This is a genomic window from Streptomyces sp. NPDC031132 (assembly GCF_055570595.1).
Genome location: NZ_JBVIGX010000008.1, coordinates 74,962 through 117,060 on the forward strand (window position 1 = coordinate 74,962; position 42,099 = coordinate 117,060).

Annotated in this window: 45 protein-coding genes (1 of these 45 only partly in view); 20 read left to right on the forward strand and 25 right to left on the reverse strand. The window is 72.8% G+C overall.

Features of this window, described 5'->3' with window-relative positions:
- The 4 genes from purB to ACZ49B_RS14420 form a co-directional block, all read right to left on the reverse strand.
- Positions 1-989: the 5' portion of an adenylosuccinate lyase gene (gene purB / locus ACZ49B_RS14405; protein ID WP_468305062.1), read on the reverse strand. It extends 445 nt beyond the left edge of the window; 989 of the gene's 1,434 nt are visible here — the first part of the coding sequence; its start codon is at positions 987-989; its stop codon lies beyond the left edge, outside the window.
- A 71-nt stretch (positions 990-1,060) separates the two neighbouring features.
- Positions 1,061-1,852: an SGNH/GDSL hydrolase family protein gene (locus ACZ49B_RS14410; protein ID WP_468305065.1), complete on the reverse strand. Its 792-nt coding sequence runs from the start codon at positions 1,850-1,852 to the stop codon at positions 1,061-1,063.
- 69 nt (positions 1,853-1,921) lie between these two features.
- Positions 1,922-2,947, reverse strand: coding sequence for a hemolysin family protein (locus ACZ49B_RS14415; protein WP_468305067.1), 1,026 nt, complete (start codon positions 2,945-2,947; stop codon positions 1,922-1,924).
- Positions 2,944-4,284, reverse strand: coding sequence for a hemolysin family protein (locus ACZ49B_RS14420; protein WP_468305070.1), 1,341 nt, complete (start codon positions 4,282-4,284; stop codon positions 2,944-2,946). Before ACZ49B_RS14420 ends, ACZ49B_RS14415 begins: the two co-directional genes overlap by 4 nt.
- A 196-nt stretch (positions 4,285-4,480) precedes the next feature.
- On the opposite strand from ACZ49B_RS14420, the gene ACZ49B_RS14425 reads away from it, so the two are divergent.
- A complete protein-coding gene (locus ACZ49B_RS14425) occupies positions 4,481-4,906 on the forward strand; it encodes a GNAT family N-acetyltransferase (protein WP_468305073.1) in 426 nt (141 codons plus the stop codon).
- A gap of 42 nt (positions 4,907-4,948) precedes the next feature.
- On the opposite strand, the gene ACZ49B_RS14430 is transcribed toward ACZ49B_RS14425, so the two are convergent.
- The gene (locus ACZ49B_RS14430; protein ID WP_468305076.1) at positions 4,949-5,614 is read right to left on the reverse strand and encodes a class I SAM-dependent methyltransferase; all 666 of its coding nucleotides are present in this window, start codon (positions 5,612-5,614) and stop codon (positions 4,949-4,951) included.
- 240 nt (positions 5,615-5,854) lie between these two features.
- Between ACZ49B_RS14430 and ACZ49B_RS14435 the strand changes: the two genes are divergently transcribed.
- Complete coding sequence (locus ACZ49B_RS14435) at positions 5,855-6,481, forward strand: hypothetical protein (protein ID WP_468305079.1); 627 nt, start codon at positions 5,855-5,857, stop codon at positions 6,479-6,481.
- Between the two features lie 103 nt (positions 6,482-6,584).
- Here ACZ49B_RS14435 and bioD read toward each other — a convergent pair whose 3' ends face one another.
- From bioD to bioB, 3 genes are read right to left on the reverse strand one after another with little or no spacing between them, the layout of a single operon-like run.
- Positions 6,585-7,304, reverse strand: coding sequence for a dethiobiotin synthase (gene bioD, locus ACZ49B_RS14440; protein ID WP_468305082.1), 720 nt, complete (start codon positions 7,302-7,304; stop codon positions 6,585-6,587).
- Between the two features lies 1 nt (position 7,305).
- Positions 7,306-8,619 (reverse strand): adenosylmethionine--8-amino-7-oxononanoate transaminase, encoded by a 1,314-nt coding sequence (locus ACZ49B_RS14445; RefSeq protein ID WP_468305084.1) that lies wholly within the window; start codon positions 8,617-8,619, stop codon positions 7,306-7,308.
- A complete protein-coding gene (gene bioB, locus ACZ49B_RS14450; protein WP_468305087.1) occupies positions 8,612-9,832 on the reverse strand; it encodes a biotin synthase BioB in 1,221 nt (406 codons plus the stop codon). The genes ACZ49B_RS14445 and bioB overlap by 8 nt, the downstream gene beginning before the upstream one ends.
- A gap of 156 nt (positions 9,833-9,988) precedes the next feature.
- On the opposite strand from bioB, the gene ACZ49B_RS14455 reads away from it, so the two are divergent.
- A complete protein-coding gene (locus ACZ49B_RS14455; RefSeq protein ID WP_468305090.1) occupies positions 9,989-11,161 on the forward strand; it encodes an 8-amino-7-oxononanoate synthase in 1,173 nt (390 codons plus the stop codon).
- 4 nt (positions 11,162-11,165) lie between these two features.
- Here ACZ49B_RS14455 and ACZ49B_RS14460 read toward each other — a convergent pair whose 3' ends face one another.
- Positions 11,166-11,396 carry a DUF397 domain-containing protein gene (locus ACZ49B_RS14460; protein ID WP_468305093.1) on the reverse strand — a complete coding sequence of 77 codons (231 nt, stop codon included), beginning with the start codon at positions 11,394-11,396 and terminating at the stop codon, positions 11,166-11,168.
- Between the two features lie 12 nt (positions 11,397-11,408).
- On the reverse strand, positions 11,409-12,293 hold the full coding sequence (locus ACZ49B_RS14465; RefSeq protein WP_468305096.1) for a helix-turn-helix domain-containing protein: 885 nt from the start codon (positions 12,291-12,293) through the stop codon (positions 11,409-11,411).
- Positions 12,294-12,487: 194 nt separating this feature from the next.
- Between ACZ49B_RS14465 and ACZ49B_RS14470 the strand changes: the two genes are divergently transcribed.
- Positions 12,488-12,937, forward strand: a complete 450-nt coding sequence (locus tag ACZ49B_RS14470; protein WP_468305098.1) for an ATP-binding protein — start codon at positions 12,488-12,490, stop codon at positions 12,935-12,937.
- A gap of 17 nt (positions 12,938-12,954) precedes the next feature.
- On the opposite strand, the gene ACZ49B_RS14475 is transcribed toward ACZ49B_RS14470, so the two are convergent.
- Positions 12,955-13,344 (reverse strand): VOC family protein, encoded by a 390-nt coding sequence (locus ACZ49B_RS14475; protein WP_468305100.1) that lies wholly within the window; start codon positions 13,342-13,344, stop codon positions 12,955-12,957.
- Between the two features lie 339 nt (positions 13,345-13,683).
- Between ACZ49B_RS14475 and ACZ49B_RS14480 the strand changes: the two genes are divergently transcribed.
- The 7 genes from ACZ49B_RS14480 (at position 13,684) to ACZ49B_RS14510 (ending at position 20,204) form a co-directional block, all read left to right on the forward strand.
- A complete protein-coding gene (locus ACZ49B_RS14480) occupies positions 13,684-13,986 on the forward strand; it encodes an urease subunit gamma (RefSeq protein WP_030300160.1) in 303 nt (100 codons plus the stop codon).
- A 14-nt stretch (positions 13,987-14,000) separates the two neighbouring features.
- A complete protein-coding gene (locus ACZ49B_RS14485) occupies positions 14,001-14,312 on the forward strand; it encodes an urease subunit beta (RefSeq protein ID WP_468305104.1) in 312 nt (103 codons plus the stop codon).
- Entirely contained in the window at positions 14,305-16,026 is a 1,722-nt protein-coding gene (locus ACZ49B_RS14490; protein WP_468305105.1) for an urease subunit alpha, read from the forward strand. Before ACZ49B_RS14485 ends, ACZ49B_RS14490 begins: the two co-directional genes overlap by 8 nt.
- Positions 16,027-16,056: 30 nt before the next feature.
- On the forward strand, positions 16,057-16,731 hold the full coding sequence (locus tag ACZ49B_RS14495; protein WP_468305108.1) for an urease accessory protein UreF: 675 nt from the start codon (positions 16,057-16,059) through the stop codon (positions 16,729-16,731).
- A 52-nt stretch (positions 16,732-16,783) separates the two neighbouring features.
- Positions 16,784-17,470 (forward strand): urease accessory protein UreG, encoded by a 687-nt coding sequence (gene ureG / locus ACZ49B_RS14500; RefSeq protein ID WP_468305111.1) that lies wholly within the window; start codon positions 16,784-16,786, stop codon positions 17,468-17,470.
- 116 nt (positions 17,471-17,586) lie between these two features.
- Entirely contained in the window at positions 17,587-18,348 is a 762-nt protein-coding gene (locus tag ACZ49B_RS14505) for an urease accessory protein UreD (protein WP_468305564.1), read from the forward strand.
- A gap of 260 nt (positions 18,349-18,608) precedes the next feature.
- Positions 18,609-20,204, forward strand: a complete 1,596-nt coding sequence (locus ACZ49B_RS14510; RefSeq protein ID WP_468305567.1) for an alpha/beta hydrolase — start codon at positions 18,609-18,611, stop codon at positions 20,202-20,204.
- A gap of 42 nt (positions 20,205-20,246) precedes the next feature.
- Here the strand turns inward: ACZ49B_RS14510 and ACZ49B_RS14515 are convergent, their stop codons facing one another.
- From ACZ49B_RS14515 to ACZ49B_RS14540, 6 genes are all read right to left on the reverse strand, one after another.
- The gene (locus ACZ49B_RS14515; RefSeq protein ID WP_468305114.1) at positions 20,247-20,957 is read right to left on the reverse strand and encodes a lysophospholipid acyltransferase family protein; all 711 of its coding nucleotides are present in this window, start codon (positions 20,955-20,957) and stop codon (positions 20,247-20,249) included.
- A 236-nt stretch (positions 20,958-21,193) separates the two neighbouring features.
- Complete coding sequence (locus tag ACZ49B_RS14520) at positions 21,194-21,352, reverse strand: hypothetical protein (RefSeq protein WP_030300142.1); 159 nt, start codon at positions 21,350-21,352, stop codon at positions 21,194-21,196.
- Between the two features lie 32 nt (positions 21,353-21,384).
- Complete coding sequence (locus tag ACZ49B_RS14525; RefSeq protein WP_468305117.1) at positions 21,385-22,347, reverse strand: cytochrome c oxidase assembly protein; 963 nt, start codon at positions 22,345-22,347, stop codon at positions 21,385-21,387.
- A 92-nt stretch (positions 22,348-22,439) separates the two neighbouring features.
- Positions 22,440-23,465, reverse strand: coding sequence for a 6-phosphofructokinase (locus tag ACZ49B_RS14530; RefSeq protein ID WP_030300138.1), 1,026 nt, complete (start codon positions 23,463-23,465; stop codon positions 22,440-22,442).
- A gap of 214 nt (positions 23,466-23,679) precedes the next feature.
- Positions 23,680-24,408, reverse strand: a complete 729-nt coding sequence (locus ACZ49B_RS14535) for a type 1 glutamine amidotransferase (protein WP_468305120.1) — start codon at positions 24,406-24,408, stop codon at positions 23,680-23,682.
- A gap of 28 nt (positions 24,409-24,436) precedes the next feature.
- On the reverse strand, positions 24,437-25,675 hold the full coding sequence (locus tag ACZ49B_RS14540; RefSeq protein WP_383348350.1) for a MurT ligase domain-containing protein: 1,239 nt from the start codon (positions 25,673-25,675) through the stop codon (positions 24,437-24,439).
- A 123-nt stretch (positions 25,676-25,798) separates the two neighbouring features.
- Between ACZ49B_RS14540 and def the strand changes: the two genes are divergently transcribed.
- Positions 25,799-26,362, forward strand: a complete 564-nt coding sequence (gene def / locus ACZ49B_RS14545; RefSeq protein ID WP_468305123.1) for a peptide deformylase — start codon at positions 25,799-25,801, stop codon at positions 26,360-26,362.
- 33 nt (positions 26,363-26,395) lie between these two features.
- Here the strand turns inward: def and ACZ49B_RS14550 are convergent, their stop codons facing one another.
- Positions 26,396-27,040 carry a TetR/AcrR family transcriptional regulator gene (locus ACZ49B_RS14550; protein WP_468305126.1) on the reverse strand — a complete coding sequence of 215 codons (645 nt, stop codon included), beginning with the start codon at positions 27,038-27,040 and terminating at the stop codon, positions 26,396-26,398.
- Between the two features lie 192 nt (positions 27,041-27,232).
- Here ACZ49B_RS14550 and ACZ49B_RS14555 point away from each other — a divergent pair, with 192 nt between their 5' ends.
- The gene (locus ACZ49B_RS14555) at positions 27,233-28,462 is read left to right on the forward strand and encodes an acyl-CoA dehydrogenase family protein (RefSeq protein WP_468305129.1); all 1,230 of its coding nucleotides are present in this window, start codon (positions 27,233-27,235) and stop codon (positions 28,460-28,462) included.
- A 175-nt stretch (positions 28,463-28,637) separates the two neighbouring features.
- On the opposite strand, the gene ACZ49B_RS14560 is transcribed toward ACZ49B_RS14555, so the two are convergent.
- Positions 28,638-29,390 carry an LppU/SCO3897 family protein gene (locus tag ACZ49B_RS14560; protein WP_468305132.1) on the reverse strand — a complete coding sequence of 251 codons (753 nt, stop codon included), beginning with the start codon at positions 29,388-29,390 and terminating at the stop codon, positions 28,638-28,640.
- Positions 29,391-29,727: 337 nt separating this feature from the next.
- Here ACZ49B_RS14560 and ACZ49B_RS14565 point away from each other — a divergent pair, with 337 nt between their 5' ends.
- The gene (locus tag ACZ49B_RS14565) at positions 29,728-29,913 is read left to right on the forward strand and encodes a DUF5999 family protein (RefSeq protein WP_030300124.1); all 186 of its coding nucleotides are present in this window, start codon (positions 29,728-29,730) and stop codon (positions 29,911-29,913) included.
- A gap of 144 nt (positions 29,914-30,057) precedes the next feature.
- Here the strand turns inward: ACZ49B_RS14565 and ACZ49B_RS14570 are convergent, their stop codons facing one another.
- Both ACZ49B_RS14570 and ACZ49B_RS14575 read right to left on the reverse strand, forming a co-directional pair.
- On the reverse strand, positions 30,058-32,160 hold the full coding sequence (locus tag ACZ49B_RS14570) for an ATP-binding protein (protein WP_468305135.1): 2,103 nt from the start codon (positions 32,158-32,160) through the stop codon (positions 30,058-30,060).
- Between the two features lie 84 nt (positions 32,161-32,244).
- Entirely contained in the window at positions 32,245-33,201 is a 957-nt protein-coding gene (locus ACZ49B_RS14575; protein ID WP_468305137.1) for a fibronectin type III domain-containing protein, read from the reverse strand.
- Between the two features lie 502 nt (positions 33,202-33,703).
- On the opposite strand from ACZ49B_RS14575, the gene ACZ49B_RS14580 reads away from it, so the two are divergent.
- Positions 33,704-33,898, forward strand: coding sequence for a hypothetical protein (locus ACZ49B_RS14580; protein WP_053790200.1), 195 nt, complete (start codon positions 33,704-33,706; stop codon positions 33,896-33,898).
- Between the two features lie 151 nt (positions 33,899-34,049).
- Positions 34,050-35,618: a hypothetical protein gene (locus ACZ49B_RS14585; protein WP_468305139.1), complete on the forward strand. Its 1,569-nt coding sequence runs from the start codon at positions 34,050-34,052 to the stop codon at positions 35,616-35,618.
- Positions 35,619-35,673: 55 nt separating this feature from the next.
- Here ACZ49B_RS14585 and ACZ49B_RS14590 read toward each other — a convergent pair whose 3' ends face one another.
- From ACZ49B_RS14590 to ACZ49B_RS14600, 3 genes are all read right to left on the reverse strand, one after another.
- Positions 35,674-36,312, reverse strand: a complete 639-nt coding sequence (locus ACZ49B_RS14590; RefSeq protein ID WP_468305142.1) for a cytochrome b/b6 domain-containing protein — start codon at positions 36,310-36,312, stop codon at positions 35,674-35,676.
- Positions 36,296-36,961 carry a molybdopterin-dependent oxidoreductase gene (locus ACZ49B_RS14595; RefSeq protein WP_468305569.1) on the reverse strand — a complete coding sequence of 222 codons (666 nt, stop codon included), beginning with the start codon at positions 36,959-36,961 and terminating at the stop codon, positions 36,296-36,298. Before ACZ49B_RS14595 ends, ACZ49B_RS14590 begins: the two co-directional genes overlap by 17 nt.
- 176 nt (positions 36,962-37,137) lie before the next feature.
- Complete coding sequence (locus tag ACZ49B_RS14600; protein WP_468305144.1) at positions 37,138-37,806, reverse strand: DUF6445 family protein; 669 nt, start codon at positions 37,804-37,806, stop codon at positions 37,138-37,140.
- A 145-nt stretch (positions 37,807-37,951) separates the two neighbouring features.
- Here ACZ49B_RS14600 and ACZ49B_RS14605 point away from each other — a divergent pair, with 145 nt between their 5' ends.
- Positions 37,952-38,623, forward strand: a complete 672-nt coding sequence (locus tag ACZ49B_RS14605; protein ID WP_468305147.1) for a DUF2278 family protein — start codon at positions 37,952-37,954, stop codon at positions 38,621-38,623.
- Positions 38,624-38,630: 7 nt separating this feature from the next.
- Here the strand turns inward: ACZ49B_RS14605 and ACZ49B_RS14610 are convergent, their stop codons facing one another.
- A complete protein-coding gene (locus tag ACZ49B_RS14610) occupies positions 38,631-39,032 on the reverse strand; it encodes an LPXTG cell wall anchor domain-containing protein (protein WP_468305150.1) in 402 nt (133 codons plus the stop codon).
- A 178-nt stretch (positions 39,033-39,210) separates the two neighbouring features.
- Between ACZ49B_RS14610 and ACZ49B_RS14615 the strand changes: the two genes are divergently transcribed.
- Genes ACZ49B_RS14615 through ACZ49B_RS14625 form a run of 3 tightly spaced genes read left to right on the forward strand, consistent with a single transcriptional unit; the run spans position 39,211 to position 41,911 of the window.
- Positions 39,211-40,458 (forward strand): sensor histidine kinase, encoded by a 1,248-nt coding sequence (locus tag ACZ49B_RS14615; RefSeq protein WP_468305153.1) that lies wholly within the window; start codon positions 39,211-39,213, stop codon positions 40,456-40,458.
- Positions 40,446-41,096 carry a LuxR C-terminal-related transcriptional regulator gene (locus ACZ49B_RS14620; protein WP_468305155.1) on the forward strand — a complete coding sequence of 217 codons (651 nt, stop codon included), beginning with the start codon at positions 40,446-40,448 and terminating at the stop codon, positions 41,094-41,096. Before ACZ49B_RS14615 ends, ACZ49B_RS14620 begins: the two co-directional genes overlap by 13 nt.
- A gap of 50 nt (positions 41,097-41,146) precedes the next feature.
- Positions 41,147-41,911 carry a DUF4097 family beta strand repeat-containing protein gene (locus ACZ49B_RS14625; protein WP_468305158.1) on the forward strand — a complete coding sequence of 255 codons (765 nt, stop codon included), beginning with the start codon at positions 41,147-41,149 and terminating at the stop codon, positions 41,909-41,911.
- Positions 41,912-42,099: the final 188 nt, after the last annotated feature.

The window sequence follows — 42,099 nt, forward strand, 5'->3', positions numbered from 1 at the left end:
CGGCGGACCACGGAGCAGGAGACGTCGCCCTCGTTCCACTGGTCGCCGGCCAGCTCGCCGGTCATCGAGGCGTAGCCGCGCAGGATGACCATCAGGCCGTTGACGCGCTCGCAGGAGCGGGTGTTCATCTTGTGCGGCATCGCGGAGGAGCCGACCTGGCCGGGCTTGAAGCCCTCGGTGACCAGCTCGTGGCCGGCCATCAGGCGGATCGTCTTCGCGATCGACGAGGGGGCGGCGGCCAGCTGCACCAGGGCGGTGACCACGTCGTAGTCGAGCGAGCGGGGGTAGACCTGGCCGACCGAGGTGAAGGCCTGGCCGAAGCCGAGGTGGGCGGCGATCCGCTGCTCCAGGTCGGCGAGCTTGGCGGCGTCGCCGCCGAGCAGGTCGAGCATGTCCTGAGCGGTGCCGACGGGGCCCTTGATCCCGCGCAGCGGGTAGCGGCCGAGCAGGTCCTCCAGGCGGTCGTAGGCGACCAGCAGCTCGTCGGCCGCGGTGGCGAAGCGCTTGCCCAGGGTCGTCGCCTGCGCGGCGACGTTGTGGGAGCGGCCGGCCATGACCAGCTCGGCGTGCTCGCCGGCCAGCTTGCCGAGACGGGCGAGGACGGCGACCGTGCGGTCGCGGGCCAGCTCCAGCGAGAGCCGGATCTGCAGCTGCTCGACGTTCTCGGTGAGGTCGCGGGACGTCATGCCCTTGTGGACGTGCTCGTGGCCGGCGAGGGCGTTGAACTCCTCGATGCGGGCCTTCACGTCGTGCCGGGTGACCTTCTCGCGCTCGGCGATGGACGCGAGGTCGACCGTCTCCAGGACGCGCTCGTAGTCGGCGAGGGCGGCGTCCGGGACGTCGATGCCGAGGTCCTTCTGGGCACGGAGCACGGCGAGCCACAGCCGCCGCTCCAGCGTCACCTTGTACTCGGGGGACCACAGGACGGCGAGCTCCGCGGAGGCGTAGCGGCCGGCCAGGACATTGGGGATGCGGGGCTTGGCAGTCACGTGTAGGGATTCTACTTGGGCCGCAGCTGTGCGTTTACGCAGGTAGGGACCCCACCCCGGATTGTGCCTTGCTACGAGAGCCGCTCGCCCGCGACGGCCTCGTACGGCAGCAGCTCCGGGCGCTTGGCCGGGCGGCCGTCCCCCGAGGAGCGACCCGTCAGCCGGCGGCCGACCCAGGGCAGCAGGTGCTGCCGCGCGAAGCTCAGGTCCTGGGAGCGGCGCACGGCCCAGCCCGGGGGTACCGCGGGTGGGAGCTCGGCGCTCCAGTCCTGCTCGGGCGGCAGGCCCAGCGTCTGCCAGACCGCCTCGGCCACCCTGCGGTGGCCCTCGGCCGTCAGGTGCAGCCGGTCCACGTCCCACATGCGGGGATCGGCGAGGACGGCCGCCCCGTACAGGTCCACCACCAGGGCCCCGTGCCGGGCGGCGAGCTCCTCGATGAGGGCGAAGAGCTCCTCCATGCGCGGCCGGAAGCGGTCCATCACCGGCCCGTTGCGCCCCGGGGAGCGCATCAGCACCAGCGTCTTGCACGTGGGCGCCAGCAGCCCCACGGCCTCCTCCAGGTGCCCGCGTACGCGGCCCATGTCGACCTTCGGACGCAGGGCGTCGTTCAGGCCTCCCACCAGGGTCACCACGTCGGCGCGCATCGCCGCCGCGACCGGGGCCTGCTCCTCGGCGATCTGCCCGATCAGCTTCCCGCGGACCGCGAGGTTCGCGTACCGGAAGCCGGGCTCGCGCGCCGCGAGGCGGGCGGCCAGCAGATCGGCCCAGCCCCGGTAGGAGCCGTCGGGCAGCAGGTCGGACATGCCTTCGGTGAAGGAGTCGCCGACCGCGACGAAACTGGTGTAAGACGCATTCATCTCCATGGCGGAGCGATGCTACCGCGCGGTACCCCCGCCCCGCAGAGCCGGGGGACCGCCGCGGTGGCAGCTGCGTCAGGCGGAGGCCTGCCTGCCGAACAGCTCGCGCAGCACGTCCTCCATCGTCACCAGGCCCGTCATCGCGCCGCCCGCCCCGAGCACCGCCGCCAGGTGCGTCCGGCTGCGCCGCATCGCGGTCAGCACGTCGTCCAGCGGCGTCTCGGCCCGCACTTGCGCGATCGGCCGCAGCGCGGACAGCGGGAACGGCTGGTCCCGCTCCGGTCCGTCCGCGTCCAGGGCGTCCTTGACGTGCAGGTATCCCAGGATCCTGGCCTGGGCGTCGATCACCGGGAAGCGGGAGTACCCGGACTCGGCCGACAGCCGCTCCAGCCCCGCCGGCGTGATGCCCTCCCGGGCCACGACGACGCCGTCCAGCGGCAGCACCACATCGTTGACCGGCCGGCGGCCCAGCTCGAGGGCGTCGTGCAGCCGCTCGCTCGCCCGGCCGTCGATCAGCCCCGCCTCACTGGAGTCCCGCACGATCCGCGCCAGCTCGTCGTCCGAGAACGTCGCCGAGACCTCGTCCTTCACGTCCACCCGCAGCATCCGCAGCAGGAGGCTGGCGAAGGCGTTGATCGCGAAGATCACCGGCTTCAGCGCCCGCGTCAGGGTCACCAGCGGCGGACCGAGCAGCAGCGCGGTGCGCACCGGCTCGGACAGGGCCACGTTCTTCGGCAGCATCTCGCCGAAGAGCATGTGCAGGTACGTCGCCAGCGCCAGCGCCACCACGAACGAGATCGCGTGCGTCAGCCCGGACGGCACCCCGAACAGGTCGAACAGCGGCGTCAGCAGGTGCGCGATGGCCGGCTCGGCCACCACACCCAGGACCAGGGTGCACAGCGTGATGCCGAGCTGCGCCGCCGCCATCAGCGCCGACACGTGCTCCAGGCCCCACAGCACGGCGCGGGCCCGCCGGTCGCCCTGCTCGGCGTACGGCTCGATCTGGCTGCGCCGCACCGAGATCAGCGCGAACTCCGCGCCGACGAAGAAGGCGTTGACGACCAGGGTCGCCAGGCCGATCAGCAGTTGGAGCACCGTCATCGGGCTCCCTCCCCACCCTTGTCCTGCGACGGCTCGACGGGCGCGTGCAGCAGCACCCGCGCCGCCCGCCGTCCGCTGGCGTCCACCACGTCGATCCGCCAGCCGCCCAGCTCCATGCTGTCGCCGACGGCCGGGATCCGGCCCAGCTCGGTCGCTATCAGCCCGGCCAGCGTCTCGTACGGGCCGTCCGGCACGCGCAGTCCGATCCGCTCCAGCTGGTCGGTGCGCGCGGCGCCGTCGGCGGAGTAGAGACGGCGCCCGGAGGCGTCCGTACCCGCCGGGGCCAGGTCCGGGGTCTCGTGCGGGTCGTGCTCGTCGCGCACCTCGCCGACGACCTCTTCGACGATGTCCTCCAGGGTGACCACGCCGGCCGTGCCGCCGTACTCGTCGATCACGACGGCCATCGTCTGGCGGCCGGACAGCAGGTCCAGCAGCCGGTCCACGGTCAGTGACTCCGGCACCAGCAGCGGATCACGCAGCAGCCGGGAAACGGGGCTGCGGTGGCGTTCCTCGGCGGGCAGCGCGAGCACGTCCTTGATGTGGACGGTGCCGACGACGGTGTCGAGGCTGCCCCGGTAGACCGGGAAGCGCGACAGGCCGGTCGCCAGCGTCGCGTTCGCCACGTCCTCGGCGGTGGTCTGCACGTCGAGGGCGGTGACCTGGACGCGCGGGGTCATGACGTTCTCCGCGGTCAGGTCGGCCAGGTTCAGGGTGCGTACGAACAGCTCGGCGGTGTCCTTCTCCAGCGCGCCCGCCTTGGCGGAGTGCCGGGCCAGCGCCACCAGCTCCTGCGGGGTGCGCGCGGAGGCCAGCTCCTCGGCCGGCTCCATGCCGAACCGGCGGACCATGTGGTTCGCCGTGCTGTTCAGATGGCTGATGAACGGCCGGAAGGCGCGGCTGAAGACCCGCTGCATGGTGGCCACCCGCTTGGCGATGGCCAGCGGGGACGAGATCGCCCAGTTCTTGGGCACCAGCTCGCCGACGACCATCAGGACGACGGTCGACAGCACCGTGCCGAGGATCAGGGCGGTGGAGGAGGCGGCGCCGGCCGACAGCCCCATGGCCTCGAAGGGGCCCTGGAGCAGGGCGGCGATCGACGGCTTGGAGATCATGCCGATGACCAGCCCGGTCACCGTGATGCCGAGCTGGGCGCCGGAGAGCTGGAACGTCAGGCTGCGCACGGCCGCCAGGGCGCTCTCGGCCCCGCGCTCGCCGCGCTCCACGGCCTGGTCGAGCTCGCTGCGCTCGACGGTGGTCAGCGAGAACTCGGCCGCGACGAAGGCTCCACAGGCAAGGCAGAGCAGCAGCGCCACGAGGAGCAGGAGCACTTCGGTCATCGGTCGGTCACCTCCATTCCATGATCAGTCAGGAGGAGGGGTGTCGCGCGATGTCGGGTACTGGGGGGCTCGCCCATGGGCGGACGCTCACACCTTTCGATCGGGTCGGTCGGGTTGCTGTCCACAAGGGTAAAGGACCGGCAAAGAGGGCGGATCATTCTTTTGGCGGAGCGCACCCGGATGATGGGATCCGGACATGAGCGATCTTCACATCGGTCCCGCGTCGGCCGCCGATCTCACCGCCGTGCTCGACTTCTGGAAGACCGCTGCCGAGGGAACGAGTATCAGCGACGACCTCTCCGGGGTCGAGCAGCTCCACGCCCGCGATCCGCACGCCCTGCTGCTCGCCAGGCGCGAAGGCGAACTGGTCGGCACCGTGATCGCCGGCTTCGACGGCTGGCGCTGCCACCTCTACCGGCTCGCGGTCCACCCGGCACACCGCCGCCAGGGCATCGGGTCGGCGCTGCTGGCCGCCGCGGAGGACCGCTTCGGGGCGCTCGGCGGACGGCGTGCGGACGCGATGGTGCTGGACCGCAACGAGCGGGCGCACGGGGCGTGGGACGCGGCCGGGTACCACCCCGAGGACCACTGGACGCGCTGGGTCAAACCGCTGGCCGGCTGAGGCCGGGCGGACCGGGCCCGGCCCCGAGCCGCCGCAAACCCCCTACGCGGGACCGCGGCGCGCGGAACCGATCACGCAGTACGACGTGGGGAGCGCCGGTCCGCGCTCGGGCAGCCGGAACCTGCGGTACGAGACGGCCCGGAAACCGGCGGCCTCGATCGCGGCGACCGGGTCCCGGTAGGTGTGGCACCCGCCGAAGAGGTGGGGCCACACGGTCCGGTCCAGCGTGCGCTGGACGGCGGCCATGCCGGGAGTGGGCGCCCGGCCGTGCTCGAAGAAGCGGAGTTCGGCGTCGGGGCGCAGCACCCGGTGGAGCTCCGCGAGCGAACGGGTCAGGTCCCGTACGGTGCACAGCACGAGGGAGGCGACGGCGGCGTCGAAGGCCTCGCTCTTGACCGGGAGGGCCTCCGCGACGCCCGGTACGACGTCGACGGGGACCTCGGCGCGCAGGGCGGCGTCGGCCGCGAGCCTGCGCAGGCTCCGTTCCGGTTCGACGGCGACGACCTCGGACACGGCGCGGGGGTAGTGGGCGAAGTTGAGGCCGTTGCCGGCGCCGATCTCGATGACCCGGCCGGACACCCCGTGCAGGAGCTCGCTGCGGAGGGCGGCGACACCTCCGCGGGCGTCGGCGGTGGTGCTGAACCGGGCGTAGAACCGGGCGAAGAGCGGGTGGTCGACGGAATCCGGGCCTTGGTGCGGTGTGGCCATGGCGGGCCTCCGGGGCGGGGTGGCGGCGGGTGCGCTTGTCCTGCCGGTTCCCCGTCCGGGCGGCCCGCAAAACCGGCCCCGGCGGGACGGGACCGCCGCCCGCGGCCCCGCCGGGGGCCGGCGAAGGACGACCGTCGCGTGCGGATTGAGTACGCGTACTCAGGAGCCCGGGACCTGACGTGGGGACAATCGGGGGATCGCCCCGCCCGTTGGGGCCCGCCCAGGGAAAGTGGAGACCCCGTGACGTCCCGTACCACCACCGCCGGCGCCGTGCTGCTCGCCGCAGGACTGCTCGCACTGACCGCCTGCGGCACCACGGTGTCCGGGAGAAGCGGCGCGGCCGCGGACCCGTCCCCGGTGCCGTCGCCCAGCCAGACCACGGACTACGCCGCCCAGGCGGCGGCCGCGGTGGCCCGCCACGACAAGCTCTTCCCCGAGGTGGCCGAGCTGTGCGAGGGCAAGGCGACCGTGGCCCCGACCGGGCCGGCCACGCCGGACGATCTGCCTACGGATCCCGAGGCGCGCAAGTACGCGGAGAACCACGCGTACAAGAAGGAGGCGACGCTCACGCCTGCGGCCAAGTGCCGGGGCGACGCGCACGCCGCGCGGATCAGGAAGGCGCTGGGCAGCTCGGACGGGAAGGGCGCACCGAAGACGACGGCGGAGCTCAGCGGGCTCCTGACCGGGATGGGCTACAAGCTGGAGACCGGAGACGTGTACGCATCGAGCACGGGCAACCTCTCGTTCGTCCTGTCGATCCCGGAGAGCGGGCCGTGCGTGACGGGGTACTTGACCCCGCCGATGAGCGTGAAGGCGCACGGGGTCTACATGGAGGGCGGCTGCCACGAGCCCCGCGGCGGCCACTGAACGCCCCCGCGGCCGGAACGCCCCCCGGCCGGAACGCGCCCGCGGCCGGAACGGCCCGGCGCGCCGGTCGGCGGCGCCGGGCCGATGAGGTCCGGTCCCGGGATCAGGGCTGCCAGGTCGTCAGGAACGACTCCGGGGACCACGTGCCCGCGAGGGCGGGGGACAGCCAGGTGGGGGCGGCCGAACGGAAGGACTCCGGGGACAGGGCCCCCGAAGCCTCCGGAACGGCGCCCAGCAGCGGCAGCCCCGAGGACGACGGGAGGTCCGCCAGGTTGCAGCGGCAGGCCAGGTCCGGCTCGGCCGGCCAGCTGCCGATGACCACGCCCAGGGCCTCCAGCTCCCGGGCCCGGAGCGCCTCGGCCGTCAGGGTCGTGGAGTTGAGGGTGCCGAGGGCCGCCGGGGCGACCACCAGCACCGGGGCGCCGAGGAGGCGGGCCGCATCGGCCAGCGTGTGGCCCGCCTCGTCGAAGCGGACCAAGAGGCCGCCGGCGCCCTCCACCAGCACCAGGTCGTGGGACCGGGCGAGCCGGCTCGCGGCCTCCGCGACGGCGCTCGGCGAGACCGTGGGCAGCCCCGCGCGGCGGGCCGCGGTGTCGGGGGCCAACGGCTCCGGGTAGCGGGCCAGTTCCACCGCCGTGACCGTGGGGCCGGCCAGGCGGACCGCTTCCGCCGCGTCGCCCGGCTCGGTCGGGTCCACGCCGGTCTGCGCCGGCTTGAGGACCGCCACCGAGCGGCCCGCCGCCACCGCGGCCGCCGCGATCGCCGACGTGACGACCGTCTTGCCGATCTCCGTGCCCGTGCCCGAGACCATGAGTACCGTCATGTCAGCCCTCCGCCGCGGCCGCGCACACCGCGCGGCAGATGCGGGCCACGTCGCCGTCGCCCGTGACGAACGGCGGCATCACGTAGATCAGGTCCCTGAACGGGCGCACCCACACGCCTTCGCGGACCGCTGCCCGGGTCGCCGCGGCCACGTCGACCTCGTGGGTCAGCTGGACCACGCCGATCGCGCCGAGGACGCGTACGTCCCTCACGCCGGGCAGGTCACGCGCCGGGGCCAGGCCCTCCACGAGACCCGCCTCGATGCGCTTGACCTCACGCTGCCAGTCCTGGCCGAGCAGCAGGTCGATCGAGGCCAGCGCCACGGCCGTGGCGAGCGGGTTGCCCATGAACGTCGGCCCGTGCGCGAGGACGGGGACGGCTCCCCGGGAGATCCCGTTCGCCACCCGCTCCGTGCACAGCGTCGCCGCCAGCGTGAGGTAGCCGCCGGTCAGGGACTTGCCCAGGCACATCACGTCCGGGGTCATCCCCGCGTGGTCCGCCGCGAACAGGGCGCCGGTACGGCCGAAGCCGGTCGCGATCTCGTCCAGGATGAGCAGGACGTCGTACTCGTCGCACAGTTCGCGCAGCACCCGCAGGTAGCCCGGGTTGTGGAAGCGCATGCCGCCCGCGCCCTGAACCACCGGTTCCACGATCACCGCGGCCAGCTCGTCCGCGTGCGCGGAGAGCAGGGAGCGCAGGTGGTCGACGTACGCCGGGTCCACGGGCGCGTCGAAGCCGCTCGGCGGCACGTCGGCGAACAACTGGCGCGGGAGGATCCCCGACCAGAGCTCGTGCATGCCGCCCTCGGGGTCGCAGACCGCCATCGGCGTCCACGTGTCCCCGTGGTAGCCGCCGCGCCAGGTCAGCAGCCTGGTCTTGCCGGGCCGGCCGATGGAGCGCCAGTACTGCAGGCACATCTTCACCGCGACCTCGACCGAGACCGAGCCCGAGTCGGCGAGGAAGACGTGCTCCAGGCCGGGCGGGGTGATCTCGACCAGCCGGGCGGCCAGCCGGACGGCGGGCTCGTGGGTGAGCCCGCCGAACATCACGTGGGACATGCGGCCGAGCTGGTCCGTCACGGCCTCGTTCAGGACCGGGTGGTTGTACCCGTGGATCGCCGACCACCAGGAGGACATGCCGTCGACCAGCTCGGCCTGCCCCTGGGAGGGCTCGGCCAGCCGCAGCCGGACGCCCGAGGCGGAGGAGACGACCAGCGGCTCCTGCCGCCCGGGCATCGGGCCGTACGGGTGCCAGACGTGCTGCCGGTCCAGCGCGAGCAGTTCCGCGGCCGGCATGGCGTGGTGCTGGTCAGGCATTGGGGGCGAGGTCCGTTCCCGCGCCCCGGCGGCGGACCGCCACCAGGTCCGAGCGGACCTCGCCGGCCTGCGCCTGAACAGGCTCCGCCTGGGCCGGGACGGCCTCGGCCTCGTGCCCCGAGCAGCCGCCGCAGGCCGAACCGCAGCCCGCCTCGGCAGCCGAGGAACCGCACGGCCCGTGGGCCGCGGCGGCAGCGGCCACCGCGTCCGCGCGGTGCGCCGGGAGGGTCGTCGTGCCGGCGCCCTCCACCTCGAAACCGGCGTCCGCGATCATGTCGAGGTCGGCCTGGCCCGCCTGGCCCTCACTGGTGAGGTAGTCGCCGAGGAAGATCGAGTTGGCGATGTTCAGCGCGAGCGGCTGCATCGAGCGCAGGTGCACCTCGCGGCCGCCGGCGATCCGGACCTCCACGTCGGGGCAGACGAACCGGACCATCGCCAGGATCCGCAGGCAGCGCTGGGGGGTGAGGTTCCACTCCTTGGCCAGCGGGGTGCCCTCGAAGGGGATCAGGAAGTTGACCGGCACCGAGTCCGAGTCCAGCTCGCGCAGCGAGTAGACGACGTCGACCAGGTCCTCGTCGCTCTCGCCCATGCCGGCGATGAGGCCGGAGCAGGCGGACAGGCCCGCCGCGTGCGCCTTCTGCACCGTGTCGACCCGGTCCGCGTAGGTGTGGGTCTTGGTGATCTGACCGTACGTGGCCTCGGACGTGTTGAGGTTGTGGTTGTAGGCGTCGGCGCCCGCGTCCTTCAGGCGCTCGGCCTGGCCGTCCGACAGCAGGCCGAGGCAGGCGCACACCTCGACGCCCTCGTTCTGCTCCTTGATCGCCTCGATCGTCTTGCCGACCCGCTCCACGTCGCGGTCCGTCGGACCGCGCCCGCTCGCCACCAGGCACACGCGCTTCGCGCCGCCCGCCACACCGGCCGCGGCGGCCTGGGAGGCCTCGTCGGGCTTCAGCCACGTGTACTTGAGGATCTCCGCCTTCGATCCCAGGCGCTGGGAACAGTAGGAGCAGTCTTCCGGGCAGAGCCCGGACTTCAGGTTGACCAGGTAGTTCAGCTTGACCCGACGCCCGAACCACTGGCGGCGCACCTTGCCGGCCGCGGCCACCACGTCGAGCAGTTCGTCGTCAGAGGTCGCCAGTACGGCGAGCGCCTCTTCGCGGGTCGGCAGCTCGCGCCGCAGCCCCTTGTCCACCAGGGTGTTCAGCAGGTCCATGAGGCCGATCCTGGACCACGCGACCACTCCCGGCCAAGGAGAGATCGCACAACATGGCCGGAACGGAGTGTGTGTATCGCCACACCTGGCACTCGGGTGACGGCCGTTAGGGTCAGGCACGCCTGTGGACAGCCGACAAAACACGAGGACCCGCCGATGCCCCAGCAGAGCCCCGAGCCCGAAGACGTGTTCGCCTGGATCGACGACGCGGAGCGGGCCCGTGAGGAGGCCGGGCTCGTCCGGACGCTGCGCCCCCGCCCGGCCTCCTCGCCGCTGCTGGACCTCGCGAGCAACGACTACCTCGGCCTGTCCCGCCACCCCGAGACCGTGCGCGGCGCGCGCGAGGCGGCCGAGCGGTGGGGCGCCGGGGCCACGGGATCACGGCTGGTGACCGGTACGACCGAGCTTCACGCGGAGCTCGAGCGGGAGCTCGCGGCCTTCTGCGGGTTCGAGGCCGCGCTCGTCCTGTCCTCCGGGTACGCCGCCAATCTGGCGGCCGTCACCGCGCTCAGCGATCGGGGCACCCTCGTCGTGTCCGACGCCGGCAACCACGCCTCGATCGTCGACGGCTGCCGGCTCTCCCGCGCCGGGACCGAGGTGATCCCGCACTCCGACCCGGAGGCCGCGCGTAAGGCGCTCGCGACGCACGAGGGACGGGCGCTGCTGGTCAGCGACTCGGTGTTCTCCGTGGACGGGGACGCCGCCCCGCTCGTCGCGTACGCGGCCGCCTGCCGGGACGAGGGCGCGGCCCTGGTCGTGGACGACGCCCACGGACTGGGCGTACTGGGGGAGGGCGGCCGCGGAGCCCTGCACGCCGCCGGGCTCGCGGGCGCGCCGGGGGTGGTCGCCACCCTCACGCTTTCGAAGTCCCTGGGCAGCCAGGGCGGAGCGGTGCTCGGCCCGGCCAAGGTGATCCGGCACCTCGTCAACACGGCGCGGACCTTCATCTTCGACACCGGGCTGGCACCGGCCGCCGCGGGTGCGGCGCTGGCGAGCCTGCGCCTGCTCCGGAGCGAACCGGAGCGCGCCGGCCGGGCCCGCGAGGTGGCCGACCGGCTGTACGGGCGGCTCACCGCGTCCGGCCTGACCGCGGCCCGGCCGGACGCGGCCGTGGTGTCGGTACGGGCCCCGTCGGCTTCGGCGGCACTGCGCTGGGCCGCCGACTGCCGCGAGGCAGGTCTGTCCGTGGGCTGCTTCCGTCCGCCGTCGGTGCCGGACGGCATCTCCCGGCTGCGGCTGACCGCACGGGCCGATCTCACGGGGGACGAGATCGACCGGGCCGTCGAGACGATCCTGGGGACCGCCCCGGCCGGAGCCACGGACCGCTAGGGCCTCACGCGAGTACGTCCACGTCAGCCCGTACGGATGCGAGGAAGCCGTCCCAGGCCGGCCCGGTGAAGAGCACGGCCGGGCCGTCCGTCCACTTCGAGTCGCGGACGGCCAGCAGGCCGCCGCCACCGAGCACGGCGGTTTCCACGCAGTTGTTCATTCCGGTGCTGCGGCTGCTCCGCCGCCACCGCGCGCTGATCAGAAGTCCGCTGGTGGAGAGGGGGGTTGCGGACACGGGGGTGCCTCCTTACGCGTCGTCAGCGAGTGAGCTGATGAGATCCGACGAGTCCTGGGGCGGGAGGGCGTGCGCCTGGATGGTGCGGAATGCGGCGCTGTACGCCTCGAGGTCTTCCTTCCGCTCCAGATAGAGGCTACTCGTCAAATGGTCGAGTACCACCACATCCAGATCGGCGATGTTCGGAAATGAGAAAATTACGAACGGTCCGGTCAGGCCGAGATGACCCCCCACGCTGAACGGAAGTACCTGCAACCGCACTTGGGGCAGTCGGGCCACCTGCACCAGATGCCGCAACTGCGCCGCCATCACCCCGGGGCCGCCGATCTGCCGCCGCAGCACCGCCTCGTCCAGCACGGCGCTCAGCTCCAGCGGGGGATCCGCCCGCAGCACCGACTGCCGGGCCAGCCGTACGTCGACCAGCGCGTCGACCTTGGGTTCCGGCAGCCCGCCGAGCGCTGCCCGGGTCACCGCCCGCGCGTACTCCGGGGTCTGCAGCAGGCCCGGCACCACGGAGAGTTCGACCGTACGGGCCGAGCGGGCGCCCGCCTCCAGGCTGATGAAATCCCGGTACTCCTGCGGCAGCAGCCCCCGGTAGTCGTGCCACCACTGGCGGCCGCGCACGGTGTCGCCGCCCGGACCGGGGCCGGCCGCCGAGGCCGACAGGGCCTCCAGCAGCGCCCGCTGCTCGGGGCTGACGACCTCTGCGTAGACGTCGAGGAGGAGGCGGATGTCCTCCGGTTTCACGCCACTGCGCCCCGTCTCGATGCGGCTGATTTTCGACTGGTGCCACCCTGCGATCCGGGCCGCCTCACCACTGGTGAGTCCGGTCCGGTCGCGCAGCGCGCGCAGTTCCTCGCCGAGCTTGCGCCGACGCACCGCGGGACCGTGCTGCATACCCGCCTCCTTCCACCGGCACAGCTCGCACCAGTCTGCCGTCCAAATACGCTCTTCCGTAGCAGAGTTCACTGCATTGAGCGACAGATATATGCAGATCTTGGGGGAACGGCAGCACCGGCGGGACGATGGGTGGCACTCTGGCGTCCAGCACAGATCCGGGGTTTCGCCCCGGTGGGAAAGGGACCGTCGCCATGGCAGACCACCAGGAAGCATCCGTCACTCTGCCGAGCGATCCCGCCTCGGTCGCCACAGCCCGCCGCTACGTCGCGGAGGTGCTCGGCGAATGGGGACTGCCCGACGAGGCCGACACCGCCGACAGTGTCCGGTTGATCGTCTCGGAGCTCGCCACCAACGCCGTGCAGCACACCTTCGGCCAGTCGCCCACCTTCACCGTGGACATCCGCCTCGAGCGCGGGGAGTGGCTCCGCGTCGGGGTGACCGACAGTCACCCGCGCTGGCCCAAGCGCCTCCCGGCCGCCGTCCAGCAGGACAACGGCCGGGGGATGGTCATCATCCGCTGGCTCACCGCCGAAGCGGGCGGCAGGCTCTCCGTCAACCCCACCGAGGACGGGGGCAAGACCGTCTGGATCGCCCTGCCCTGGCCCGTCGGGGCTCCCGCGAAGAGCGTCACCGGCTGTTAGGGGGAGTGCGGCCGCGTTCAGCCCTGCACGCGCTCCCCGGCGCTGCGCTCGATGCACAGCTCGTTGCCCTCCGGGTCGGCAAGGACGGCCCAGCCGGAGCCGTCCTCGCGGCGCCGGTCGTCGACCAGCTTCGCCCCGAGCCCGACGAGCCGTTCGACCGTCTCGTCCCGGGTGCCGGTGGGGGGCTGGATGTCCAGGTGGACCCGGTTCTTGACGGACTTGGCGTCCGGTACGCGTATGAACAGCAGTCCCGGGACCCCGGGCTGCGCCGGGTCCAGCAGGATCTCGTCGTCGCCCTCCTCGTCGTCCGGGTGGATCGCGAAGCCGGTCACGGCGGACCAGAACTCGGCGATCTTGTAGGGCTCGAGCGCGTCGAAGGTGATGTGACGGACGGGGTTGACGAACATGGATCTCCTCGATGGCGGGTCCCGCGGCAGTGGCCGGGGGACCGTCGGTCCGGTCCGTATACGGAACCGGCTTGAGGCGGCCTGGGAGTTGAACCAGGTGCCTCCCCGAAACGTGGGTTAACGCGGCGGAAAAGCGCGGCGCCTAGCGTGGCGGCCACGGTCTTCCGTCAATGATCACCCATCCGCCGGTAAAGCGGCGGTGCTCGGAACGGAAAGCCTCCCTCTGCGTTGGGCAAGACATGCTTGGCTCGGATATGCGCAGGTCAACAAAGTGTTGAAGGCCGTTAGGGTCGGCCCGGCGCGACGTCGATCTTGTCCTGGAAGCTTGGTGAGTTACGAGTGCAACTGACACCGCACGAGCAGGAACGCCTGCTCATCCACGTGGCCGCCGACGTGGCCGAGAAGCGCAGGGCGCGCGGGGTCCTCCTCAACCACCCCGAAGCGGTCGCCCTGATCACCTCGCACATCCTCGAAGGGGCCCGCGACGGGCGGACCGTGGCCGAGCTCATGGCCTCCGGCCGCACCGTGCTCGGCCGCGCCGAGGTGATGGAGGGGATCCCCGAGATGATCCACGACGTCCAGGTCGAGGCGACCTTCCCGGACGGCACCAAACTCGTCACCGTCCACGACCCGATCGTCTGAAGGGGAGTACCCGCATGATCCCCGGCGAAATCGTCCACGGGGACGGCCCGGTGCGCCTCAACGAGGGCCGACCCGTCACCCGCCTCACCGTGCTCAACTCCGCCGACCGGCCCGTCCAGGTCGGCTCCCACTACCACTTCGCCGAGGCCAATCCCGGCCTCGACTTCGACCGCCGGGCCGCCCGCGGGCAGCGGCTCAACGTCGCCGCCGGCACCGCCGTGCGCTTCGAGCCGGGCATCCCGGTCGCCGTGGAACTCGTACCGCTGGGCGGGCTGCGCACCGTACCGGGCCTGCGCGGCGAGACCGGGGGCCCGCTCGATGGCTGAGCTCGACCGCAGGGCGTACGCCGACCTCTTCGGACCGACCGCCGGCGACCGGATCCGGCTCGCGGACACCGACCTCTTCGTCGAGATCGAGCAGGACCTCAGCGGCGGCCCCGGACGCTCCGGCGACGAGGCCGTGTTCGGCGGCGGCAAGGTGATCCGCGAGTCCATGGGCCAGGCCCGGACCACCCGCGCCGAGGGCGCCCCCGACACCGTGATCACCGGAGTCGTCGTCCTCGACCACTGGGGCATCGTCAAGGCCGACATCGGCATCCGCGACGGCCGCATCTGCGGCATCGGCAAGGCCGGCAACCCCGACACGATGGACGGGGTGGACCCCGCGCTCGTGATCGGCCCCGAGACCGAGATCATCGCGGGCAACGGGAAGATCGTCACCGCGGGCGCCATCGACGCCCACGTGCACTTCATCTCCCCGACCGTCGTCGACGAGGCCTTGGCCTCCGGCATCACCACCCTCGTCGGCGGCGGCACCGGACCCGCCGAGGGCACCAAGGCCACCACCGTCACCCCCGGCCCCTGGCACCTCGCCCGGATGTTCGCGGCCCTGGAGTCCTACCCCGTCAACATCGGCCTGCTGGGCAAGGGCAACACCATGTCCCGCGAGGCCATGCACTCCCAGCTGCGCGGCGGAGCCCTCGGGTTCAAGATCCACGAGGACTGGGGGTCCACCCCCGCCGTCATCGACGCCTGCCTGAGCGTCTGCGACGAGACCGGCGCGCAGGTCGCCATCCACACCGACACCCTCAACGAGGCCGGATTCGTCGGCGACACCCTCGCCGCCATCGCCGGGAGGACCATCCACTCGTACCACACCGAGGGCGCGGGCGGCGGGCACGCACCCGACATCATCACCGTGGTTTCCGAGCCGAACATCCTGCCCAGCTCCACCAACCCCACCCGGCCGCACACCGTCAACACCATCGACGAACACCTCGACATGCTGATGGTCTGCCACCACCTCAACCCGGCCGTTCCCGAGGACCTCGCCTTCGCCGAGTCCCGTATCCGGCCCTCGACCATCGCCGCCGAGGACGTCCTGCACGACCTCGGAGCCATCTCCATCATCTCCTCCGACTCCCAGGCCATGGGCCGCGTCGGCGAGGTCGTGCTGCGCACCTGGCAGACCGCCCACGTGATGAAGAAGCGGCGCGGCTTCCTGCCCGGCGACGGTCCCGCCGACAACCACCGCGCCCGCCGCTACGTCGCGAAGTACACGATCAATCCCGCCGTGGCCCAGGGACTTGCGCGCGAGATCGGCTCGGTGGAGACCGGCAAGCTCGCCGACCTGGTGCTGTGGGCGCCCGCCTTCTTCGGGGTCAAGCCCGACGTGGTCATCAAGGGCGGCCAGATCGCGTACGCCCAGATGGGTGATGCGAACGCCTCCATCCCCACCCCGCAGCCGGTGCTGCCCCGCCCGATGTTCGGCAGCCACGGCCGGGCCCCCGGGCTGAACTCGGTCAACTTCACCGCGCAGGCCGCCCTCGACGACGCGCTGCCCGAACGGCTCGGACTCGGCAAGCAGTTCGTGGCCATCGAGAGCACCCGCAAGGTGAGCAAGGCGGACATGCGCAACAACGACGCCATGCCGAGGGTCGAGGTCGACGCCGACACCTTCACGGTCACCATCGACGGGGAGGCCGTGGAACCCGCGCCCGCGGCGGAACTGCCCATGGCCCAGCGCTACTTCCTGTTCTGACATGGGGCCTCTTGCAACGGGCGCAGCCCGATGAGCCTCGCCGCACTGCTCGTGCTCGCCGACGGCCGCTTCCCCGCCGGCGGGCACGCCCACTCCGGCGGGGCCGAGGCCGCCTGCAAGGCCGGCCGGATCCACGACGCCGCCACCCTTGAGGAGTTCTGCCGCGGCCGGCTCCACACGGCCGGACTCGTCGCCGCCGCACTCGCCGCGGCCGCAGCCCTCGGGCTCGACCCGGCGGTCCTCGACACCGCCGCCGACGCCCGGACCCCGTCGCCCGCGCTGCGCACCGCGGCGCGGCGGCTGGGCCGGCAGCTGCTGCGGGCCGCCCGGGCCACCTGGCCCGCCGCCGAACTCGACGCACTCGCCGCGGCCTTCCCCCGCGGGGCGCACCAGCCGGTGGTGCTCGGGCTCACCGCCCGGGCGGCCGGGCTCGGGCCGCTGGCCGCCGCGCACGTGGCGGCGTACGAGAGCGTCGGCGGACCGGCGACCGCGACCGTGCGGCTGCTCGGCCTGGACCCCTTCGAGGCGAGCGGGGTCCTGGCCCGCCTCGCCCCCGAGCTCGACGCCGTCGCCGCCCGGGCCGCCCAGGCCGCGCACCGGGCACGACTGGAGGGCCCGGACGCGCTGCCCGCGGCCTCCTCGCCGCTGCTGGACATCGCTGCGGAGAGCCATGCCGACTGGCCGGTACGGCTCTTCGCCTCGTGAGCGCCCCCTCACCGCTTCCCGACCGCCTCCACGATCGACTCCGGAGACCCCCATGCACCTCGACCACGGCGTGACCTATCCCCAGCGCCACACCCACAGCGCCGAGCCGGTACGGGCGGACGGCTCGCGCCGCGCCCTGCGGATCGGCCTCGGCGGACCCGTCGGCTCCGGCAAGACGGCCACCGTCGCCGCCCTGTGCCGCGCCCTGCGCGCCGAGCTGTCCATGGCCGTCGTCACCAACGACATCTACACCCGGGAGGACGCCGAGTTCCTGCTCCGCGAGGCCGTCCTGCCACCCGAGCGGATCAGCGCGGTGGAGACCGGTGCCTGCCCGCACACCGCCATCCGCGACGACATCTCCGCCAACCTCGAGGCGGTCGAGGAGCTGGAGGAGACGGTCGGCCCGCTCGACCTGATCCTCGTCGAGTCCGGCGGCGACAACCTCACCGCCACCTTCTCCCGCGGCCTCGTCGACGCCCAGATCTTCGTCATCGACGTGGCGGGCGGCGACGACATCCCGCGCAAGGGCGGCCCCGGCGTCACCACCGCCGACCTGCTCGTCGTCAACAAGACCGACCTCGCCCCCTACGTGGGCTCCGACCTGGACCGGATGGCCCGCGACGCCGCCGGGCAACGCGGCGAACTGCCCGTCGCCTTCCAGTCGCTGCGCGCGGAGGACGGTGTGGCCCCGGTGGCCGCCTGGGTGCGCGAGCGGATCGCCGCCTGGGCCGCCCGGTGAGCGTTACGGTGGCCGGCGCGCCTCCCGCCGCCCCGCCGGCCCCGACTCCGCCGGCCCCGACTCCACCGGTCCCGGTTCCGCCCGACCCGACTCCGCCGGCCCCGGCCCGGCCCGCCGTGGCTCCGGCCGGCGTACGGGCCACCGCCCGGATCTACGCCGTCGCCGACGGCCGCGGCGGTACCGCCCTGCCGCTGCTGGCCGGTGAGGGGCCGCTCGCGCTGCGCCGCACCCGGGGCACGGCCGCCGAGGCCGGCGTGATGCTGGTCGGCGCGATGAGCGCCCCGCTCGGCGGGGACCACCTCACGGTGGAGGCCGCCGCCGGCCCCGGGGCCCGCCTCGCCCTGGCCTCGGCGGCCGCCACCCTGGCGCTGCCCGGCCGCGGTGGCGAGCCCGCACAGTACGACGTACGGCTGACCCTGGCCGAGGACGCGGCCGTACGGTGGCTGCCGGAGCCGCTGGTTTCCGTACGCGGCAGCGACCTGCGGGTGCACACCCGGGCCGAACTCGCCCCCACGGCCCGGCTGCTGCTGCGCGAGGAGCAGGTGCTGGGCCGGACGGGGGAGGAGCCGGGCCTGCTGCGCAGCAGGCTCACCGTGACCCGGGGCGGCACCCCGCTGCTGGACCAGGAGCTGGCCTGCGGACCAGGAGCGCCCGGCGGCTGGGACGGGCCGGCGGGGCTGGCGGGCCACCGGGCGCTCGGTCAGCTCCTGGTCGTGGACCCGGCATTCGCCGTGTCGCCGCCGGCTGCCGCGCTGCTCGGGGAGTTCGCGGCCGTCACTCCGCTGGCCGGTCCGGCCGTCCTCGTGACGGCTCTGGCACCGGACGCGCTGCGGCTGCGCGAGCTACTCGACGCGGCGTGGCGCACGTACGGCTGGTAACTGCTGAGCAAACCTGGGACGAATGCGACACCGCTCAGCGGTACACGCCTTTCCGGTTATCGGGTTGGCAAAGAACGCGACCTTGGTCTGTTGTCAGGTGTAGGTCAGACGAAAGGATCCACCTGCACAGACCGACTGCACCGACCAACCCGGCCTCCTCCGGCCGGGCCTGACGCAGGGGGAACAACCACGTGATACGCACTGCAGCGCTGGGGAGCGCTGCCACTCTGATCACCGGAGCACTGGCCGCGGGCCTGCTGATGGCCACGCCGGCCGCCGCGGCTTCGTCCAGCCAGAGCAGCGGGTTCCCGGAGGCGCTGGGCGTCCAGCTCGCCGCCGCCCGCGCCGCCGCCACCGGGGTCGAGTGGAAGGACTGCCCCGCGGACTGGGGCTTCGAGGCCCCGATCCAGTGCGGCTGGGTGAAGGTTCCGCTGGACTACTCCAAGCCGTTCGGCAAGACCATCGACCTCGCGGTCGACCGGATCGGCAGCACCGGCACCAAGGAGGAGCGCCAGGGCGCGCTCCTCTACAACCCGGGTGGCCCCGGCGGCTCCGGCATGCGCTTCCCGCGCCGGGTCACCACCAAGAGCCCGCTGTGGGTCAACACCTCCAAGGCCTACGACTTCGTGGGCTTCGACCCGCGCGGTGTCGGCCACTCCGCCCCGATCTCCTGCATCGACCCGCAGGAGTTCGTCAAGGCTCCCAAGGCCGACCCGGTCCCGTCCAACGAGGCGGACAAGCGCGCCCAGCGCAAGCTGGCCGCCGAGTACGCGGACGGCTGCAAGGAGCGCAGCGGCGAGATGCTGCCGCACATGACCACGCCCAACACCGCGCGCGACCTGGACGTCATCCGGGCCGCACTCGGCGAGAAGAAGCTGAACTACCTCGGCGTCTCCTACGGCACCTACCTCGGCGGCGTCTACGCGACGCTGTTCCCGACCCACGTGCGCCGCATGATCGTCGACAGCGTGGTCAACCCGGACACGGACAACATCTGGTACGAGGCCAACCTCGGCCAGGACGTCGCCTTCCAGATGCGCTGGAACGACTGGCAGGACTGGGTCGCCAAGAACGACAACGTCTTCCACATCGGCGACACCCGCGCCAAGGTCGAGGCCAAGTGGCAGGAGCTGCGTGCCAAGGCCAAGGCCAACCCGCTGGGCGGGGTCGTCGGCCCGAACGAGCTCATCGGCTTCTTCCAGGGCGCCCCGTACTACGACTCCTCCTGGGTGCCCGTCGCCCAGGCGTTCAGCGCGTACGTGGCCGGTGACGAGAAGCCGCTGATCGAGGCGATCTCGCCGGACATGTCCGACATCCAGGGCAACATCGCCTCGGAGAATGGCAACGCGGTCTACACCGCGGTCGAGTGCGCCGACGCCAAGTGGCCGACCAGCTGGGCCAAGTGGGACCGGGACAACTCCAAGCTGCACGAGAAGTACCCGTTCCTGACCTGGTCCAACGCGTGGATGAACCTGCCCTGCGCGACCTGGAAGTCCAAGCAGAGCACCCCGATCGAGGTCGGTGCCAAGCGCGGTCTGCCGCCGGTCCTGATCGTCCAGTCCGAGCGTGACGCCGCCACGCCGTACGAGGGTGGCGTCGAACTGCACCGCCGCCTCGCCGGCTCGCGCCTGATCACCGAGCAGAACGCCGGCTCGCACGGTGTCACCAGCCTGGTGAACCCCTGCATCAACACCCGGGTGGACGCCTACCTGCTGACCGGCAAGGTCGACGCCAAGGACGTGAAGTGCGCTCCGCACGCCACTCCGGTCGCCCCGGCCCCGGCCACCGCGAAGTCGCTGGCCACTGCCCCGTCGTCGGCCCTGCCGGCGCTCGAGGAGCTGCCCGCCGTCCGCTAGGGCGGACGGCACGGCACAGCACGGCACAGCACGGGAGAAGGCTCAGCGCGTCTTGCGCCGGGCCTTCTTCCGCGCTTCCTCCTCCTCCGCCTTGACCTCGGCGGCGTACCGGTCGACGTACTCCTGGCCGGACAGCCCGAGGACCGCGTACATGATCTCGTCGGTGACGGCCCGCAGAACGGCCCGCTCGCCCTCCATCCCGGCGTACCGGGAGAAGTCCAGCGGCTCGCCGAAGCGGATGGTCACCCGACGGATGTTCGGGATCTTCTGCCCGGGCGGCTGGATCTCGAAGGTGCCGACCATCGCGCACGGTACGACGGGCACCCCGGCGCCGAGCGCCATCGCGGCCACGCCCACCTTGCCCTTGTACAGCCGCCCGTCGTGGGAGCGGGTGCCCTCGGGGTAGATGCCCAGCAGCTCGCCCTTGGCCAGTACCCCGAGCCCCTCGCGCAGTGCGGCCTGCCCGGCGTCCTTGCCCGACCGGTCCACCGGGATCTGGCCGGCGCTGCGGAAGAAGAACGCGGTCAGCCGCCCCTTCACCCCGGGACCGGTGAAGTACTCCGCCTTCGCGAGGAACGTGATCCGGCGTTTGAGGATGGCGGGCATCAGGAAGTGGTCGGAGAAGGACAGGTGGTTGCCCGCGATGATCGCCGCCCCTTCCGACGGGATGTTCTCCAGTCCCTCGATGCGCGGGCGGAACAGCAGCCGCAGCAGCGGACCGAGCAGCACGTGCTTGAGCAAGTGGTAGAACACCGGGGCATTTTCCCTTCACCTGGCGGTCAGGTCAGTGTGCCGTACACGGTGCCGGATGGGCATGGAGAACCAGAATCCGGCGCGGACGCGGTCGGCATGCCGACCGGCCGGGGGCGTCACAGGACTTTCGCTGCCCTGTAGAACGGACGGCGCTGCCGGGAGTTCATGGGGAGGCCGATCGGAATCGGCCAAAAGTGCCAGGCCAGAGGACGGCCAGGTGGTGCGGGTGTGCCCGTTCAGGTCTTGCGGGACGCGGCCATGCCGGCGGTCAGCAGGCCGAGGACCACCCAGGCGAACCACAGCCAGCCGTTGCTGCCGAGGGCCACGGAGTACGTGGCGACGGCCACCAGAGCGGCGAAGGTCATGACGGCCATCGCCTTAACGGATCCGGTCATGCCCCATGGTCGCGCGCGAAGGTGCCCCTGCGCTACTGGCCACGCGCTTGGAGCGAGGCGAGATAGGAGTTGTACGCCTCCAGCTCCTGATCGCCGTCACGGTCTGCGGCCCGGTCCGCGCGCTTCGCCGCCCGCTGCTCGGAGTGGTACCACTGGTAGACCAGCGCGATCAGCACCAGCACCGACGGGATCTCGCTGAAGGCCCAGGCGATGCCGCCGCCCCACTGCTGGTCGAGCAGCGGGTCGATGCCGAGGGAGGCCGGCGGGTTCGCGTACGTCTTGATCATCGGCTCGCTCGCCATCATCACGGCGATGCCGAAGAAGGCGTGGAACGGCATGCCGGCGAAGAGCTCCAGCATCCGCATCACGTAGCCGGGGCGGTGCGGGCCGGGGTCCACGCCCATGATCGGCCAGAAGAAGATCAGGCCGACGGCCAGGAAGTGCACCATCATGCCGACGTGCCCGGCCCTGCTCTCCATGAGGAAGTCGAAGAGCGGCGTGAAGTAGAGGGCGTAGAGGCTCGCGATGAACATCGGGATGGTGAACACCGGGTGCGTGATCACCTTCATGTAGCGGCTGTGCAGCAGCATCAGCAGCAGCTCGCGCGGTCCCTTGCGGCCGCGGGCGGCGGGCGGCAGCGCGCGCAGCGCCAGCGTCACCGGTGCGCCCAGCAGCAGCAGGATCGGCGAGAGCATGCTGATGACCATGTGCTGGACCATGTGCACGCTGAACATGACCATGCCGTAGTCGTTCAGCTTGGTGCACATCATGAGGGCGATGCTCAGCACGCCGGCGGTGAAGGCGATGGTCCGGCCCAGCGGCCAGGCGTCCCCGCGCCGGCGCAGCCGCACGACACCCCACAGGTACAGGCCGAGGCCCACGAGCGAGCCGATCAGGAAGAAGGCGTCGAAGGAGAACTCCAGCCCGCGCCCGAGAGTGAACGGCGGCAGGTCCATGTCCATGTGCATGTCCATGCCGTGACCGCTGTGATCCATCTGTTCACTCCCTTGACCCGTGGTGCCCCACCACAGTAGTGCCGCCCCCGGACGCGAACGCGTCCGGGGGTCGGGTCAGAAGGGGGGAAACGTCACAGAACGTTCTGCGCTTCGTCGTACCGCTCCGCCGGGACCGTCTTGAGGGTCTGCACGGCGTCGGCGAGCGGGACCATCTCGATCTCGGTGCCGCGCAGGGCGGTCAGCATCCCGAACTCGCCGCGGTGCGCCGCCTCGACCGCGTGCCAGCCGAAGCGGGTGGCCAGGACCCGGTCGTACGCGGTGGGCGTGCCGCCGCGCTGGACGTGGCCCAGGATGACCGGGCGGGCCTCCTTGCCCAGGCGCCGCTCCAGCTCGACCGCGAGCAGGTTGCCGATGCCGGCGAAGCGCTCGTGGCCGTACTGGTCGGTGCCGCCGTCCTGGAAGTCCATGGAGCCGGCGCGCGGCTTGGCGCCCTCGGCGACCACCACGATCGCGAAGCGCTTGCCCGCGGAGAAGCGCTCGCCGACGATCGCCGTCAGCTCGTCGATGTCGAAGGGGCGCTCCGGGACGACGATGGCGTGCGCGCCGGCCGCCATGCCCGAGTGCAGGGCGATCCAGCCGGTGTGGCGGCCCATGACCTCCACGACCATCACGCGCTGGTGGGACTCGGCGGTGGTCTTCAGCCGGTCCAGGGCCTCGGTGGCGACCCCGACGGCGGTGTCGAAGCCGAAGGTGACGTCCGTCGAGGCGATGTCGTTGTCGATGGTCTTCGGGACGCCGACGATCGGCAGACCGGCCTGCGAGAGCAGGTTCGCGGCCTTCAGGGTGCCCTCGCCGCCGATCGGGATGATGGCGTCCAGGCCGAGGTCGGCGACGTGCCCGCGGGCCCGCTCGACGCCGTCGCGCAGGTGCGCGGGCTGCACCCGGGAGGAGCCGAGGATGGTGCCGCCGCGGGCCAGGATGCCGGCCACGGCGTCGAGGTCCAGCTTGCGGTAGTCGCACTCCAGCAGGCCGCGCCAGCCGTCGTGGAAGCCGATGACCTCGTCGCCGTGGTCGACGACGGCGCGGTGCACGACGGAGCGGATGACGGCATTGAGGCCGGGGCAGTCGCCGCCGGAAGTGAGCACACCAATGCGCATGGCAGGAAGACCTTTGCAACGTGGGCCGACGACCGGACCACGTCGTCCGGTTGGAACTACGGCCACCCTACAAGCGGTGGAGAGGTGGACTGAACCATCCTCCACATGCTGGTCATACTCGTCGTACGAAACCACGTCGGCCCGGTCCCCCCAAGGGAAAACCGGGCCGAACACATGATGCCGGGGCCGCCCTGATGAGCGCTCCGTGCGGGCGTTACGCGGGCTGCGTCGCCGCCGAGATGCGCTCGGCGCGCAGCGCCTCGTACCACCGGTCGTCGATGGGCGGCAGCGCGTTCACGTCGAGGGCCAGCTTCAGCAGCAGGTCCGCGATCTGCGGGTTGCGGGCCATCACGGGGCCGTGCATGTACGTGCCGAAGACCGTGTCGTTGTACGCGCCCTCGGTGCCGTCGCCCGTGCCGTTGCCGCGGCCCAGGCGGGTGCGGGCGAACGGCTTCGCGGACGGGCCGAGGTGCGTGACGCCCTGGTGGTTCTCGAAGCCCGTCAGCTGCGGCAGGTTCAGGCGCGGGTCGATGTCGGCGAGGACGTCGCCGACGCACCGCTCGCCCTCGCCGCGCACGGTGACCACGTCCAGCAGGCCCAGGCCCTCCTGGCGCTCGCCCATGTCGTTGACGAACTCGTTGCCGAGGATCTGGTAGCCGGCGCAGACGGAGAAGACGATCGCCCCGTTCGAGACGGCGCGCTCCAGACCGCCGTCGCGCACCAGGCGCTCCGCGGCGAGCCGCTGCGGGCGGTCCTCACCGCCGCCGATCAGGTAGATGTCACCCGAGGTGGGGATGGGCTGGTCGCTGCGCACGTCCACGCGCTGCACGTCCAGGCCGCGCTGGCGCGCCCGGCGCTCCACCACGAGGGCGTTGCCCTGGTCTCCGTACGTGCTCAGCAGGTCGGGGTAGACCCACACCAGACGCAGGCTGTTGTCGCTCATGCTCTTGTGTCCTCTGGAGGTATGAGTACTAGTTGCCGACGCGGCGGCGCACGTCCTGGAAGGCGGTGTAGTTGGCGATCAGCTCGATCTGCCCGGGCGGCGCCAGCTGCACGGCCTCGTCGAGGGTCTCGCACACCCGGAAGTCCAGGCCCGCGACCTCGAGGCGGACCGCGAGGTCCAGCTTGCGGTCGCCGATCACGAAGATCGGGTGGCCGGCCAGGCGCGGGTAGTCCACGTCCCACAGCCAGGAGGTGTCCGTGCCGTCGGCGCCGCGCGCGTTCACCGAAAGGATCACCGGGGTCGGCGGCGGGTCGATCAGCGAAAACGTTTCGAGCCAGCCCGCCGGGTTCTTCGCGAGCAGCAGCCGCAGCTCACGGCCCTGGAAGGTGATCACGTCGTAGCGGCCGGCGACGGCCTGCACCTGGTACATCCGCTCCAGCGCGACCTGCGGCGGGACGCCGAAGACGGCGGCCACGGCGGCCGAGGTGGCGGCGTTCGCCTTGTTGGCGCGGCCGGGCAGCTGGAGGTGGATCGGCCAGGCCGAGCCGTGCGGGTCCAGCACGTGGTCCCCGGACAGCACCCAGCTCGGGGTGGGGCGCCGGAAACCGCACTCGCCGCAGAACCAGTCGTCGCCGGGGCGCTGCATGACGCCGCCGCAGGAGGGGCACGACCAGGCGTCGTCCTTCCACTCCTGGCCCGCGGCGACCCACACCACGTTCTGCGAGGAGGAGGCCGACCACACGATGAGCGGGTCGTCGCAGTTCGCGACGATGACGGCCTTGGAGCCCTGGAGCCCCTCGCGCCACTTCTCCGCGAGCATGCGGGTCTCGGCGGCGCGGTCCAGCTGGTCGCGGGAGAGGTTCAGCAGGGCGATCACCTTGGGGGTGACGTCCCGGGCCACCCCGGCGAGGTACTTCTCGTCCACCTCGATGACGCCGTACTTGGCGTCCGAGCCGCCCGCCAGGGCGGAGGTGATGCCGGCCGGCATGTTGGCACCGAGGGCGTTGGAGACGACCGGACCGCTGGCCCGCAGGGCCTCCGCGATCAGCCGGGTCGTCGTGGTCTTGCCGTTCGTCGCGGAGACGAGGACGACATCGAGATGCTGCGCCAGCGCGCCGAGGAGATCGGGGTCGAGCCTGAGTGCGACCTTGCCACCGATCACCGATCCGCTTCCGCGTCCCGCGGCCCGCGACACCGCCGCCGCGGCCTTGCCCGCCGTCACGGCCAGCTTGGCCCGCGGCGAAAGCGGCTCTGTGTTGCCTGCCATCGTCCCTTGTCCTCCTTGCGTCGGTCGGCCCCAGCCTATCCAGTACCGGCAGGGGCCTTGACCGCGGCGCCCCCGGGGCGCCGCAGATCTCCTCATATATTCGCCCGTCGTACCCTTACGGCCATGCGACAGCGCCCCATTCCCGGTACCACCGGCCTCGTCCGCACCATGAGCCTGCTGGGCGATCCGGTGCTCCACTCGGCCTGCGCGGAGGTCACCGCATTCGGCCCGGCCCTCGACCGGCTCATCGAGGACATGTTCGCGACGATGTACGCCGCCGAGGGCGTCGGCCTCGCCGCGAACCAGATCGGCGTCGGACAGCGGGTGTTCGTGTACGACTGCCCCGACGACGAGGACGTGCGCCACGTCGGGCACATCGTCAACCCGCGCCTGGTGGAGGCCGACGGGGACGAGTTCCGCGGTCCCGAGGGCTGCCTGTCGCTGCCGGGTCTGGAGGCGGGCACGGTCCGGTACGACCGCGCGGTCGTCGAAGGGGTCACCTCCGACGGCGCACCCGTACGGATCACCGGCACGGGGTTCTTCGCCCGCTGCCTCCAGCACGAGTGCGACCACCTCGACGGCACGGTCTACGCGGACCGGGTCACCGGGCTGCGCGCCCGGCGGCTGCGGCGGGCGATCCGCAAGACCCCGTGGGGCGCGCGGGCCGCGGCGGCCGCACAGAACTGAACGGGGCGTCCCCGGCCGGGGGGCTCCCGCCCGTTAGAAGCCCGGGCCGTCCAGGCGGTTGCCGGCCGTGGCCAGCCGGCCCCACAGCAGGTCGGTGAGTCCGGTGACCAACTCGGCACGCCCGCACGGGCGCTCGCCGAGCCACCAGTCGCCGGCGGCATGCATCATGCCCACGATGCCGTGGCCCCAGATGCGGGCCAGGCGTTCGCCGCCGGGGCCGAGGTCCACGCGCTCGCCGATCACCTGGGCGAGCTCTTCGCCGAGCCGGCGCAGCAGCGGGGCCGAGTGCAGGCCCACGTCGAAGCCGCGCTCGACGGCGTGCGAGTCCTCGGCCGGGTGCATCAGGAACCGGTACACCTGCGGGCGGGCCTCGATGGCCGTGAGATAGGTGTCGAGGGTGGACTCCACCCGGCTGCGGCGCTCGGCCGGGGCGTCGAGCGCGGCCCGCAGCGAGTCGAGCAGGGCGTCGGTGTGCCGCACGGCGAGGGCCTGGTAGAGCCCCGCCTTGTCGCCGAAGTGCCGGTAGAGGATCGGCTTGGTGATGCCGGCCTCCGCCGCGATGGCGTTCATGGAAGCCTTGGGGCCGTCCCGGAGGACGACCCGGTCGGCCGCTTCGAGCAGCTCCCGCCTGCGGCGCTCGGCCGCTCCCGGTTCGCCGGCCTGCTGAGTGGTCTCCATGACGTGTTTCTCTCCCCGCCCTTGCGATGGTGCGTGACGCCCACGCAACGTAACACCCCGCACACCCTCCCGAAGGATTCGGCTGTACGGCGGACGACTCTGCTTGACAGTGCTTACTCGTCGGTAACAGACTGTGGCCACCGTAAGGGTTACCGCTAGTAACGCACTGGTGGATGCACAGCTGGAGGGGACATGGCGGAGTTCACCATGGAGCTCAATGACGACCAGAAGCAGGTACGGGACTGGATCCACGGCTTCGCAGCCGACGTGATCCGGCCCGCAGCCGCCGAATGGGACGAACGCGAAGAGACTCCGTGGCCCGTCATCCAGGAGGCCGCCAAGGTCGGCATCTACTCGCTCGACTTCTACGCCCAGCAGTTCTTCGACCCTACCGGCCTCGGCATCCCGATGGCCATGGAAGAGCTGTTCTGGGGCGACGCGGGCATCGCCCTGTCGATCGTGGGCACCGGGCTCGCCGCCATCGGCGTCGTCGCCAACGGCACCGAGGAGCAGATCGGCACCTGGATCCCGCAGATGTACGGCACCCCGGACGACGTGAAGGTCGCCGCCTTCTGCTCCTCCGAGCCGGACGCCGGGTCCGACGTCGGCTCGATGCGGACCCGGGCCGTCTACGACCAGGCCAAGGACGAGTGGGTGCTCAACGGCACCAAGACGTGGGCGACCAACGGCGGCATCGCCAACGTCCACATCGTCGTCGCCGTCGTGGACCCGGAGCTCGGCTCGAAGGGCCACGCCTCCTTCATCGTGCCGCCGAACACCCCGGGCCTGTCCCAGGGCCAGAAGTTCAAGAAGCACGGCATCCGCGCCTCGCACACCGCCGAGGTGGTCCTGGAGGACGTACGCGTGCCCGGCTCCTGCCTGCTCGGCGGCAAGGACAAGCTGGACGAGCGCCTCGCGCGGGCCCGTGAGCGGGCCAGGGCGGGCGGCGGCGAGCGGGTGAAGAACGCGGCCATGGCCACCTTCGAGGCCTCCCGCCCGGCGGTCGGCGCCATGGCCGTCGGCACCGCGCGCGCCGCGTACGAAGTCGCCCTCGACTACGCCAAGACCCGTACGCAGTTCGGCCGCCCGATCATCGACAACCAGGGCGTGGCCTTCCAGCTCGCCGACATGCGGACCTCCATCGACGCGGCCCGGCTGCTGGTGTGGCGGGCCTCCTGGATGGCCGTCGCGGGCAAGCCCTTCACCTCGGCGGAGGGCTCGATGTCGAAGCTGTTCGCGAGCGAGGTCGCCAAGAAGGTCACCGCCCAGGCGGTCCAGATCCTCGGCGGCAACGGCTTCACCCGTGAGTACCCGGTCGAGCGCATGCACCGCGACAGCGCGATCTACACGATCTTCGAGGGAACCAGCGAGATCCAGCGCCTGGTGATCGCCCGCACGATCTCGGAGATGCCGATCCGCTAGGGGTGTCCGTAAGTGTGCCGGGCGCCCGAGTACTGGACGTATTCGGGCGCCCCGACGACGCGGCGAGGTGCGGCACCAGACGCCGCGGGCCAGGCAGGACCTTGCGGACACCCCTGGCGCGGGACCGTAGCGGCGGCGCCCCCGGACCCCTCGCGGTGTCCGGGGCGCCGGCCTGTCAGCGCAGCGGCGTCAGACAGGTCACGGTCTTCCCGTCGGCGCTGTACTCCAGGGACGCGAGGAAGTCGCGCGGGGCGCAGGTACTGCCGGGCGCGTCCGCCGGCCGGGTGGCCCGGTACTCGGCGCTCGCCGAACCGCAGTCCGTGGTCAGCAGCTTCTGGTCGTGCCAGTCGCCCTCGTTGCGCACGCACTGCCCCGTGATCAGCGCCGGCGGCTTCTCCTCCCCGGCCGTCAGGCCGATCAGCACGAGCGTGGGCGGCGTCAGGGCGATGAGCGCGATGACCACGAGGAAGGCCAGCGCCAGGGGGCGGCGCAACAGCGGCTTGCCCGGCTCCAGCGCGGGCCGGAAGCCGCCCGTCGGGGGAGCGAGCCTGAGGAAGGTCCCCCGCGCGCCGAGGTTCAGCAGCAGGGTGACGGGCGTGATGAAGAAGGACAGCGGGCCCCACCAGCCCTGCCAGAGGGTGTCCGCGGACATCCTGCGGTAGGTGGCGAGTCCGCAGTCGCGGCAGAACGGCCCCTCCTGGCGCAGGAACCGCATCAGCACGAGCATGCCCTGGTGCCCGCGCACGGTGGCCGGCGCGGCCGGCAGGCCCCCGCACAGGCGGCAACCGTACGCGGCCTGCGGCAGCGGGTGGTGGCCGTACGGGCCCGCCGCCTGCTGCGGCATCGTGTACGGGGCGTAGGGGCCGCCCTGCTGCGGGGTGTTCGGGCGGTACGGGCCGGCGCCGTGCTGCGGTGGCGGAGTGGCCACGGGTCTCTCCTCGGTCTCGCGGTGATCACCGGGCGGTCGGTGATCACGGCACCCTAGCCCGCGCCATCGCGCCCGCAGCGGCCGGGCGACGCCCGGGAGAACCGGTCGTCCCACGTGATCCTGACCACGCCCCTGCGCGCCGTTCACTCCGGCGCCCGGTGAACGAACCGGATACCGGGCATGAGCGCATGGTGAGCGGGCATACACACCCTGAACTGGACCCCTGAAATGGGTTCCGTCCGGGGGCGGCGATCAGTAATACTCACCGCCACCGTGGATCGCGGATTCGACCGGGTGACCACCGGCCCTCCCGCCCCACTTTGCGAGGAGGTGCGCCATGTGCTCCCACCAGCCCCCCTGCCCGTCCGCCGACAGCGCCGACCACGACGCCGCCCGCACCGTGGCCTTCCACCCCGAACAGGGCTGGAGTCTGCTCTGCAACGGCCTGGTGATCTTCGACGATACCGGTGAGCTGCTCCCCGACGGCCGCGCGGTGGAACCCCGCCGCCCGGCCCTGGTCTGAGCGAGGAGGCCGCATGCGCCAGCAGCTGATCCGCAAGCCCGTACCCAAGCCCGCACCCCGAGACCTGGACCTGCGCACACCGTCGGGCAGACCCCTCCCGTACTGACGGGAGCCCCGACGTCAAACGGCCCCACCGGCTGGAGTTCAGCCGGTGGACGCCGCCGTCCCGCCCAGGAACGCGGCCTCGTAGGCCTCGTCACCGATCGCCGCGCGGGCCTGTCGCTCGCCCCGGTCCCGCAGGGCCGTCAGCGAGGGTGAGCCCATCTGCGGCCGGCCGACGGTGCGCCACCAGGCGTGCCCGGTGCCCAGCAGTCGCGCCGCGAGCTCCCCGTCGCCCAGGGCCGCCACCGCCGCCGCGAGCATGTCCAGGCCGAGAGCTATTCCGAACCGGTCGCCGAGCAGCCGCTTGCCCGAGAGCATCGCCCGCACGTGGCGTGCCGCCTCCCCGTGGTGGCCGAGCCCGAGCGCCGCGACCGCCAGCACGTAGTCCGCGTACGCCCGCAGCCAGCGCTCGCCCAGCTCCGCGCACGCCTCGCGCAGCCGCCGTGCCTCCTCGGCGGCCTCGTCGAAGCGTTCCAGGTCGCACAGGGCATAGCTGGTGGCCAGCCGGCACAGGAGCCAGCCCGGCCCGCTGGTCCGGCCGCCGTGGCCGGCCCGCGCCCGGGGCCCCGCCAGCTGCAGGGCCCGTACGGGATCCCCGGGCATCAGCACCGAAACCGCGTGCAGGTACGCCGCGCGCAGCTCCGGCTCGGGATCCGCCAGCCGGGCCGCCGCGCGGGTGCACTCCGCGCCCAGCTCCCGGGCCGCGTCCATGTCCCCCTGGAGCAGGGCGGTCAGCCCGAGGGCCCAAACGGCCTGGGCGTACGCGGCACCCGTGCCGGGGGCCGTCTTCAGCGCCCGTTCCAGGAAGCCCCGGCCCTCGTGGACGTGCCCGCACGAGAACCAGAAGAACCACAGGGCCCCGGCCATCTCGAGCGCGGCCGCCGGGTCGGCGCCCAGGAGGTGCTCCAGCGCCGTCCGCAGCTGCGCGTGCTCGGCGGTCATCCTGCGGTACCAGTCCACCTGGTCCGGACTCAGCCAGCCCCGGTCGGCGGCCTGGGAGAGCGCCGCGTACCAGTGCGCGTGCCGGTCGGCGACCGTGTGCACCTCGCCGAGTTCCGTCAGCCAGTCGTGCCCGTACTCGCGGATCGTGTCCAGCATCCGGTAGCGGGCGCCCGAGCCGCGCTCCTGGCTGCGCCGCACGACGGACTTCGCGACGAGCCCCGCCAGCACCCGCTCCACCCGGGAGGCGGGCAGCGGGCCGCCCGAGCACACCGCCCGGGCCGCGGCGACGTCGAAGTCCCCGGTGAAGACGGACAGTCGGGCCCACAGCAGCCGTTCCACCGGCTCGCACAGCTCGTGGCTCCAGCCGATGGCCGTGCGCATCGTCCGGTGCCGGGGCTGGAGCACGGGCCGGCTGTCGGACAGCACGGCGAAGCGGGCGCCGAGGCGCTGCGCCGTCTGTTCGAGGGTCCACAGCCGCAGCCGGGCGCCGGCGAGTTCCAGGGCCAGCGGGATCCCGTCGAGGCGCCGGCAGACCTCGGCCGCGAGCGCGGCCCGTTCGGGGTCCTCGAAGGCTGCCGCGGCCTGCGGGGTCGCGGCCACGGCGCGGGCGCGGAAGAGGGCGAGGGCGTCGCTGTCGGGTCCCTCGCAGGGCAGCGGGCAGACCTCGACGACCTTCTCGCAGGGGCTGGCGAGCGGTTCCCGGGAGGTGACCAGGACCGTCAGTCCCGGTGCGGACTGGAGGAGTTCGCCCACGAGATGGCGGCACTCGGCCACCATGTGCTCGCAGGTGTCGAGGACGAGGAGCAGCTCCTTGTCGGCCATCCACGCGCACAGCTCCTCGTCGAGGGGGCGGGCGGAGTGGTCGGCCAGACCGACGGCGTGGGCGACGGTCATGGTGAGCAGGCCGGGGTCGCGCAGCGGCGAGAGCTCCACCCACCAGACCCCGTCGGGCCGGGCCTGTTCGGGGTCGGTGGCGGCCCGCAGGGCGAGCCGGGACTTGCCGACGCCGCCCACCCCGGTGAGGGTGATCAGCCGACGGGAGCGCAAGAGGCAGTGCAGCTCGGCGAGTTCGTCCTCCCGGCCGATGAAGCCCGCGGGGTCGGGCGGCAGGTTCCCCGGCAGGGCGCCGGGAGCCGGCTCGGGATCGCCGTCGGCCTCCGCGGAATCCGGCTCTTTTCTGTTGAACGCGTACTCACCGACCACGGATGTATTGTGCGCGATCTTCTTGTCCGGTAGTGCCGTTCGGTCCGTATTGCTGTCACCTTGCCGGGGCATCGGCCGTCCGCCTCATGGCACGAGTACGATGCGCCTTTCCGCGGAGAAGGCCCCCCAGTTGCCGTCGGGTAGCCGGGCGCGCAGCTTGAGCGTCCACGGCGTGCCGGCGGGCTCGGTCACCGTGAGCCGGTGTTCCACCCGGGCGGCCCCGGACGGGGGCACGGCGCCGGCACCGAACTGGATGACGGTCACGGGCCGTCCGTTGACGTGGAGTTCGTACTCGGCGGTCGGACGGCCGGTGTCGGGGGCGGTCCAGGTCAGCGTGACGGCGCCGGGGGAGGCGGTCGCGGTGAACTCGGCGGGCGCGGTGCCCGGACCCTGGCCGGCGGACGGCGGGGTGGTCACGTCCACCGCCGGGCCGTCGGGGGAGGAGTTGTCCGCGCCGTCGCGGGCGCGGACGGTGAAGGTGTAGACGGTGTCCGGCTGGAGGCCCGTCAGGGTGGTGCCGGTCTCGGCGGGGCCGGCCGTGTGGATCCGGATGCCGCCCTGGTAGACGTCGTACGCGGTCACGCCGGTGTCGTCGGTCGCGGGAGCCCAGGACAGGGTGGCCGCCCGGGGCCCGTCCGCCCGGCCCGTGGTGCGGGCGGGGGCGGTGGGGGCCCGGCGGTCCTCGGCCTTGGCCGCCGGGGTGGTGGCCGCGGCGGACGCGCTCGGGGCGGAGGCGTTGCCGGCTGCGTCCCGGGCCCGGACGGTGAAGGCGTAGGCGGTCTGCGGGGTGAGCCCGGTGACGTCCACCATCGTCTTGTCGGCCGGGAGCTCGCGCACCAGCCGGCCCGCCTGGAACACCTGGTAGTTGGTCACCCCGTCGGCCGGAGCCGCCGCCTGCCACATGACGTGCACGGAGGTGGCGCTGCCGGCCTGCGCCGTGATCCCGGCCGGGGCCGGCGGGGGCGTGGTGTCGGCTGCGGTGCAGGCCGCGAGCCCGGTGGCGGCCAGGCAGAGGGCGAGCAGGGGGGCGGTGCGTCGCACGGGGGGCCCTCCTCGGCATCCGCTTCCTCGTAAAGGTCTAGACATGTATGGCACGGGCGCGGGCGGCGCGGCAATACCCGTGCGGAAGTGGACGAGGCCGTACCCGAGTTGGCCGCGCGTGTCGCTCTCGGCGCGGATCTGCTCACCCCGCGCCCCACGAGGCCGACGACGGCCGGCTGCAACGCGCCCGTCCGGGCCGCGCCTTGGTGCTGCGCCGACGCCGGCCGGTCTGCGACGCGATGGTGGCGATGGAGGACGCCTCGACCACGGCCGCCCTGGTGGGGGTGGTCGAGGCGTCCCGCGCCGACACCGGGGCCGGCCTCCTCGCGGTGGGCCGCGATCCCGCCCTGCTCGCTCGGCGGCGCGGCCGTACGACCCGCCGGGAAGAGATCGTCAAGCACCGCTCGCCCGTCACGGACGGTCAACACCCGTACGGCGGACACGGGTTTCGCCCGAAGGCACCCCCTCCTGCGCCACGATGGCGCCGCCTAAGGAGGTATCGATGGTGATTTCGCTCTCCGTGGTCGTGCTGCTCCTCGTCCTCGCGTGGATCTTCATGCGCAGCGGCGGCCTCAAGTTCTCCCACGCGCTCGTCTGCGCGCTGCTCGGCTTCTACCTCGCGAGCAGCAGCATGGCGGCAACCATCCACGACGGCCTGTCGGCCACCGCCCAAGTGGTCTCCGGCCTGCGCCCGTAGGCGGGCGCCGGTCCGGCTTGATCGACTGTTGCGCCTTCGTGAATCATCCGGCTCTTCCATGGACTCCTCATGCGGTGCGATCTAGCGTCTGGCGGCGGCGCGATGTCATACGCACTGTCAAGAGGAACTGAAGAGAACGGAGGAGGTCCGGATGTTCCGAAGAGCGCTGAACTGCGCCGTGGTCCCCGCCCTCATCGTGTTCACGGCGATGCACGGGATCTCCCCGGCCCAGGCCGAGGAGATACCCCAGACCCCCGGCCACCGCCTGGTCGGCCACTACGACGGCGCCCCCGCGGAGGCCGCCCCGCTGCCCGGCGAAGCCCCGCCCCAGCACCCGTTCCTCGCGCCCAACGGCCGCAGCGGCATGCACTCCGACGCCGGGGGCAGCGCCACCTCCCCCTGGTCCGGGCCGCTCGGCAGGAACCCGCGGGTGACCAGCGAGAAGATCGCGGCGCTCGGCGGCGAATGCGCCACCGCCACCTTCGACACGGGCGGCAGGCTGGTCACGGTGTGCGGCACCTTCTCCGGCTTCAAGGTCAAGCTCCTCGATCCCCGCACGCTGGCCACGCTCGCGGAACACCAGCTCCCGCAGCGTTCCTCGACGGTCGAGGCGATCACCTCCCTCGACTTCTCGAAGATCTTCAAGGACACCTCGGGCGGCGCCTACTTCTACCTCGACAACGAGGACCGGGCCGTCCTGGCCGACTCCCGCCAGCACGTCCTGCGCCTCTCGCACACCCGGCAGCCGGACGGCAGCTGGACGTTCGCCGTCGACGACGACTGGGACCTCACCGGCCAGGTCCCGCACGACTGCGTCACCTGGACCAACCTGCGGCCCAGCGGCACCTGCGACCCCGTCACCTCCGTGATGCCCGACTGGGACGGCCGCATCTGGTGGGTCACCCGCCAGGGCCGCGTGGGCACCGTGGATCCGCAGACCTCGCAGATCCGCTCGATCCGCCTCCCCGGAGAGGAGATCCAGAACTCCTTCTCGGTCGCCGAGGACGGTGTGTCGATCGTTTCCGACCACGCCCTCTACAGCTTCCGCGCCGCCGCCGACGGCACCCCCGAGGTGCAGTGGCGCCAGACGTACGACCGCGGCACGGGGACCAAACCCGGCTCCGTGAACCAAGGTTCGGGCACCACCCCGGACCTCTTCGGCAACGGCTACGTCGCCATCACCGACAACGCCGACGACCGGATGAACGTCCTGGTCTACCGGCGGGGCGCGGACGTCCCGGCCGACCGGCGGCTGGTCTGCACGGTCCCGGTGTTCGGCAGCGGCGCATCGACCACGGACAACTCCCTGATCACCTGGGGCAACAGCATCGTCGTCGAGAACAACTACGGCTACGAGAACCTCACCAGCCTGCTGCTCGGCAAGTCGGTCGTCGGCGGCGTCAGCCGGATCGACGTCCGCGCCGACGGCAGCGGCTGCGACACGGTGTGGCAGAGCGGCATCCGCGCGCCCTCCGTCGTCCCGAAGCTGTCCACCGCGAACGGGCTGCTCTACTTCTACGACAAGGAGCCCAACGCCTGGGGGATCGACGCCTGGTACCTGACGGCGGTGGACTTCCGCACCGGCGAGCGCCGCTGGCGGCAGCTGACCGGCACCGGGCCCCTGTACGACAACAACTGGGCGCCGATCACCCTCGGCCCCGACGGCACGGCGTACGTCGGCGTCTTCAACGGCATCGTCGCGGTCCGCGACGGCGGCTGAGCCCGGGCCCCGGCGGGGCCCGGCCGGCGCGCGACCCGTGCCGGCCGGCCCCTCCTCACTGCTCGGGCCGTTCGGGCTGCCACAGCGGGTGCTCGCGCTCGGCCCAGGCGCGGCCGACGGACCCCGTACGCAGCCCGCGCCGGGCCTCGGGATCGGCCAGGGCCTTGCCGATGTGCGCGGCGAGCACGAGGCCGAGGGCGAGGGCCAGCCAGTCGTGGACGAACGTGGCGGCCGTGCGCCGGGCGACCGGGACGAGGCCGGTCCACCACATGAGCACGCCGGTGCCCGCCATGACCAGCACCGCCCCGGCCAGCCAGCCCGCGTACACCTTCTGCCCGGCGTTGAACTTCCCGGCGGGCCGCTCGGTCACGCGGTCGCGCCGCAGGGCGGCCCGCATCCAGACCCGGTCGTGCGGCCCGAACCGGCCGAGGCGCCGCAGATCGGCGCGGAAGGCCCGCGAGGCGAGCCCCAGCAGGAACGGTACGACGAGCAGCAGCCCGGCCCAGATGTGCACGGTGACGACGAGGTGGCGGCGGCCGACGAGTTCGGCGAGCGGCGGCAGGTACAGGCAGCCCGCCGTGGCCACGCACAGGCCCATCAGCGCGGCGGTGGCCCGGTGGATCCACCGCTCGGCGCGGCTGAACCGGAAGACCCGCTCGGCGTGCCGCTGCACGGGATCAGACGGTCGGGGCATCATCGCGTCCGTTCGACCGGCCGACCCACGCGTCGACGTCGTAGCCGAGGCGCTCCCAGTAGCCGGGTTCGACGTCACGGGTGAGGGTGATGCCGGAGAGCCACTTCGCCGACTTGTAGAAGTACATGGGGGCGACGTACAGCCGGACCGGACCGCCGTGGGAGTGGCCCAGCGGCTCGTCCTGCATGCGCAGCGCCACCAGGACGTCGTCCCGGCGGGCCTGGGGGAGCGTGAGGCTCTCCGTGTACGTGCCGTCGAAGCAGCTGAACCGGATGGCCCGGGCCTCGGGGCGCACCCCGGCGGCGTCGAGCAGCCGCGTCAGCGGCACCCCTTCGAAGGGCGTGCCGGGAACCCGCCAGCCGGTGACGCACTGGACGTCCCGTACGACCCGGGTCTGCGGCAGCTGCTGCAGCGCGTCGAGGGTGTACGCCATCGGGCGGTCGACCAGGCCGTCGACGGTGAGGCGGTAGCTCTCGGGGCCGCGTCGGGGGACGGAAGCGGCCACCGAGTAGTAACGGAACCCGCCGCCGTTCGGCAGCAGCCCGGTGAGGCCGGTGGGGTCCTTGTCGGCGGCGGCGCCGAGGAAGCTCTCGAAACCGCCCTGGAGGTAAGGGGCGCCGATCAGGCCGGCCGCGCCGAGCCCGACCATGCCGAGGACCAGGCGGCGGCCGACCGGCGCGCCCTGACCGTCGGGGTCGGGTGGTGCGGGTACGGGTGCAGGTGCTGGGCTCACGGGCCGATTCGACCACCGCCGGCGCCCCGGCACCAGGCCCGGCGGCAGTCCGTCAGACTTCCGTCACACTTGCCCGCGTCCCGCGCCGCTGTCTACGCCTGCCAGAAGAAGACGGCCGTCATCCGCTTCTCCTCCAGGGTCTGCCCGAAGTACCCGGTGGCGCTGTGGATCAGGTTCGCGGAGTAGAGCAGCAGCCGGTTGGCGCGGTGGGGGATCCGGACGTCCTCGGTGAAGGAGTCGGGGGACACGAAGCGGGTGCCCAGCGCGTCGACCAGGTTGTTGTGCGGTGCGATCACCTGGTTGCCGCCCAGGGCGCCGCCGGGCAGGCTCTGGCGGTAGAAGCTCGTCCCGCAGTCCTTCGGGACCTTCGGGTTGAGGTAGAGCACGGCGGCGTAGCGGCAGAGGGTCCGCGAATCGGTGTGCGGGCGCGGCTCGGATTCGCCCTCGCCGACGACCTGGACGCAGTTGTGGTTGAACGTGCCGCCGCCCGCGGGCCGTTCGGCCCAGATCTTCGGGGCGCCGGTCGACTTGCGCACCAGCCGCTCCACCAGGGCCAGTTCTTCGGGCTCGAGCCCCGGCATGGCGCGCAGCCCCGGCCAGCTCTCGGGCTTGTGCGGATGGCCCTCGGTCCAGTCGTCCTTGGCCAGGCAGCGCTCCCGTACGGCGCCCGGATCCGGCAGTACGTCGTCCAGTACCCAGTAGTCGCGCCCGCGGGTCGGCTTGCGGTACGGGAGGACCGGGAGGGGAGGAGGTAGGGGCATGAGAGGGACCGTAGCCACCGGGTCCGGGGCGGCTCGCTCCGGAGGCAGTCAACGTTCCGTCAAGTGTTCGCCATGGGCGCCGGATCGGCGCGGACACGCCAGGGTGGCGTCCGTCGACGGGCGGGCCGGGTGGTTCACTGGCGGCATGCCGCTCGAAAACTACGGAGTGCTGTCCGGAACCCTGCACCGCCACTTCCGCGACCGGCCCGACGACCAGGGCCGCTGGTTCCACGTCCACCTGGAGGTCGACACGCCCGCGGGCCGCTACGCGTGCGCCGTCGACGTGGACAGCAAGCAGTCCACGACCGGCGTGCAGTGGAAGGTCTTCACCCTGCACGCCTCGGTGCTCGACCCGGTCGCCTCGCCCGCACCCGGCTACCACGACCTCGCCCGGACGTCCGGATCCGGCGCGCTCGACTACCTCCGGCACCCGGCGCTCGCGGACCGCCCCGGCTGCCTCCTCGGCGGACACCCGCCGCAGTGGTACCAGCGCATCCTGGACCGGTTGAGCCCGCCCCGGCCCTGGATCTCCGGCTCCTACCTGGAGGCCTCCGCGGCGCTGGAGCCGATCCTCGTGCCCGGCCGGCCGGTCCTGGTCTTCGGCGAGCCCTTCGACGAGGGGCTCGGCATGCACAACATCCACCAGAACCAGGGCGACCCGTACGGCAGCCAGTGGTGGGCGGACAACGGCGTCTGGCAGGACGGGGCCACACTGACCCGGCGTCCGGACGGCCTCTTCGACGTGTTCGTCTCCAGGTTCTCCACCCAGAGGGAACCCACCGACGCCGACGGCCACCCCGTCCAGGCACAGCCGTAGGCGGAGCCTAGGCGGGGTGCGGGCGGCGGGCCGCCACCGCGGCGCACACCGCCGCGAGCGGCAGTTCCGCGCACACCGCCAGGGCCAGGGCCGTCGCCCGGGCACCGCCCGGAGCAGAGGTCGTCACGTCGAACCAGGCGTCCATCACCAGCAGCGCTGCCGTCGCCGCGGCCAGCGGCGCCGCGCGGGGATCGTGCCGCCTCAGCAGCAGCCCCGTACCGCTCAGTCCTGCGGCGAGCATCGCGTCCAGACCGATCCACGCGGTGGACCAGTTGGAGACCTCCGCGGTCTGCGGCAGCGTCTTCGCCAGCACCACCATCCACGGCAGGAGGGCCACGCCGGCGCCGCTGAGCAGCGTGGCCGGCCGGGGCGTGCGGCGGGCGTGGAAACGCGGGGCGACGAGGGTCATGGCGGTGGAGCTCCTTCCGGCCCCGGGGGTCCGTCCCCCGGGCACGGCGACCACTCTGGTCGTGCGGAAGATCGAAATCAGTAGCGGCACCGTCCGGACCGGGGGTGGCACTGGCTGCACCACCGGGCGGGCACCAGGGTGGTGGAGCGGCTCTGACCAGTGCGATTACCGTACGGGCATGGGACTTTCCGGGGCGCTGCGGCGCACCACCAGCTGGATGGCCGCCCACGCTCCCTGGTCGGCGTGGGCCTGGCGCGGCACCGCCTTCACGGTCGCCGGGATCCCGACGGCCCTGCCCGCCGTGGCCGCGTTCACGTACACGGTCGTGGCGCCGGGGCGCGGGGCGGCCGCACTGCTCGTGATGCTGCTCCTGAGCCCGCTGCTCACCCTGCTGCAACGCAGCCGGTTCCGGGAGCTGGTGGAGCTGGAGATACCCGCCGTCAGGTACGCGCACCGGCCGCTGCGCCCGCGAGGGCTGCTCGAACGGCTGCGCTCCGAGTCGACCTGGCGGCAGTACGGGTACCACCTGCTCGTCAGCCCGCTCGCCGGGGCCGGCGGGGCCCTGGTCGTCCTCGCCTGGGCGTGCGGGGTCGCCGGGGCCACCGTCTACGCCTGGTCGTGGCTGCTGCCCGTCGAGGACCGCGGCCCGGGCTGGACCCAGGGCTACGACGCCGTCACCGTACTGGGCGTCCTGCTCCTGCTGGCCGCCCCCTGGGCGGCCGCCGCCCTGGCCCGGCTCGACGCCTTCGCCGCGGCCGCCCTCCTCGGACCCAACCGGGCCAGGGAGCTGGAGCGCCGCGTCGAGGACCTCGCCGAGAGCCGGGCCGGCGTCCTCGACGCCGCCGACCTCGAACGCCGCCGGATCGAAAGGGACTTGCACGACGGCGCGCAACAGCGGCTGGTCGCCCTCGCCATGAACCTCGGGATCGCCCGCGCCACGCTCACCGACCTGCCGCCCGAGGCGAAGGCCGTGATCGACGAAGCCCACCGCGAGGCCAAGGAGGCCATCGAGGAGCTCAACAGCCTGGTACGCGGCCTGCATCCGGCCGTCCTGGAGGACCGCGGACTCGACGCGGCCCTCTCCGGGATCGCGGCCCGGGCCCCCCTGCCCGTCGAACTGACCGTGGAGCTGGCGCACCGGCCCGGTCCCACCGTCGAGGCCGTCGCCTACTTCGTCGTCTCCGAAGCCCTCGCCAACGTCGCCAAGCACGCCAAGGCCTCCCGCTGCCGCGTCGAGGCCCGCCGGGACGCCGACCTGCTGCGCATCACCGTCACCGACGACGGGGTGGGCGGCGCCGACCCGGCCCGCGGCACCGGGCTGGTGGGCCTGCGCAAACGCGTAGGGTCGGTCGACGGAACCATTCTGATCAACAGCCCCCTCGGGGGCCCGACCGTCGTGACTGTGGAGCTGCCGTGCGGGCTGTGATCGCCGAAGATTCGGTGCTGCTGCGAATAGGGCTGGTCAAGGTCCTCGAAATGGCCGGGTTCGAGGTGGCCGCGGAGACGGGGGACGCCGAGGCCCTGCTCGCCGCCGTCGCCGAACACCGGCCCGAACTCGCCCTGGTCGACGTCCGCATGCCGCCCGGCTTCACCGACGAGGGCGTGCGCGCTGCCCTCATGATCCGCCGGCAGTGGCCCGGGACCTCGGTGCTGCTGCTTTCCCAGTACGTGGAGGAGCGCTACGCCGCCGATCTGCTGGCCAGCCGGACCGGGGGCATCGGGTACCTGCTCAAGCAGCGGGTCGCCGACGTCGAGGAGTTCATCGACGCCCTCAAGCGGGTCGCGGCCGGCGGCACCGCGCTCGACCCGCAGGTCGTCTCGCAGCTGCTGCTGCGGCGCGGGGGCATCGACCCGTTGGAGCGGCTCACCCCGCGCGAGCGGGAGGTGCTCGCGCTGATGGCCGAGGGGCGCTCCAACGCGGGGATCGCGGCGCAGCTCGTCATCAGCGAGAGCGCGGTCGCCAAGCACATCAACAACATCCTCGCCAAGCTCGACCTGCCGCAGGCCGACGGGGATCACCGGCGGGTGCTGGCGGTCCTGCGCTTCCTGGACGGGACCTCGTGAGCGGGGGCGGCGGCGGACGCGGCGACGCAGACGGGTGGCGTCCGCGGCGGGTGGCGTGGATCGTCGCCGCGGTCCTGAGCGCCGTGTTCGTCGTCGCCCCGGCCGCCTGGCAGGTCTGGGCGTACACGTCCACCGAGAGCGGGACGCTGAGCGGCGGCAGCGGCGAACGGCCGGTGGCCGCGGTGGAGATCGATGCGGGTGGCGCCGACGTACGGGTCACCCCCCGTTCCGACGGGCAGGTGGTGTACCGGGCCGAGGTGCGCTGGTCGCTGACCGCTCCGGAGATCGAGGAGAGCTGGCTCGGCGACACCCTGAAGCTGACGCCGCGCTGTCCGGCGGTCGGGGCCGTCGTGGAAACCGGCCTCGGCTGTTCGGTCGACCTGGGCATCACCGTGCCCGCCGGCCTACCGGTGAAGGTGAGCGCGGGCTCCGGCACGGTGGACATCAGCGGGCTGGGCGGCGCCGTCGACGCCGAGGTGGGCGCCGGGCAGCTCCGGCTGAGCGCGCTGCGCGGACCGCTGCGGGCGAGCGTCGGCTCCGGCTCGCTCGAAGCCTCGGGGCTCACCTCGCCGCAGGCCGAGCTCAGGGCCGGGGCGGGCTCGGCCGTCGCCCGGTTCGCCGCCCCGCCGCAGCAGGTCACCGCCCGGGCGGGCGCGGGCCACATCCGGCTCACCGTGCCCACGGCCACCCGGTTCCGGGTCACGGACCGGGCGGGGACGGGCCGCTGTGACGTCGCCCCCGGTATGGACGACCCCGCCGCGCCGGGCCGGCTGGACATCTCGGCGGACTCGGGCCGCGCCGAGGCGGGCTACTGAGGGCCGTGCCTTCACGGGGCCACGCCCGAACGGCGGCGGGGAGGGGGGAGGGGGGGGGGAGGGGGGGGGGGGGGGGGGGGGGGGGGGGGGGGGTTGGGGGGGGGGGGGGGGGGTGGGGGTGGACTGCGAGGTGAGCTGTCGGGTTCGGACGGGAGATGTCCGGCGGCACATGAGCGGAACATGTACGG

Coding starts and splice junctions, on each gene's coding strand:
- ACZ49B_RS14410 (WP_468305065.1), bottom strand. CDS start 1,852: ATGGAGATGAATGCGTCTTACACCAGTTTCGTCGCGGTCGGCGACTCC.
- ACZ49B_RS14415 (WP_468305067.1), bottom strand. CDS start 2,947: ATGACGGTGCTCCAACTGCTGATCGGCCTGGCGACCCTGGTCGTCAAC.
- ACZ49B_RS14420 (WP_468305070.1), bottom strand. CDS start 4,284: ATGACCGAAGTGCTCCTGCTCCTCGTGGCGCTGCTGCTCTGCCTTGCC.
- ACZ49B_RS14425 (WP_468305073.1), top strand. CDS start 4,481: ATGAGCGATCTTCACATCGGTCCCGCGTCGGCCGCCGATCTCACCGCC.
- ACZ49B_RS14430 (WP_468305076.1), bottom strand. CDS start 5,614: ATGGCCACACCGCACCAAGGCCCGGATTCCGTCGACCACCCGCTCTTC.
- bioD (WP_468305082.1), bottom strand. CDS start 7,304: ATGACGGTACTCATGGTCTCGGGCACGGGCACGGAGATCGGCAAGACG.
- ACZ49B_RS14445 (WP_468305084.1), bottom strand. CDS start 8,619: ATGCCTGACCAGCACCACGCCATGCCGGCCGCGGAACTGCTCGCGCTG.
- bioB (WP_468305087.1), bottom strand. CDS start 9,832: ATGGACCTGCTGAACACCCTGGTGGACAAGGGGCTGCGGCGCGAGCTG.
- ACZ49B_RS14455 (WP_468305090.1), top strand. CDS start 9,989: ATGCCCCAGCAGAGCCCCGAGCCCGAAGACGTGTTCGCCTGGATCGAC.
- ACZ49B_RS14465 (WP_468305096.1), bottom strand. CDS start 12,293: ATGCAGCACGGTCCCGCGGTGCGTCGGCGCAAGCTCGGCGAGGAACTG.
- ACZ49B_RS14470 (WP_468305098.1), top strand. CDS start 12,488: ATGGCAGACCACCAGGAAGCATCCGTCACTCTGCCGAGCGATCCCGCC.
- ACZ49B_RS14475 (WP_468305100.1), bottom strand. CDS start 13,344: ATGTTCGTCAACCCCGTCCGTCACATCACCTTCGACGCGCTCGAGCCC.
- ACZ49B_RS14485 (WP_468305104.1), top strand. CDS start 14,001: ATGATCCCCGGCGAAATCGTCCACGGGGACGGCCCGGTGCGCCTCAAC.
- ACZ49B_RS14490 (WP_468305105.1), top strand. CDS start 14,305: ATGGCTGAGCTCGACCGCAGGGCGTACGCCGACCTCTTCGGACCGACC.
- ACZ49B_RS14495 (WP_468305108.1), top strand. CDS start 16,057: ATGAGCCTCGCCGCACTGCTCGTGCTCGCCGACGGCCGCTTCCCCGCC.
- ureG (WP_468305111.1), top strand. CDS start 16,784: ATGCACCTCGACCACGGCGTGACCTATCCCCAGCGCCACACCCACAGC.
- ACZ49B_RS14510 (WP_468305567.1), top strand. CDS start 18,609: ATGGCCACGCCGGCCGCCGCGGCTTCGTCCAGCCAGAGCAGCGGGTTC.
- ACZ49B_RS14520 (WP_030300142.1), bottom strand. CDS start 21,352: ATGACCGGATCCGTTAAGGCGATGGCCGTCATGACCTTCGCCGCTCTG.
- ACZ49B_RS14525 (WP_468305117.1), bottom strand. CDS start 22,347: ATGGATCACAGCGGTCACGGCATGGACATGCACATGGACATGGACCTG.
- ACZ49B_RS14530 (WP_030300138.1), bottom strand. CDS start 23,465: ATGCGCATTGGTGTGCTCACTTCCGGCGGCGACTGCCCCGGCCTCAAT.
- ACZ49B_RS14535 (WP_468305120.1), bottom strand. CDS start 24,408: ATGAGCGACAACAGCCTGCGTCTGGTGTGGGTCTACCCCGACCTGCTG.
- ACZ49B_RS14540 (WP_383348350.1), bottom strand. CDS start 25,675: ATGGCAGGCAACACAGAGCCGCTTTCGCCGCGGGCCAAGCTGGCCGTG.
- def (WP_468305123.1), top strand. CDS start 25,799: ATGCGACAGCGCCCCATTCCCGGTACCACCGGCCTCGTCCGCACCATG.
- ACZ49B_RS14550 (WP_468305126.1), bottom strand. CDS start 27,040: ATGGAGACCACTCAGCAGGCCGGCGAACCGGGAGCGGCCGAGCGCCGC.
- ACZ49B_RS14555 (WP_468305129.1), top strand. CDS start 27,233: ATGGCGGAGTTCACCATGGAGCTCAATGACGACCAGAAGCAGGTACGG.
- ACZ49B_RS14565 (WP_030300124.1), top strand. CDS start 29,728: ATGTGCTCCCACCAGCCCCCCTGCCCGTCCGCCGACAGCGCCGACCAC.
- ACZ49B_RS14580 (WP_053790200.1), top strand. CDS start 33,704: ATGGTGATTTCGCTCTCCGTGGTCGTGCTGCTCCTCGTCCTCGCGTGG.
- ACZ49B_RS14585 (WP_468305139.1), top strand. CDS start 34,050: ATGTTCCGAAGAGCGCTGAACTGCGCCGTGGTCCCCGCCCTCATCGTG.
- ACZ49B_RS14590 (WP_468305142.1), bottom strand. CDS start 36,312: ATGCCCCGACCGTCTGATCCCGTGCAGCGGCACGCCGAGCGGGTCTTC.
- ACZ49B_RS14595 (WP_468305569.1), bottom strand. CDS start 36,961: ATGGTCGGGCTCGGCGCGGCCGGCCTGATCGGCGCCCCTTACCTCCAG.
- ACZ49B_RS14600 (WP_468305144.1), bottom strand. CDS start 37,806: ATGCCCCTACCTCCTCCCCTCCCGGTCCTCCCGTACCGCAAGCCGACC.
- ACZ49B_RS14605 (WP_468305147.1), top strand. CDS start 37,952: ATGCCGCTCGAAAACTACGGAGTGCTGTCCGGAACCCTGCACCGCCAC.
- ACZ49B_RS14610 (WP_468305150.1), bottom strand. CDS start 39,032: ATGACCCTCGTCGCCCCGCGTTTCCACGCCCGCCGCACGCCCCGGCCG.
- ACZ49B_RS14615 (WP_468305153.1), top strand. CDS start 39,211: ATGGGACTTTCCGGGGCGCTGCGGCGCACCACCAGCTGGATGGCCGCC.